The organism is Streptomyces sp. NPDC054757 (assembly GCF_053612185.1).
In genome coordinates, this window is sequence record NZ_JBSHBW010000007.1 from 1 (window position 1) to 56916 (window position 56916).

Annotated in this window: 49 protein-coding genes, 2 pseudogenes and 1 riboswitch (1 of these 52 only partly in view); of the genes and pseudogenes, 22 read left to right on the top strand and 29 right to left on the bottom strand. The window is 71.5% G+C overall.

Features of this window, described 5'->3' with window-relative positions; genetic code table 11:
- Positions 1 to 187: 187 nt before the first annotated feature.
- From ACWGKJ_RS11740 to ACWGKJ_RS11785, 10 genes are all read left to right on the top strand, one after another.
- The gene (locus ACWGKJ_RS11740; RefSeq protein WP_385033555.1) at positions 188 to 796 is read left to right on the top strand and encodes a CDP-alcohol phosphatidyltransferase family protein; all 609 of its coding nucleotides are present in this window, start codon (positions 188 to 190) and stop codon (positions 794 to 796) included.
- Positions 797 to 909: 113 nt separating this feature from the next.
- Positions 910 to 3405 (top strand): sugar phosphate nucleotidyltransferase, encoded by a 2496-nt coding sequence (locus tag ACWGKJ_RS11745; protein WP_385033558.1) that lies wholly within the window; start codon positions 910 to 912, stop codon positions 3403 to 3405.
- Positions 3406 to 3501: 96 nt separating this feature from the next.
- Positions 3502 to 4425, top strand: a complete 924-nt coding sequence (locus ACWGKJ_RS11750) for a DUF881 domain-containing protein (RefSeq protein WP_385033561.1) — start codon at positions 3502 to 3504, stop codon at positions 4423 to 4425.
- Positions 4422 to 4754 carry a small basic family protein gene (locus ACWGKJ_RS11755; RefSeq protein ID WP_164266945.1) on the top strand — a complete coding sequence of 111 codons (333 nt, stop codon included), beginning with the start codon at positions 4422 to 4424 and terminating at the stop codon, positions 4752 to 4754. Before ACWGKJ_RS11750 ends, ACWGKJ_RS11755 begins: the two co-directional genes overlap by 4 nt.
- 20 nt (positions 4755 to 4774) lie before the next feature.
- Positions 4775 to 5710, top strand: a complete 936-nt coding sequence (locus tag ACWGKJ_RS11760; RefSeq protein ID WP_385033566.1) for a DUF881 domain-containing protein — start codon at positions 4775 to 4777, stop codon at positions 5708 to 5710.
- A gap of 148 nt (positions 5711 to 5858) precedes the next feature.
- Positions 5859 to 6725 carry an FHA domain-containing protein gene (locus tag ACWGKJ_RS11765; RefSeq protein ID WP_385033579.1) on the top strand — a complete coding sequence of 289 codons (867 nt, stop codon included), beginning with the start codon at positions 5859 to 5861 and terminating at the stop codon, positions 6723 to 6725.
- Positions 6726 to 6742: 17 nt separating this feature from the next.
- Positions 6743 to 7483 (top strand): transcriptional regulator FtsR, encoded by a 741-nt coding sequence (gene ftsR, locus ACWGKJ_RS11770; protein WP_453315718.1) that lies wholly within the window; start codon positions 6743 to 6745, stop codon positions 7481 to 7483.
- Positions 7484 to 7536: 53 nt separating this feature from the next.
- Entirely contained in the window at positions 7537 to 8010 is a 474-nt protein-coding gene (locus ACWGKJ_RS11775) for a bifunctional nuclease family protein (RefSeq protein ID WP_164266948.1), read from the top strand.
- A 226-nt stretch (positions 8011 to 8236) separates the two neighbouring features.
- Complete coding sequence (locus ACWGKJ_RS11780; protein ID WP_385033573.1) at positions 8237 to 8770, top strand: MerR family transcriptional regulator; 534 nt, start codon at positions 8237 to 8239, stop codon at positions 8768 to 8770.
- Positions 8771 to 8840: 70 nt separating this feature from the next.
- Entirely contained in the window at positions 8841 to 10757 is a 1917-nt protein-coding gene (locus ACWGKJ_RS11785) for a DNA polymerase IV (protein WP_453315719.1), read from the top strand.
- Here ACWGKJ_RS11785 and ACWGKJ_RS11790 read toward each other — a convergent pair.
- Positions 10673 to 11050, bottom strand: a complete 378-nt coding sequence (locus ACWGKJ_RS11790) for a PRC-barrel domain-containing protein (RefSeq protein ID WP_385031543.1) — start codon at positions 11048 to 11050, stop codon at positions 10673 to 10675. The two genes, ACWGKJ_RS11785 and ACWGKJ_RS11790, sit on opposite strands and share 85 nt — an antisense overlap.
- Positions 11051 to 11190: 140 nt before the next feature.
- Positions 11191 to 11289, top strand: a riboswitch (glycine riboswitch).
- 187 nt (positions 11290 to 11476) lie between these two features.
- On the opposite strand from ACWGKJ_RS11790, the gene gcvP reads away from it, so the two are divergent.
- A complete protein-coding gene (gcvP, locus tag ACWGKJ_RS11795; protein WP_385031540.1) occupies positions 11477 to 14362 on the top strand; it encodes an aminomethyl-transferring glycine dehydrogenase in 2886 nt (961 codons plus the stop codon).
- A gap of 161 nt (positions 14363 to 14523) precedes the next feature.
- Here gcvP and ACWGKJ_RS11800 read toward each other — a convergent pair whose 3' ends face one another.
- Complete coding sequence (locus tag ACWGKJ_RS11800) at positions 14524 to 14727, bottom strand: DUF5999 family protein (protein ID WP_385031537.1); 204 nt, start codon at positions 14725 to 14727, stop codon at positions 14524 to 14526.
- Between the two features lie 302 nt (positions 14728 to 15029).
- Entirely contained in the window at positions 15030 to 15620 is a 591-nt protein-coding gene (locus ACWGKJ_RS11805) for a hypothetical protein (RefSeq protein ID WP_385031534.1), read from the bottom strand.
- 544 nt (positions 15621 to 16164) lie between these two features.
- On the opposite strand from ACWGKJ_RS11805, the gene ACWGKJ_RS11810 reads away from it, so the two are divergent.
- Both ACWGKJ_RS11810 and ACWGKJ_RS11815 read left to right on the top strand, forming a co-directional pair.
- On the top strand, positions 16165 to 17688 hold the full coding sequence (locus tag ACWGKJ_RS11810; protein ID WP_385031531.1) for a glutamate--cysteine ligase: 1524 nt from the start codon (positions 16165 to 16167) through the stop codon (positions 17686 to 17688).
- 266 nt (positions 17689 to 17954) lie between these two features.
- Positions 17955 to 18734, top strand: a complete 780-nt coding sequence (locus tag ACWGKJ_RS11815; protein WP_385031528.1) for a CPBP family intramembrane glutamic endopeptidase — start codon at positions 17955 to 17957, stop codon at positions 18732 to 18734.
- Between the two features lie 135 nt (positions 18735 to 18869).
- Here ACWGKJ_RS11815 and ACWGKJ_RS11820 read toward each other — a convergent pair whose 3' ends face one another.
- From ACWGKJ_RS11820 to ACWGKJ_RS11850, 7 genes and pseudogenes are all read right to left on the bottom strand, one after another.
- The gene (locus ACWGKJ_RS11820; RefSeq protein ID WP_385031525.1) at positions 18870 to 19676 is read right to left on the bottom strand and encodes a PhzF family phenazine biosynthesis protein; all 807 of its coding nucleotides are present in this window, start codon (positions 19674 to 19676) and stop codon (positions 18870 to 18872) included.
- Positions 19677 to 19952: 276 nt separating this feature from the next.
- A pseudogene (locus ACWGKJ_RS11825) lies at positions 19953 to 20267 on the bottom strand (DinB family protein); the annotation flags it as partial.
- 91 nt (positions 20268 to 20358) lie between these two features.
- On the bottom strand, positions 20359 to 21210 hold the full coding sequence (locus tag ACWGKJ_RS11830) for a class I SAM-dependent methyltransferase (protein ID WP_385031522.1): 852 nt from the start codon (positions 21208 to 21210) through the stop codon (positions 20359 to 20361).
- A 9-nt stretch (positions 21211 to 21219) separates the two neighbouring features.
- Positions 21220 to 21456 (bottom strand): hypothetical protein, encoded by a 237-nt coding sequence (locus tag ACWGKJ_RS11835; protein ID WP_385031519.1) that lies wholly within the window; start codon positions 21454 to 21456, stop codon positions 21220 to 21222.
- Positions 21453 to 22154, bottom strand: a pseudogene (locus tag ACWGKJ_RS11840) (TniB family NTP-binding protein); the annotation flags it as partial. The gene ACWGKJ_RS11835 and the pseudogene ACWGKJ_RS11840, both read right to left, overlap by 4 nt.
- Positions 22155 to 22870: 716 nt before the next feature.
- Complete coding sequence (locus tag ACWGKJ_RS11845; RefSeq protein WP_385031516.1) at positions 22871 to 23671, bottom strand: phosphotransferase; 801 nt, start codon at positions 23669 to 23671, stop codon at positions 22871 to 22873.
- A gap of 57 nt (positions 23672 to 23728) precedes the next feature.
- Positions 23729 to 24403, bottom strand: a complete 675-nt coding sequence (locus ACWGKJ_RS11850) for a formylglycine-generating enzyme family protein (RefSeq protein ID WP_385031513.1) — start codon at positions 24401 to 24403, stop codon at positions 23729 to 23731.
- A 252-nt stretch (positions 24404 to 24655) separates the two neighbouring features.
- Between ACWGKJ_RS11850 and ACWGKJ_RS11855 the strand changes: the two genes are divergently transcribed.
- Positions 24656 to 25252: a PadR family transcriptional regulator gene (locus tag ACWGKJ_RS11855; protein ID WP_385031510.1), complete on the top strand. Its 597-nt coding sequence runs from the start codon at positions 24656 to 24658 to the stop codon at positions 25250 to 25252.
- A 75-nt stretch (positions 25253 to 25327) separates the two neighbouring features.
- On the opposite strand, the gene ACWGKJ_RS11860 is transcribed toward ACWGKJ_RS11855, so the two are convergent.
- A complete protein-coding gene (locus ACWGKJ_RS11860) occupies positions 25328 to 25756 on the bottom strand; it encodes a type II toxin-antitoxin system Rv0910 family toxin (protein WP_385031507.1) in 429 nt (142 codons plus the stop codon).
- A 238-nt stretch (positions 25757 to 25994) separates the two neighbouring features.
- Here ACWGKJ_RS11860 and ACWGKJ_RS11865 point away from each other — a divergent pair, with 238 nt between their 5' ends.
- From ACWGKJ_RS11865 to ACWGKJ_RS11875, 3 genes are all read left to right on the top strand, one after another.
- The gene (locus tag ACWGKJ_RS11865) at positions 25995 to 26549 is read left to right on the top strand and encodes a Clp protease N-terminal domain-containing protein (RefSeq protein ID WP_385031504.1); all 555 of its coding nucleotides are present in this window, start codon (positions 25995 to 25997) and stop codon (positions 26547 to 26549) included.
- A gap of 34 nt (positions 26550 to 26583) precedes the next feature.
- Positions 26584 to 27573: an EamA family transporter gene (locus ACWGKJ_RS11870; protein WP_385031501.1), complete on the top strand. Its 990-nt coding sequence runs from the start codon at positions 26584 to 26586 to the stop codon at positions 27571 to 27573.
- A 164-nt stretch (positions 27574 to 27737) separates the two neighbouring features.
- Positions 27738 to 28712: a DMT family transporter gene (locus tag ACWGKJ_RS11875; protein ID WP_385031498.1), complete on the top strand. Its 975-nt coding sequence runs from the start codon at positions 27738 to 27740 to the stop codon at positions 28710 to 28712.
- A 44-nt stretch (positions 28713 to 28756) separates the two neighbouring features.
- On the opposite strand, the gene ACWGKJ_RS11880 is transcribed toward ACWGKJ_RS11875, so the two are convergent.
- Positions 28757 to 29446 (bottom strand): pyridoxamine 5'-phosphate oxidase family protein, encoded by a 690-nt coding sequence (locus ACWGKJ_RS11880; protein WP_385031495.1) that lies wholly within the window; start codon positions 29444 to 29446, stop codon positions 28757 to 28759.
- Positions 29447 to 29481: 35 nt separating this feature from the next.
- Here ACWGKJ_RS11880 and ACWGKJ_RS11885 point away from each other — a divergent pair, with 35 nt between their 5' ends.
- Positions 29482 to 30813 carry an aminotransferase class I/II-fold pyridoxal phosphate-dependent enzyme gene (locus ACWGKJ_RS11885; RefSeq protein ID WP_453315720.1) on the top strand — a complete coding sequence of 444 codons (1332 nt, stop codon included), beginning with the start codon at positions 29482 to 29484 and terminating at the stop codon, positions 30811 to 30813.
- Here ACWGKJ_RS11885 and ACWGKJ_RS11890 read toward each other — a convergent pair.
- Positions 30804 to 31847 carry a DMT family transporter gene (locus ACWGKJ_RS11890; RefSeq protein ID WP_385023632.1) on the bottom strand — a complete coding sequence of 348 codons (1044 nt, stop codon included), beginning with the start codon at positions 31845 to 31847 and terminating at the stop codon, positions 30804 to 30806. The genes ACWGKJ_RS11885 and ACWGKJ_RS11890 overlap by 10 nt on opposite strands.
- Before the next feature lie 74 nt (positions 31848 to 31921).
- Here ACWGKJ_RS11890 and ACWGKJ_RS11895 point away from each other — a divergent pair, with 74 nt between their 5' ends.
- Positions 31922 to 32839, top strand: coding sequence for a LysR family transcriptional regulator (locus tag ACWGKJ_RS11895; protein WP_385023630.1), 918 nt, complete (start codon positions 31922 to 31924; stop codon positions 32837 to 32839).
- A 162-nt stretch (positions 32840 to 33001) separates the two neighbouring features.
- On the opposite strand, the gene ACWGKJ_RS11900 is transcribed toward ACWGKJ_RS11895, so the two are convergent.
- Complete coding sequence (locus tag ACWGKJ_RS11900) at positions 33002 to 33463, bottom strand: pyridoxamine 5'-phosphate oxidase family protein (protein WP_385023628.1); 462 nt, start codon at positions 33461 to 33463, stop codon at positions 33002 to 33004.
- A 139-nt stretch (positions 33464 to 33602) separates the two neighbouring features.
- On the opposite strand from ACWGKJ_RS11900, the gene ACWGKJ_RS11905 reads away from it, so the two are divergent.
- Positions 33603 to 34277 (top strand): cysteine hydrolase, encoded by a 675-nt coding sequence (locus ACWGKJ_RS11905; protein ID WP_385023626.1) that lies wholly within the window; start codon positions 33603 to 33605, stop codon positions 34275 to 34277.
- On the opposite strand, the gene ACWGKJ_RS11910 is transcribed toward ACWGKJ_RS11905, so the two are convergent.
- The 3 genes from ACWGKJ_RS11910 to ACWGKJ_RS11920 form a co-directional block, all read right to left on the bottom strand.
- Positions 34278 to 36419, bottom strand: coding sequence for a prolyl oligopeptidase family serine peptidase (locus tag ACWGKJ_RS11910; RefSeq protein WP_385023624.1), 2142 nt, complete (start codon positions 36417 to 36419; stop codon positions 34278 to 34280). It lies immediately after the preceding gene.
- 382 nt (positions 36420 to 36801) lie between these two features.
- Entirely contained in the window at positions 36802 to 37929 is a 1128-nt protein-coding gene (locus ACWGKJ_RS11915; RefSeq protein WP_385023158.1) for an NADH:flavin oxidoreductase, read from the bottom strand.
- Positions 37930 to 38007: 78 nt separating this feature from the next.
- Positions 38008 to 38505, bottom strand: coding sequence for a MarR family winged helix-turn-helix transcriptional regulator (locus ACWGKJ_RS11920; protein WP_385023156.1), 498 nt, complete (start codon positions 38503 to 38505; stop codon positions 38008 to 38010).
- A gap of 86 nt (positions 38506 to 38591) precedes the next feature.
- Here ACWGKJ_RS11920 and ACWGKJ_RS11925 point away from each other — a divergent pair, with 86 nt between their 5' ends.
- A complete protein-coding gene (locus ACWGKJ_RS11925; protein WP_385023155.1) occupies positions 38592 to 39560 on the top strand; it encodes a quinone oxidoreductase family protein in 969 nt (322 codons plus the stop codon).
- Positions 39561 to 39642: 82 nt separating this feature from the next.
- Here ACWGKJ_RS11925 and ACWGKJ_RS11930 read toward each other — a convergent pair whose 3' ends face one another.
- The 12 genes from ACWGKJ_RS11930 to ACWGKJ_RS11985 form a co-directional block, all read right to left on the bottom strand.
- On the bottom strand, positions 39643 to 41202 hold the full coding sequence (locus ACWGKJ_RS11930; protein WP_385023164.1) for an AMP-binding protein: 1560 nt from the start codon (positions 41200 to 41202) through the stop codon (positions 39643 to 39645).
- A gap of 2 nt (positions 41203 to 41204) precedes the next feature.
- Positions 41205 to 42038: a 4'-phosphopantetheinyl transferase family protein gene (locus ACWGKJ_RS11935; RefSeq protein ID WP_385023153.1), complete on the bottom strand. Its 834-nt coding sequence runs from the start codon at positions 42036 to 42038 to the stop codon at positions 41205 to 41207.
- Positions 42035 to 43198, bottom strand: coding sequence for an acyl-CoA dehydrogenase family protein (locus tag ACWGKJ_RS11940; protein WP_385023151.1), 1164 nt, complete (start codon positions 43196 to 43198; stop codon positions 42035 to 42037). The genes ACWGKJ_RS11935 and ACWGKJ_RS11940 overlap by 4 nt, the downstream gene beginning before the upstream one ends.
- Positions 43191 to 44369, bottom strand: coding sequence for an acyl-CoA dehydrogenase family protein (locus tag ACWGKJ_RS11945; RefSeq protein WP_385023149.1), 1179 nt, complete (start codon positions 44367 to 44369; stop codon positions 43191 to 43193). The genes ACWGKJ_RS11940 and ACWGKJ_RS11945 overlap by 8 nt, the downstream gene beginning before the upstream one ends.
- Positions 44366 to 44632: an acyl carrier protein gene (locus ACWGKJ_RS11950; protein ID WP_385023147.1), complete on the bottom strand. Its 267-nt coding sequence runs from the start codon at positions 44630 to 44632 to the stop codon at positions 44366 to 44368. The genes ACWGKJ_RS11945 and ACWGKJ_RS11950 overlap by 4 nt, the downstream gene beginning before the upstream one ends.
- Positions 44633 to 44673: 41 nt before the next feature.
- The gene (locus ACWGKJ_RS11955; RefSeq protein WP_385023145.1) at positions 44674 to 45843 is read right to left on the bottom strand and encodes an acyl carrier protein; all 1170 of its coding nucleotides are present in this window, start codon (positions 45841 to 45843) and stop codon (positions 44674 to 44676) included.
- 80 nt (positions 45844 to 45923) lie between these two features.
- On the bottom strand, positions 45924 to 46637 hold the full coding sequence (locus tag ACWGKJ_RS11960; RefSeq protein WP_385023143.1) for a maleylpyruvate isomerase family mycothiol-dependent enzyme: 714 nt from the start codon (positions 46635 to 46637) through the stop codon (positions 45924 to 45926).
- Positions 46634 to 47956, bottom strand: a complete 1323-nt coding sequence (locus ACWGKJ_RS11965; RefSeq protein WP_385023141.1) for a pyridoxal phosphate-dependent aminotransferase — start codon at positions 47954 to 47956, stop codon at positions 46634 to 46636. The genes ACWGKJ_RS11960 and ACWGKJ_RS11965 overlap by 4 nt, the downstream gene beginning before the upstream one ends.
- Positions 47953 to 49335 (bottom strand): KamA family radical SAM protein, encoded by a 1383-nt coding sequence (locus ACWGKJ_RS11970; protein ID WP_385023139.1) that lies wholly within the window; start codon positions 49333 to 49335, stop codon positions 47953 to 47955. The genes ACWGKJ_RS11965 and ACWGKJ_RS11970 overlap by 4 nt, the downstream gene beginning before the upstream one ends.
- Positions 49335 to 51014, bottom strand: a complete 1680-nt coding sequence (locus tag ACWGKJ_RS11975; protein ID WP_385023137.1) for a carbamoyltransferase C-terminal domain-containing protein — start codon at positions 51012 to 51014, stop codon at positions 49335 to 49337. The genes ACWGKJ_RS11970 and ACWGKJ_RS11975 overlap by 1 nt, the downstream gene beginning before the upstream one ends.
- Positions 51015 to 51044: 30 nt before the next feature.
- Complete coding sequence (locus ACWGKJ_RS11980) at positions 51045 to 53489, bottom strand: ATP-grasp domain-containing protein (protein WP_385023135.1); 2445 nt, start codon at positions 53487 to 53489, stop codon at positions 51045 to 51047.
- Between the two features lie 166 nt (positions 53490 to 53655).
- Positions 53656 to 54933: a condensation domain-containing protein gene (locus ACWGKJ_RS11985; protein WP_385023133.1), complete on the bottom strand. Its 1278-nt coding sequence runs from the start codon at positions 54931 to 54933 to the stop codon at positions 53656 to 53658.
- 492 nt (positions 54934 to 55425) lie between these two features.
- Here ACWGKJ_RS11985 and ACWGKJ_RS11990 point away from each other — a divergent pair, with 492 nt between their 5' ends.
- A protein-coding gene (locus ACWGKJ_RS11990) for an AMP-binding protein (protein ID WP_385023131.1) crosses the window boundary here: on the top strand, positions 55426 to 56916 show its 5' portion. 330 nt of this gene lie beyond the right edge of the window; 1491 of the gene's 1821 nt are visible here — the first part of the coding sequence; its start codon is at positions 55426 to 55428; its stop codon lies off the right edge, out of view.

Genomic DNA, 56916 nt, shown 5'->3' on the forward strand with positions numbered 1-56916 from the left:
CTGTGGGAGAGTAGGACGCCGCCGAACAATTTTTGGCCTCAGCCCCGGACCGTTATGGTCCGGGGCTGAGGCATTTCTGCGTCCACATGCAGTTCCAGCCGGCCGCTGACCCCTGTGACTTGACCCGCTCCGGCTGAGGGTAGGGTCAGTGGGCATCGTTCGTACGTTCCTCACAGGAGGCCCCCGGGTGGAGGTCCAGGAGACCCGCGTTCAGACGGACCGGGTACTCACCATCCCCAACATTCTCAGCATGGCCCGCCTGGTCGGGGTGCCCGTTTTCCTGTGGCTGATTCTCCGGCCCGAGTTCGGCGGGCCCAAGAGCGATGGCTGGGCATTGCTGGTGCTCGCGCTGAGCGGGGTGAGTGATTATCTCGATGGCAAGCTGGCCCGCCGCTGGAACCAGATCAGCAACCTGGGACGGCTGCTCGACCCTGCCGCAGACCGTCTCTTCATTCTCTCCACCCTGGTCGGTCTGACCTGGCGGGAGATCCTGCCGATTTGGTTGACCGCGGCACTATTGGCCCGTGAGCTGATGCTTCTGGTCATGGTGGGAATCCTGCGCAGGCACGGCTATCCGCCGCCCCAGGTGAACTTTCTGGGGAAGGCAGCTACCTTCAACTTGATGTACGCGTTCCCGTTGCTCCTGCTCAGCGACGGTAGCGGCTGGCTGGGCACCCTGGCGTCGATTCTCGGATGGGCGTTCGCAGGGTGGGGTACAACGCTCTACTGGTGGGCAGGAATCCTGTACGTGGTACAAGTCCGTCGGCTCGTGAAGGCGGATGTAGCAGCCGATTGAACTCGTCGATGCGCGCCGTGCAGCGTGGCCGGATTGCGTATGACGCCCGAGTGTCCTCACCGGACGGGTGAAGTCGGCTGGACTGTCGACATCTCAAGGAGGGCGCTTCCGACATGAAGGCCGTCGTGATGGCTGGTGGCGAAGGCACACGTCTTCGCCCTATGACCTCAAGTATGCCCAAGCCGCTCCTGCCGGTGGTCAACCGGCCGATCATGGAACATGTGCTGCGACTGTTGAAGCGGCACGGGCTCAGTGAAACGGTCGTCACCGTGCAGTTCCTCGCATCGCTCGTCAAGAATTACTTCGGCGATGGTGAAGAGCTCGGTATGGAGCTCACATACGCGAACGAGGAGAAGCCGCTCGGCACTGCGGGAAGCGTCAAGAATGCGGAAGAGGCACTGAAGGACGACACCTTTCTGGTGATCTCCGGGGATGCGCTCACCGACTTCGACCTGACCGATCTCATTAATTTTCACAAGGAGAAGGGCGCACTCGTCACGGTGTGCCTCACGCGGGTACCGAATCCGCTGGAGTTCGGCATCACCATCGTGGACGAGGAAGGAAAGGTCGAGCGCTTCCTTGAGAAGCCGACCTGGGGCCAGGTCTTCTCGGACACCGTGAACACGGGCATCTATGTGATGGAACCCGAGGTCTTCGACTACGTCGAGGCAGACGTTTCAGTCGACTGGTCCGGTGATGTCTTCCCCCAGCTCATGAAGGACGGGAAGCGAGTCTACGGCTATATCGCCGAGGGCTACTGGGAGGACGTGGGCACACACGAGAGCTATGTGAAGGCCCAGGCCGACGTTCTCGAAGGGAAAGTCGATGTGGACATCGACGGCTTCGAGATCTCTCCCGGCGTATGGGTGTCCGAAGGCGCCGAAGTACATCCTGACGCCGTGCTCCGAGGACCCACCTACATCGGCGACTACGCCAAGGTGGAAGAGGGCGTGGAGATCCGGGAGCACACCGTCGTCGGTTCCAACGTGGTCGTCAAGACCGGTGCTTTCCTGCACAAGGCCGTCATCCACGACAACGTGTACATCGGTCAGCAGTCCAACCTGCGCGGCTGTGTGATCGGGAAGAACACCGACATCATGCGGGCCGCCCGCATCGAGGACGGCGCCGTCATCGGTGATGAGTGCCTCGTCGGTGAGGAATCCATCATCCAGGGCAATGTGCGGGTCTATCCCTTCAAGACCATCGAAGCCGGCGCGTTCGTCAACACCTCGGTGATCTGGGAGTCCCGTGGCCAGGCACATCTCTTCGGTGCGCGCGGCGTCTCCGGGATCCTGAATGTCGAGATCACCCCGGAGCTCGCGGTACGGCTGGCGGGTGCGTACGCCACCACGCTCAAGAAGGGCTCAACCGTCACCACCGCGCGTGACCACTCGCGTGGTGCGCGTGCCCTCAAGCGGGCTGTGATCTCCGCTCTCCAGGCCAGCGCCATCGACGTACGGGACCTGGAGAACGCGCCGCTGCCGGTGGCCAGGCAGCAGACCGCGCGCGGCAGCGCCGGCGGCATCATGATCCGGACCTCGCCCGGTGTGCCCGACTCGGTGGACATCATGTTCTTCGACGAGCGCGGCGCGGACCTCTCGCAGGGGAGGCAGCGCAAGCTGGACCGGGTGTACGCGCGCCAGGAGTACCGCCGTGCCTTCCCCGGCGAGATCGGGGACCTGCACTTCCCGGCGAGCGTCTTCGACTCGTACACCGGCGCCCTGCTCCGCAACGTGGACACCACGGGCATCGAGGAAGCCGGGCTCAAGGTCGTGGTCGACGCGTCCAACGGCAGCGCCGGGCTCGTCCTGCCCAGCCTCCTCGGGCGGCTCGGTGTGGACTCGCTGGTCATCAACCCGGGCCTCGACGAGTCGCGGCCGACCGAGACCGCGGACAGCCGCCGTGCCGGTCTCGTCAGGCTCGGTGAGATCGTGGCCTCGGCGCGGGCCTCCTTCGGTGTGCGGTTCGACCCGGTGGGCGAGCGGCTCTCGCTCGTGGACGAGCGCGGACGCATCATCGAGGACGACCGGGCCCTGCTGGTGATGCTGGACCTGATCGCCGCGGAGCGGCGCAGCGGGCGCGTCGCGCTGCCGGTGACGACCACGAGGATCGCCGAGCAGGTCGCCGCCTACCACGGCACCCAGGTGGAGTGGACGACCACATCGCCCGACGATCTGACCCGGGTCGGCCGCGAGGACTCCACCATCTTCGGCGGCGACGGGCGCGGTGGCTTCATCATCCCCGAGTCCAGCAGTGTCTTCGACGGCACCGCGGCGTTCGTCCGTCTCATCGCCCTGGTCTCCCGTACCCAGTTGACGCTCAGTCAGATCGACGCCCGTATTCCGCGCGCCCATGTGCTCCGCCGCGACCTGGCGACCCCCTGGGCCGTGAAGGGCCTGGTCATGCGCCGGGTGGTGGAGGCGGCTGCCGACCGTTCCGTGGACACCACGGACGGGGTGCGGGTCGTCGAACCCGACGGCCGCTGGGTGATGGTGCTGCCGGCTCCGGCCGAGGCGGTCACTCATCTGTGGGCCGAAGGGCCGGACGACGCGTCCGCGCAGGCGCTGCTCGACGAGTGGTCGTCGATCGTGGACGGTGCCGGTCAGTGAGGCCGTGACGGTGTGCCGGACGGCGTGAGCCCGAGCCGTCCGGCACATCCCGGGGCCATTGGGAGGCCGCGGCGGCGGCGTGCGACGATGTGCGGCATGCCGAAGCAGCCACCCGTTCGGAGCGCAGCCTCCCCGCCACCGCGCCCCGATGCGTCGATGTCGCTGCTGAACAACGTGATGGACCACAGCCTCGACGACGGGTACGCCGAGGCGACTGCCCGGCGGCGGGCCGAGGGCAGGGCGGGCCTGCCGCGCTCCCTGCGGGCCAAGGTCGGTCTCGCCGCGGGTCTGGTGCTCGCCGCCGTCGTGGTCACCGTGGGCGCGGCGCAGGCCAGGGTGACGGCGCCGGTCGTCGCCAAGGAGCGCCAGGAGCTCATCGACCGTATCGACTCGGAGACTTCGTCCGCCGACGCCCAGCAGAAGAAGGTGGACGGGCTGCGCGACGCCGTGGGCGAGCAGCAGCGCAAGGCACTCCAGCAGCACGGGGGCGACCAGGGCGGGCTGGTGGCGCTGCTCTCCGGCGCGACAGCGGTGCACGGTCCCGGCGTGAAGCTGGTCATCGACGACGCCAAGGACAGCGCCAAGAGCGACGGCGGGGGGCCACGGGAGAGTCCCGGGTTCTCCGATACGGGGCGGGTACGGGACCGCGACATGCAGCAGTTCGTCAATGCGCTGTGGCAGTCCGGCGCCGAGGCGATCGCCATCAACGGCCAGCGGCTGACGGCTCTGTCGGCGATCCGGGCCGCGGGTGACGCCATACTGGTCGACAACAGGCCGCTGGTGCCGCCGTACACGGTACTGGCGGTGGGGGACGGGAAGCACTTGCTCAGCACATTCGACGACAGCGTCGGCGGACAGTACCTGAAGGTCCTCAAGGACAGCTACTCGATCCGCACCAGCAGTTCCGACCAGGCCGACGTGCGCCTTCCTGCGGCCGCGAGTCTGATCGTACGTACAGCAAAGCCGAAGGCCGCCGGCACCGACCAGAGCGCGGCCGACTCAGGGAAGGGCACATCGTGATCGCCGTACTGGGCCTCGTCGTGGGAGTCGTGGTCGGACTGTTGGTCCGGCCCGAAGTGCCGGCGATGGTCGAGCCCTACCTGCCCATTGCCGTCGTCGCCGCCCTCGACGCGGTCTTCGGCGGTCTGCGGGCGATGCTCGACGGAATCTTCGTGGACAAGGTCTTCGTCGTGTCCTTCCTGTCCAATGTCGTGGTGGCCGCGCTGATCGTCTTCCTCGGCGACAAGCTGGGTGTCGGAGCGCAGTTGTCCACCGGTGTCGTCGTCGTGTTCGGCATCCGCATCTTCTCGAACGCCGCGGCCATTCGCAGGCATGTGTTCCGGGCGTGAGGCCGATGGGTGACGAACCGATGAGCAACGACGGGAACCCGCCCGGCCCGCGGGGCCCGGAAGACGGGCAGAGCCCGGAGGGCCCGCAGGACCAGGGCACAGCTGTCCCGCAGGACCCACCGCCCGACGCCGCCCGCAGGCCCGCACGCTTCCCCGGGGCGCTGCCCGACGAGAAGCCCGCCCAGGCGGCCCCGCCCTCGGACGGCCCGGGGGCGACGCCTGCGGCGCCGCAGAGGCAGGCGGGACGGCAGCGGCTGATCGCCGCTCTCTGGCCGCCGCGGGTGACCAGGGCCCAACTCGTCGTCGCCCTCCTGCTGTTCGTACTGGGGCTCGGGCTGGCCATCCAGGTCCGCTCCAACAGCGACAACAGCCCGTTGCGCGGCGCACGCCAGGAGGACCTCGTCCGGATCCTGGACGAGCTCGACAACCGCACCCAGCGCCTGGAGGACGAGAAGCAGCGTCTGCAGAGCCAGCGAACCGAGTTGGAGAGCAGCTCGGACCAGGCCGAGGAGGCGCGTAAGCAGACGAACGAGAAGGCGCGTCAGCTGGGCATCCTGGCGGGCACGGTGGCAGCCCAGGGCCCGGGTATCACCCTGCTCGTCAACGACCCGCACAAGACGGTCCAGGCGGACATGCTGCTCGACACGGTCCAGGAGCTGCGGGCGGCGGGCGCCGAGGCGATCCAGGTCAACGGGGTCCGCGTGGTGGGGGACACCTACTTCTCCGACACGGATGGTGGGATCCAGGTGGACAAGACGAAGATCAGCGCGCCGTACACCTTCAAGGTCATCGGGAAACCGGCCGACTTGGAGCCTGCGCTGAATATTCCGGGCGGAGTGGTGCAGACTCTTGAGAAGGAGCAGGCCACAGCCGTTGTGACGCCTGAAGAGAAGATCGTTGTGGACGCCTTGCGACCGGCGAAGCGGCCTGACTACGCTCGGTCCTCCACGCCGTGAGGCGGGGGCGCGCGAGGGTAGCGGGACAAGGGCACGGGGTTGCGGGGGGTCGGCGCACCGATAGCGGGGTGCGTGGTGGAAACTGTCTGGGGGATACGGACGTTGTAAGGATGTCCGGTTCGGCAGGTGTGTTCATTGAGAGTTCGTCCTGCCCCACGGGCGGGTCTGTTTCGGTCAAGGGGAATCGCCCGTGAAGTTGTTTGGGAAGTTGTTCGGCAAGAGCGCACGTGAGGACAGTGCGCGGCACCGCGCCCCACGTCATGTGGAGGGCGAGGACCAGAGCGGCGACCGCCCGCTGTTCCGCGACGAGGTGGGGCGGTCCGGTCGCGACATTTCGGGTGATCAGGGTGCGTCGTCTGTTGACCCTGCGGGCGAGGGCCGCATAGGTTTTGGTGAAGCATCAACCTCAAGTACGGGTCGAGGGTTGTCCTCCGATCCGTACGCAACCAGCGCCCACGCAGGGCAGTCGCGGCAGGAGGATGCGTCCATGCCGGTGTGTACGAGGTGCGGCCACCGCAATGCCGAGGACAGTCGGTTCTGCTCCAATTGCGGAGCGCCGTTGCGTGCCGGGGTGCCCGAGCGGCCCTCGGAGACCACTTCGACGATCTCCATCTCCGGGCTTGAGGCGTACGAAGCGGAGGTGACGGGGCAGACCGCTTCGCCCTCGCTCTCTCCCGAGGCCCAGGCGGCCGTCGACGCCCTGCCGCCCGGCTCGGCGCTCCTCGTGGTCCGCCGCGGTCCGAACTCGGGCAGCCGCTTTCTGCTCGACGGTGATCTGACGACGGCCGGCCGTCATCCGCAGAGCGACATCTTCCTCGACGACGTGACGGTGTCGAGGCGGCATGTGGAGTTCCGCAGGGGCGCCGACGGCGGATTCACCGTCTCGGACGTCGGCAGCCTGAACGGCACGTACGTCAACCGGGAGCGCATCGACGCCGTCGTGCTCGCCAACGGCGACGAGGTGCAGATCGGCAAGTACCGGCTGGTCTTCTACGCGAGCCAGCGGGGCGTGTGACCCCTCAGGGAAGGTCCATGCTGCAATCATCGACGGGCGGTGCCGGTGACGGCACCGCCGCCGGGGACGACCGGCTGGTCAGTATCGGTACGGTTCTGAACGTGCTCAGGGAAGAGTTTCCCGAGGTCACGATCTCCAAGATCCGTTTTCTGGAGGCCGAGGGTCTGGTCGAGCCGCAGCGCACGTCGTCCGGGTACCGGAAGTTCGGTACCGCGGACGTCGAGCGGCTGGCTCAGGTCCTGCGGATGCAGCGCGACCACTATCTGCCGCTGAAGGTCATCAGGGACCACCTCGACGCGCTGGGCCGCGGGGAGCAGATCCAGCTCCCGGCGCCCGGCGCTGTCCGTGACCCTGCGAACGGGGCCGCGGACGGCGAGGGCGGGCCCACGGCGTCCAGGGTGGGCAGGGACGAGCTGCTCGCGGCCGCCGGTGTCGGTGCGGACGAGCTCGCGGAGTGGGAGTCGTACGGTCTGCTGGCGCCGCTTCCGGGGGGCGGATACGACGCGGAGGCCGTGAATGTGGCCGGGATCGTCGCGGATCTGGGCCGGTTCGGTCTGGAACCGCGGCATCTGCGTGCCATGAAAGCGGCCGCCGACCGTGAGTCGGGGCTCATCGAACAGGTCGTGGCCCCCCTTCGGCTGAACCGCAATCCGCAGACCAGAGCGGATGCCGAGACCACCACGAAGGACCTGGCAGCACTGACCGTGCGGCTGCACGCGGCCCTCGTACAGACCTCTCTCCGGGTCCGCTTGTACTGATCATGGCGGTGCCCGACTACCCAAACCTGCCGGGCACGTCCTAGGGTTGCTGTGTGAACGAGCTCGACGTTGTGGGTGTCCGGGTGGAAATGCCCTCCAACCAGCCGATCGTGCTCCTGCGTGAAGTGGGAGGCGACCGGTATCTCCCTATCTGGATCGGCCCTGGTGAAGCGACCGCGATCGCCTTCGCCCAGCAGGGCATGGCTCCGGCGAGGCCGCTGACCCATGACCTCTTCAAGGATGTCCTCGAAGCGGTCGGCCAGGAGCTCACGGAAGTCCGCATCACCGACCTGCGGGACGGGGTCTTCTTCGCGGAGCTGGTCTTCGCGAGCGGGGTCGAGGTGAGTGCGAGGCCGTCCGACGCCATAGCGCTCGCCCTGCGCACCGGGACGCCGATCTACGGCAGCGACGGGGTGCTCGACGACGCGGGGATCGCCATCCCCGACGAGCAGGAGGACGAGGTGGAGAAGTTCCGCGAGTTCCTCGACCAGATTTCTCCGGAGGATTTCGGGACCAACAGCCAGTGACGCTCCGCTCGGGTCGTCAGCGCATCCGGCAAGCCGTTCCCCGAAGAGAGGTACGCGAAACCACTCTCAGGGTGATTATCACTCGGCGTGCCGAGTGTGGCGATCGTTGACGCACCCCAGGTGACTGCCTACCTTCGAGTGGGCAGTTCAAGGACGGAGGGTCGGCGTGAGAAGCACCGGCGAAGATAGGGCAGGGGAACTCCCCGGACTGGGTCCGGGGGACGGGGTGCCGTATCCGCTTCACGGCCCAGCGGCCGAAACGACGACCGACACCGTCGGCTACCGGGGGCCGACCGCCTGCGCGGCGGCGGGTATCACCTACCGGCAGCTCGACTACTGGGCCCGTACGGGACTGGTGGAGCCGAGCGTGCGTCCCGCCCAGGGATCGGGCAGCCAGCGTCTCTACAGCTTCCGGGACGTGGTCGTCCTCAAGATCGTGAAGCGGTTCCTGGACACCGGTGTGGCGCTCCAGAACATCCGTACCGCGGTCCACCACCTCAAGGACCGCGGGGCCCGCGACCTCGACCGTATGACGCTGATGAGCGACGGGGCGACGGTGTACGAGTGCACATCGCCCGACGAGGTGGTCGGGCTCCTGCAGGGCGGCCAGGGGGTCTTCGGGATCGCCGTCGGGGTGGTGTGGCGGGACGTGGAGAGCGCCCTCTCGCAGCTGCACGGGGAGCGGATCGACACCGGCGAGACCCTGATCGGCCACAACCCGGCCGACGAGCTGGCCCGTCGCCGCAACCGCGCCGTCTGAAGAGGCTCCGCCGAAGGGGTTTCCGCGCCGCGGGGCCCGATTGTCAGTGCCGTGAGGCAGCATCGGTGGTGTGAGAGCCGCGCCCACCATTCTGCATCTGGACATGGATGCCTTCTTCGCCGCCGCGGAACAGGCGGCGAAGCCGAGCCTGCGCGGAAAGCCGGTGGTGGTCGGCGGGCTCGGGCCGCGCGGGGTCGTGTCGACGGCCTCCTACGAGGCGCGGCGGTTCGGGGTGCATTCGGCGATGCCGATGGCCCAGGCCCGGCGGCTCTGCCCGAACGCGGCTTATCTGGTGCCGCGTTTCTCGCTCTACCGGGAGGTGAGCGGCCAGGTCATGGAGCTGCTCGGGCGGCTTTCGCCGCTGGTCGAGCCGCTGAGCCTGGACGAGGCCTTCGTGGACCTGGAGGCGGGCGGGGTGGCCGACGGCCCGCGGTCGGCCCGCCGCGCCGGTGAGCGGCTGCGCAGGGACATCCTGGCGGTCACCGGGCTCAGCGGTTCGGTGGGGCTCGCGGGCTCCAAGATGCTGGCGAAGATCGGCTCGGAGCGGGCCAAGCCGGACGGCCTGGTCCTGATAGCACCGGGTACCGAGCGGGAACTGCTTGCCCCCCTCTCCGTACGGATTCTGCCGGGGGTCGGCCCCGCGACCGGTGAGCATCTGCGCAGGGCCGGGATGACCACCGTGTCCCATCTGGCCGAGGCCGGTGAGGACGAGCTCGTACGGCTGCTGGGCAGGGCGCACGGCGCCTCCCTGTACCGGATGGCGCTGGGCCACGACGAGCGGCCCGTGGTGTCCGAGCGGGATGCCAAGTCGGTCTCGGTCGAGGACACCTTCGACGTGGACCTGCACGACCGGGCGCGGGTGCGCGGAGAGGTGGTGCGGCTGGCCGGCCGGTGCGTCGATCGGCTGCGGGCTGCCGGGCGGTCCGGGCGGACGGTGGTGCTGAAGGTCCGGCGGTACGACTTCTCGACGCTGACCCGCTCCGAGACACTCAGGGGGCCCACCGACGACCCGGAGGTGGTGCGGGAGGCCGCGGGCCGGCTGCTGGAGTCCGTGGACACCACAGGCGGGGTGCGGCTGCTGGGAGTGGGCGTCACCGGCCTCGCGGACTTCACCCAGGAGGACCTCTTCGCGCAGGCGGCCACGGAGCGGGCGGCGGTGCGGGGGGCCGGGGCGTACGAGGCGGCGCCCGGCCCGTCCGCGGCCCCGGAGGCGGGACCGGAGGCGCCGGGCCCGCCTCCGGTCGAGGAACCACCGCCGCTGCCTGGCACCGGGCGCCGCTGGCTCGCCGGCCACGATGTGCGCCACGAGGTGTACGGCGTGGGGTGGGTGCAGGGCAGTGGCGTCGGCCGGGTGACGGTGCGGTTCGAGGATCCGTACGCGACCGCGCCCGGCCGGGTGCGGACCTTCGGGGTCGACGATCCCGCGCTCCAGCCGTCGGACCCGCTGCCGCTGGTCCGGACCGCGGTGGCCGCGCCGGGCGGGGCCGGTGCGGCCGTGCGGGCCGGGCAGGTCCGCCCGGCCGCCCCTGACACTCCGACCGCTCCGACTGGCCCGGAAGCCCAGGCCGGGCCGGATGCCCCGGGACCGGTCGGCGGCGGGGAGGCTGGAGGGGTGGCCCCGGGCACGTCAGGGCTCGGGGCGGGCGGGACAGGGCCAGCGTCCGGCGCCAGGTCGGAGGAAGACAGGGCAGAATCCGGGGCCGCGCTGGGCCGGCCGGGGTCTGGATCCGGGGATGACGGCGCGGGGACCGGGGCGGCCCCGGACGGGCCGGGGTTCAGGGCCGGGGAAGATGGCGCGGGGTCCGGGGCGGCGACGGGTCGGCCGGGGTCCTGGGCCGGGGAAGACGGCGCGAGGTCGGGAGCCGCGCCGGGTCGGTCGGGCGCCGCGTCCGGGGAAGCGGGTCAGGCGCGTTCCTCCTCGCCCGCGAGCCGGCCGAAGTCGCGGTCGGGCGGGGGCGGTGTGGGGGCCGAAATACCGAGCCCGTAGTGGTGGTAGAGCTGGAGTTCCTGTTCCGGTGAGAGGTGGCGGCCGACACCGAAGTCCGGCGCTTCCTTGATCAGGGTCCGGTCGAAGGGCACCCGCAGGGTCTCGCTGACCAGCTCGCTCGGTTTCAGCGGGACGAAGGCATCCCGGCTGAACAGCCCGGTGCGTACCGCGGCCCACTCGGGGACTCCGGTGGCGTCGTCGAGGTAGACCTCGTCGACCGTGCCTATCTTGAGGCCGTTGCGGTCGAATGCCTTGCGGCCGATCAGGCTGCGCGGATCTATGTCGGTCTGCACGGTTCCTCCAACTGATCGCGACGGAACACGCTGTCTCCCGCCCCCTGCGAAGGTCTTCCCCTCAGAGAAGTCCAGATCCGGGGTATCGGCCACTCGAACACCGTGCGAAGCGGCTCGCTGGTACGCTGGCCAGTGGCTGCTGACCCCGCGCGGGAGAGCCCTTCGGACACATCGTCCGGGGGCGCCGAAGGAGCAACTCCTCCCCGGAATCTCTCAGGCACACGTACCGCGCGGACGAGGTCACTCTGGAAAGCAGGGCGGGCGTCGGGCGGGCACGTCCGGATCCCTACCTCACCGACGGTGAAAGCGGGCACGTCGAAAGGCGGGCCGGTGAAACTCTCAGGTTGAGATGACAGAGGGGGAGGCCGTCCGGGTACCCGTGCCGTGGTACCCCTCGCAGGTCGTAACGACCAGGAGGCCTCCGCCATGACTTCCCCTCGCACTCCGCTCTCCCAGCTGGAGCGTGGCACCCCCTTCGAGCAGCGCCACATCGGGCCCGACGCGGGGGCCCAGGCCAAGATGCTCGCCCACGTCGGTTACGGATCGCTCGCCGAGCTCACATCGGCCGCCGTCCCCGAGGTCATCAGGACCACCGACGCGCTGAACCTCCCGGACGCCCGCACCGAGGCCGAGGTCCTCGGCGAACTGCGCGCGCTCGCCGACCGCAACCAGGTCCTCGCCCCGATGATCGGGCTCGGCTACTACGGCACGTTCACCCCGCCGGTCATCCTGCGCAACGTCATGGAGAACCCCGCCTGGTACACGGCGTACACGCCCTACCAGCCGGAGATCTCCCAGGGACGTCTGGAGGCGCTGCTGAACTTCCAGACCGTGGTGGCCGATCTGACCGGTCTGCCCACCTCGGGCGCCTCGCTCCTCGACGAGGGCACCGCGGCGGCCGAGGCGATGTCCCTCGCGCGCCGGGTCGGCAAGGTCAAGAACGGTGTCTTCCTGGTCGACGCCGACGCCCTTCCGCAGACCGTCGCGGTGATCCGCACGCGCGCCGAGCCGGCCGGTGTCGAGGTCGTCGTCGCCGACCTCGCGGACGGCATCCCGGCCGATGTGGCCGAGCGCGGTGTCTTCGGCGTCCTGCTCCAGTACCCCGGCGCCTCCGGCCGGGTCCGGGACATCGCCCCCCTCATCGAGCGCGCCCACGAGCTGGGCGCGGTCGTCACCGTCGCCGCCGATCTGCTGGCGCTGACGCTGCTCACCTCGCCCGGTGAGCTGGGCGCCGACATCGCGGTCGGCACGACGCAGCGGTTCGGCGTCCCGATGGGCTTCGGCGGGCCGCACGCCGGGTTCATGGCCGTACGCGAGAAGTTCGCGCGCAGCCTGCCGGGCCGGCTCGTCGGGGTCTCCGTCGACGCCGACGGCAACAAGGCGTACCGGCTGGCCCTGCAGACCCGTGAGCAGCACATCCGCCGCGAGAAGGCCACCAGCAACATCTGCACCGCACAGGTGCTCCTCGCCGTGATGGCCGGGATGTACGCCGTCTACCACGGCCCCGACGGCCTGCGGGACATCGCCCGGCGCACCCACCGGTACGCCGCCGTCCTCGCGGAGGGACTGCGCGCCGCAGGGGCCGACGTCGTGCACGGCGACTTCTTCGACACCCTCACCGTACGGACCGGGGGCCGGGCCGCCGAGGTCGTCGCCGCCGCCCGGGAGGGCGGGGTCAACCTCCACCAGGTCGACGCGGACCTGGTCTCCATCGCCTGCGACGAGACCACCACGCGTACCCAGCTGGCCGCCGTCTGGGCCGCCTTCGGCGCCGAGGGCGACATCGACGCGCTCGACGGGCGCACCGCCGACGCGCTGCCCTCGGGGCTGCTGCGCGAGGACGCCGTCCTCACCCACCCGGTCTTCCACCAGCACCGTTCCGAGACGGCGATGCTGCGCTACCTGCGCAAGCTGGCCGACCGTGACTACGCGCTGGACCGGGGGATGATCCCGCTCGGCTCCTGCACGATGAAGCTCAACGCCACCACCGAGATGGAGCCGGTCACCTGGCCCGAGTTCGGTGCGATGCATCCCTTCGCCCCGGTCGAGCAGGCCCAGGGCTACCTGACGCTCATTCAGGAGCTGGAGGAGCGGCTCGCCGAGGTCACCGGATACGACAAGGTCTCCCTCCAGCCCAACGCCGGGTCGCAGGGTGAGCTGGCCGGTCTGCTGGCCGTGCGCGCCTACCACCGGGCCAACGGCGACACCGCGCGCACCGTCTGCCTCATCCCGTCGTCGGCGCACGGCACCAACGCCGCAAGTGCGGTGATGGCCGGGATGAAGGTCGTGGTCGTGAAGACCCGCGAGGACGGTGACGTCGACGTCGACGACCTGAACGCCAAGATCGAGCAGTACCGCGACGAGCTGTCCGTGCTGATGGTCACCTATCCGTCGACCCACGGAGTCTTCGAGGAGCACATCACCGACATCTGCGCCGCGGTGCACGAAGCGGGCGGGCAGGTGTACGTCGACGGCGCCAACCTGAACGCGCTGGTCGGACTCGCCAAGCCCGGCAAGTTCGGCTCGGACGTCTCGCACCTCAATCTGCACAAGACCTTCTGCATCCCGCACGGCGGCGGCGGCCCCGGTGTCGGCCCCGTCGGTGTACGGGCCCACCTCGCGCCGTACCTCCCCAACCACCCGCTGCAGCCGACCGCCGGTCCCGAGACGGGCGTCGGACCGGTCTCGGCCGCGCCGTGGGGCTCGGCCGGGATCCTGCCGATCTCCTGGGCGTACGTACGTCTGATGGGTGGCGAGGGGCTCAAGCGGGCGACGCAGGTGGCCGTGCTGGCCGCGAACTACATCGCCAAGCGTCTCGAACCGCACTTCCCGGTGCTGTACACCGGCCCCAAGGGGCTGGTCGCGCACGAGTGCATCGTCGATCTTCGGCCGCTGTCCAAGGCGACCGGCGTGAGCGTGGACGACATCGCCAAGCGCCTCATCGACTACGGCTTCCACGCGCCGACCATGTCGTTCCCGGTGGCCGGAACGCTGATGATCGAGCCCACCGAGAGCGAGGACCTGGCCGAGCTCGACCGGTTCTGCGACACGATGATCGCGATCCGCGCCGAGATCGAGAAGATCGCGTCCGGGGAGTGGCCGGCCGGCGACAACCCGCTGTGCAACGCCCCGCACACCGCGGCGGCGCTGGGCGGCGAGTGGTCCCACGCGTACACCCGCGAGGAGGCCGTCTTCCCGGCCGGTGTCTCGCCCGCCGACAAGTACTGGCCGCCGGTGCGCCGTATCGACGGCGCCTTCGGCGACCGCAACCTCGTCTGCTCCTGCCCGCCGCTGGACGCGTACGACAACTGACGGCGTACGACAACTGACGGACGTACGGCTGCCGACGGGCAGCGGACATACGGCAGGGCCGGTTCGGGAAACACCCGGGCCGGCCCTTCGTCGCGTCACCGGCTCTGCTCTGTCGCCGGCTGTTGCGTTCTCGCTGTTCCGTTCTTCCTGCGGGGCAGGGATCAGGCAGCGGTCGCCAGTCCCGAACCCAGGGGGCGGTGCGGCGCGATGATCCGGCCGTCGGGCAGCAGTTCACCGGTGTCCTCGAAGACGAGTACGCCGTTGCACAGCAGACTCCATCCCTGCTCCGGGTGGTGCGCCACGAGGAGCGCGGCCTCCCGGTCGGCGGAGGCGGCTGACGGGCAGGTTGGCTGGTGCTGGCACATGGATGCGTTCTTTCGCTGCGTTGTGGTGAGTGTCCTGCGGCTCGATGCGGGTTTCATGGCCGCCCCCCGTCTGTCAGTTCGGTGATCCCAGTGTTGCCCCACGGATGTCGTTCCGCAGGGATTTCACGGCAGCACGTGCTCCAGCATAAGGACGCATCACCCGTGCGGGCGGTTCAGCTCAACTTGACTGCCTCTTCGGGTGGTTCGGAGGTGGCCCGACCGGGCTAGTCCGGATGGGCACGGAGCGCGCCGCGCCCCACGACCCAGGGGGTCGCGGGGCGCGCGGGGGTGGTGCGGGGCCGTCAGGCCGGCGAGCCGAGCAGTGGGGGAGCCAGCCGCATCGTCATCACCGGCAGCAGTTCCGACACCCGGTGCGGGCGGTGTGCGGCGATGCCGGGCGGCGCCGGTGCGAGAGGCACCAGCAGATCGGTGGGGGCCGGCATCGTGCCGGAGACCGAGGCGTCGGCACCGGTGTCACCGTGCAGCCACAGCGTCAGCATGTAGAGCTCGGGCACGGACAGCAGCCTCGGCTGGAACGGGGTGTCCAGTGCTTCGGCCTGGCGCAGGGCGGTGCCGGTGGCGGTGGCGTACGGGCCCTCGAAGAAGTGCGAGAAGGTCCAGCCGTCGGCGGTGAGCTTGGTGTCCGCCGCGGCCACGGCGCGATCGCCGCTGCGGATCAGGAAACGCCAGCCGGTGAGCCGGGTGCGCGGGGTGCCGCCGCTCGGCATGATCTGGTCCAGGACATGGACGGGTAGGGGGAGTTCGGGGGTCAGCGGCCCCGCGGCCGATCGGAGAGCAGGGGTCCGGGCCTCGCGTACGGCAGTGGGGGAGCCGAGTGCCGCGAGGACGCTGCGCAGGGCCGGCGCGGGGGCCGGAGGGACATACAGCGGCATGATGAGGTCGCCTCTCACTTCGGAGACACGTTGATGCGTGGGCGGTGCGGACGGCACTGTCAGCAGGCAGGGGCGGAGGGGGGCCGTGGGGCATGGAGGGGTATCGCACTCTCCGGGGGCCGGGGCGCCAACTCTCCGCCTCGTTTGCGGAGTTTATACGACATGTGTTCACACAGGGTTTCAGCTAGCCGATGCCGATATTGCAAACAAGTCGGTATTCGGTCTTTCTTTTGCGGAGAATATCCTGATTTAACGTAGCTGTATCCCTGTGGCCTTGCGGTTCACCGTATGAACGGTCGGCCGAAAATGATCGGTCGTTTTCACCGCGTTCACAGATCTTCACAGGCTTCACATGCTGCACGGGGCGGGAAACTGCTCCAGGCTTCATGCCTGGTGAATGTGCCATACGTCAATTTCTGGTCACCCTACTCGCTCGCGACCCGGATTGAGGGAGTTACGGATCACGAGGTGTGGGCAGGGTGTGGGCATTGTCGACCGGACCCGGGCGGCCGCAGCGGCCGTACACGTATGGAGGGGTGCATCCATGGGCGAGAAGCTGGAGGCGGACGGGTTCGATCCGTCGGGGCGGCAGCGGTACCGGAGAAAGCTTCAGCAGTGTCTTGAGGTGCTGGAGCGACTGCTGGAGGAGAAGAGGTTCGACCGCCCCAGGAATCTCATGGGGATGGAGATCGAACTCAATCTCGCGGGCGCCGACGGCCTGCCCAGGATGATGAATGCGGAGGTCCTCGAACGGATAGCCAGCCGTGATTTCCAGATGGAACTCGGGATGTTCAATCTCGAAGTGAACATTGTTCCGCACCGGTTGGGAGGCCGTGTCTTCGACCAGCTGGCCGAGGAGCTCCGGACCGGTCTCGCATACGCCCACCGGAAAGCGGCCGAAGTCGACGCCGGGATCGTGATGACCGGAATCCTGCCGACGCTCGGTCCGGAGGATCTCGTCGGGGCGAACCTCTCGTCGGCCGACCGCTACACCCTGCTCAACGAGCAGATGCGCGCGGCCCGCGGGGAGGACTTCGACCTCGACATCACCGGCGTGGAACACCTGGCCTGCACCTCTTCCTCGATCGTGCCCGAAGCGGCCTGTACGTCGGTGCAGTTGCACCTCCAGGTCACCCCGGCGCGGTTCGCCGATGTGTGGAACGCGGCGCAGGCCGTCGCCGGCGCGCAGGTCGCGATCGGCGCCAACTCGCCCTTCCTGTTCGGCAAGGAGCTGTGGCGGGAGTCCCGGCCGCCGCTCTTCCTCCAGGCCACCGATGTGCGCCCGCCCGAACTCAGAGCGCAGGGGGTGCGGCCGCGCACCTGGTTCGGCGAGCGCTGGATCGGCTCGGCGTACGACCTCTTCGAGGAGAACCTCCGGTACTTTCCGCCGCTGCTGCCGCGCTGCGACGACGAGGACCCGCAGCGGGTCTTCGACGACGGCGGGGCGCCGGGGCTTCAGGAGCTCGTCCTGCACAACGGGACCGTCTACCGCTGGAACCGTCCGGTCTACGACGTGACCGACGGCGTACCGCATCTGCGGGTCGAGAACCGGGTGCTGCCCGCCGGGCCGACCGTCACGGATGTGCTGGCCAACGCGGCCTTCTACTACGGGCTGGTGCGGGCGCTCGCCGACGAGGCGCGCCCGGTGTGGAAGCGGCTGCCCTTCGAGGCCGCGGCACGCAACTTCGATGCGGGCTGCCGGTACGGGATCGAGGCCCGGCTTGAGTGGCCGGCCGCCGGGCGCTCCGGCGGCGTCGTCTCGGTGCCCGCGGTACGGCTCGTCAGGGAGGAGCTGCTGCCGCTGGCCGCCGCGGGTCTCGACGCGTGGGGGGTCGAGGCCGCGGACCGCGACCACTTTCTGGGCGTCATCGAGGAGCGGTGCAGGCGCCGGACGAACGGTGCCTCCTGGCAGGTGGACACCTTCCACCGGGCGCTGGAGACCGGGCTCGGGCGGCGCGAGGCGCTGGCGCTGACGACCCGGCGGTACGCCGAGCTGATGGCGGCCGGCGAGCCGGTGCACGCCTGGCCGGAGGGCATACCGGCGACGGTGGCGGGCCGCGGCCTGTGACGTGGTGGCCGGGCCTGGTTGCCGGTGTCCCGGGACCATCGGGCAAGCTGTGATGTCTGCGGTGGTGCTCCTCCTCTGAAGCGTGGACCGTGAGCCGTGCACAAGGAGCGTGCGGCGGGAGACGGGGGAGAGTGCCATCGAATCGGAGCCCTCCCCCGGCCTGTCGTGCATGATCTTCGTACCGCCATTCGAGACCCTGGTGGCACGGTGCGGGGACGAGGCGCGATGGCCGACTGGAGGCAGGTGTGCAGGCGGAGGGCGAGCGCGTGGCTGAGTTTGTTCCCACAGAGGGGGTGTCGCAGCGGTTTCTGCGGTCCGAGACGGTGCTGGTACTGGCACTCTCGCTCGGCGCGAGCGGCGTTTCGGCGCTGATCAGCTTTGTCGGGGCGCTCACGAAACCAGGAGGCCTCAAGCACCAGGCCGCCAATCTCAACAGCTCCTACGCGCCGGGCCGGCCGTGGCTGGACCTCGCCTGGCAGCTCTTCGGGATCGCGACGGCCCTGGTGCCGGTCGCGCTGGTGGTCCATCTGCTGCTGCGGGAAGGGTCGGGCCTGCGGGCTATCGGCTTCGACCGCACGCGGCTCCGGGGTGATCTCGGCCGCGGAGTGCTCATCGCGGCGGGCATCGGCAGTGTCGGGCTCGCCTTCTACCTGGGCGCGCGGGCCACCGGCTTCAATCTGACGGTGGTGCCGGAGTCGCTGCCCGACGTGTGGTGGAAGATCCCGGTGCTGATCCTCTCCGCGGTGCAGAACGCCGTACTGGAGGAAGTCATCGTCGTCGGCTATCTGCTGCGCCGACTGGGGCAGTTCGGGTGGGCCCCGCTCGCCGCCCTCGCCGCGAGCGCGGTGCTGCGCGGCTCGTACCACCTCTACCAGGGCATCGGCGGGTTCCTCGGAAACGTGGCGATGGGTGTGGTGTTCGTGCTGCTCTACCGGCGCTGGGGGCGGGTCGGGCCCCTGGTCGTCGCGCACTCGCTGCTCGACATCGGGGCGTTCGTCGGTTACGCACTGCTCGCCGGCAAGGTGGGGTGGCTGCCCACCGGGTGAGGGCGGGCCGCTGGGGCTGGGGTGTGACGGCTGCCGAGTGGGGGACGTACGAGTGTGTCCGTACGTCCCCTCCGGCGTTGCCGGGGCGTCGCTCTCCGCGCTGATCGCCGCTTCGGCCTCCCCCCCCGTGGGCCCTCAGACGTGCAGCTCGCCGTCGACGACGGTGACCGCGCTGCCGGTGAGCAGGGTCCGGTCGCCGCGCAGTGACGTACGTACGAGACCGGTGCGGGCCGACGCCTGGAGGCCCGTCAGCTCGTCGCGGCCCAGCCGGGCGGACCAGAACGGGGCCAGTGCGGTGTGGGCGCTGCCGGTCACCGGGTCCTCGTCGATGCCGACGCCGGGGAAGAAGCAGCGTGACACATAGTCGTAACCGGATGACGTGGTGTCCGCGACCGCGGTCGCGATGATGCCTCGACGCGAGTGGGTCTCCAGCGCGGAGAAGTCCGGTGCAAGGGAGCGGACCGTCCGCTCGTCGGCGACCTCGACGAGCAGGTCCCCGATGTGCGACGCGGTGTCCCACACCCCGGCGACCGGTGCGCCCAGCGCTTCGCGGAGGCCGGGCGGAACGGCTTCGGCGGTGAGCGGGGATGTGGGGAAGTCGAGGGTGATCGCGCCGTCCTCGCGGGCCGTCGCGGTGAGCGGCCCGCATCGTGCGGTGAAACGGAGGGGGCCCTTCGCGGCGCCGGTGCTGTGCAGGACGTGGGCGGTCGCCAGGGTGGCATGGCCGCACATGTCGACCTCGGTGACCGGGGTGAACCAGCGCAGCGCCCAGTCGGCCCCGCCACCGGGCAGCGGGTGGGCGAAGGCGGTCTCGGAGAGGTTCATCTCGGCGGCGACGTTCTGGAGCCAGTCGTCGTCCGGGAAGGAGTCGAGGAGCAGCACCCCGGCCGGGTTGCCGGCGAAGGGGCGGTCGGTGAAGGCGTCGACGATTCGAATGCGCATAGGACAGACGGTAGGTGCTCCACCACTGACCTGTTCGAGGACCTGCTAACAGAAGAGAAACCGCAAGCGCTACTCCGCCGGCCAGTGGCGCCGGGAACGCTGCCGGATCGGCAGGAAGATCATGCGGATGTGTATCGGGCAGTGGCGTCCTCCCGGCTCGTCGGCCTGCCGACGAGCCGCCTACCTCGATCGGCAACAGCGACGCATGGCGGCAGCAACCATGGAGCGTCACGGAGTCCACATGGTTTCCGGAGCTCGATCGCCGGTTACCGAGAGTCATGTCCGGTGCGGTGCGGCTCCGTCCTGCCGGCGGTAGAGGTCGCGCAGCAGGGAAATCTCGGCGCCGTGATGGATCAGCTCCCTGTTGACGTGCAGGACCCTGTTCTCCATGGGATACCGCTCAGGGCCCACCGTGGGCGGATTGTCCAGTTCGACGTCCGAGAGCTCGCGGACCCCCGCGTTCCATCTCCCGTACATCTCATCGAGCTGTTTCAGCGCCTCGTCAGCGGTCCCCGCGTAGGCGAATGTCCGGGAGTCGACGTCCTGGCTGCCGAAGTACCACCCGACCCGATGGCCCAGGCACGAGACGATCGATCAACACCTACTGAAACGGGTCATCAGCAGTGTCCTGTGACAGTGCACTTTGACCGATTGCCACTGAAGCTTGACCGCCTGGAGCGCTTTACCGGCGGACCGCCGAAATCAGTCCGCCGGGCCGTTCCTCGCGCTGTGGCGGGGTACTGATCGGGCGGCCGTAGGCGGCAGCGCGCTCGCGCAGGGTGTGGCTGTCGGCCTCCCAGCCGTGCCCGGCCAGCCAGCCCACCGGGTCGTCGGGCATCTCCGAGACCCACATGGACGCCGCCGATCCCGGCACGGCATCCGCGCCGAAGCGCTCGATCACGCCGCGCGAGCCCAACGTCAGCCCCATCCGACTGCCTGCCGCCGACTGCGCGCTGATCCGGGCCAGCAGCAGTTCTACCGCGTCTTCGGGGAGATAGATCAGCAGTCCCTCGGCGATCCACATGGTCGGCACCGCCGGGTGGTGCCCTGCGGCGGCCAGCGCGGCTGGCCAGTCCTCACGCAGATCCACCGCTACGGTGATCCGCTCGCAGCGTGCGAAGGCCCGTTCCTGGCGCAGCACCGAAGCCTTGAAGTCCAGTGGCGCGGCGGTGTCGACCTCGAACAGCCGGGTGCCCTCCGGCCAGTTGATCCGGAAAGCCCGGCTGTCCATGCCGGCGCCGAGCAGCACGACCTGCCGGACCCCAGCCGCGGAGGACTGCCGCAACAGGTCGTCGAGGAACTTCGTCCTGATGACGATGGAGAACGACACGGCCAGTCGGCGGCGGCGCGCGGCCTCGTCATCGGGCAGTGGCGGCGAGGAGGGCCATAGGCCGCCGGCGGTTGCGAAAGCTTGTGCCAGTGGGTCGCGGAACAGCGCGTTCTCCCGCTCGGTCTCCAGCGCTCGCACGCGGGCCACCCCCACCGCCGTGGCCCACACTCCCGACGGCTGCACCCGCTTCTGCTCATCAGTCACCGTGCCAGCCTAGGCGGAGGCCAACTGCGCCTTCCGCTGCCGGTATGCCTTCTGGCGGCCGGTCGCGGCGGCCAGCCGTGTCCAGTTGGGAAGACCGAGATGCTCGGGCGGTTCGCAGAGGTAGGTCCGTAGATAGCGGGGCGGAAGATGGCTGGCGTGGGCCAGGCGGACGACGAAGGACCGGATGCCCTCACCGGCCCGGGGCCGGACCTCGAAGGGCAGGACGCGGACGTTCTCGGGGGTCATCGGGAGGACCTGGGCCCGCGGAAATGAGGCGATTCGGCGGCGACGTCCAGTGGGACGGCCTTCAGCCCGGCTGTGGTGATCTTCTCGGTGCCGTTGAAGATCGCGTCGATCGCGGCTCCGCGGATCTGGTGGGAGAGGGCGCCGATCATGCCGCCGGTGCGGTCGTGCAGGTAGCGGTCCAGTCTCGCCAGGGTGCTGGGCCGGTGCCGCCGCAGGGCGAGAGTCTTCTCCATGGTGGCGACCAGACCCCGCCACTCACTGTTGTCAGGGAGGGGACGGGTGGGGATCAGCGTGAAACGGCCCGCGATCTGGGCTCCACGGGTTCCGGTCAGCAGGCTGCCGTGCCTGATGTCGATGCCCGCGTCGATGAATGTCGCGGGGATCCGCTCGGAGAAGTACTTGAGAGCGTCGGCGACTTCGGCGCCATGCCGGGTGGTGAGCGAGATGTTGTGGAGTTCGTTGACCAGGATCATGCCGGTGCGGGCGTCGGTGCAGACTCCGACGACGGACTCGATGAGGTCGGTGATGTTCATGCGGGCCATCACCGGCAGCCCGAGGAAACGGGCGAACTCGGCCGCGATCATGCGGGGTGTCGCGGCGGGCGGGACGGTGATGTAGATGACCGGTTTGCGGTCGCCGGCGGTGGGGTGCCGGGCCCGGTCCAGCAGTTCGTAGGACAGACCGAGCTGGGTGATCGAACCCCGCCGGATATGCGGAAAACTGATGAGGATGCAGATCGGACAGCGCCGCCCACTCTGCTCATCGGCCTGTCGGCGGACCGCTTACCTCGAACGACAGCAACGCCACCACCAGACCGCTGAGATGCCCTCGAACCCGGAGGGCGACTCACCGCAGGCCTGCCCGATCTGCGAAGGCCCGCTGACACCGAGCACCACGAAGAGCCGACGACGCACGTGCTCGCAACGCTGCCGCCAGTCCGCCTACCGCTGGAGAACAACACCACCGCGTCCCCCGGTTCGCACACCACCCCAACCCCGGGCCGCCGCACGGACATCCGCCCGGACCTGCGAATTCTGCGGGGAACCACTTCCTCCCGGCCCTGGACAGTCACGACGCCGCACATGCTCAGCCCGATGTCGGCAAAAAGCCCGCCGCTGGCGCACCCATCCATCCGAAGAACCCCGCACTCGACAGACAGTCCCAGCGTCCCCGAACCCCAACCCACCGCCCGGACCCGCAGCTTCACCCACCACGGTCTGGGCGAGGTCTGCCGCCCTCGCCCAGACCCGCAACGAGTCCCTGGAATCGTCACCCTGCACAGTCTGTTCGGGCCCCCTGCCCGAAGGACACAGCAGGTCACAGCGCCGGACATGCTCCCAGCGTTGCCGTCAGAAGGCATACCGCCAATGCAAGGCGATGTTCTTGTGAGTCTGTCCTCGAACGTCCAGTCCGGTCAGTTCAGCAGGGCAGCTGTGAACGTCTGACGGTGGTCCACCAGCCAGGTCTGCATGCGGTCCCAGCGTTCCCATCCCCCACGCTCGGCCAACGCCCTGAGATAGACGAGGTCTCCGTCGGCCACGCGGCGGGCGACGAATGCCCGGCAGACCTCCGTGGCCTGCTCGATGACGCCGGGCAATTCGGCGCGGTCCCCCGCCGAGAGGCCGTAGCCGTCGGCAAGAATCCGCAACCGTGCGGCCGCATCCAACCCGGGGGGATAGTGAGCGGCCGCGGACCCGGGATCGAGCATGGGCACCCAATAGCGGGCGGTCATGGCGAGGTCCCAGAGGGCACGGCCCGGGGCCGCCGAGTCGAAATCGATCAGGGCCGCGGCACGACCTTCGCAGAAGACGACGTTCTCCGGGCACACATCGTTGTGGCACAACATCGTTCCCCCCTCCGGGTCGGCCAGGTCCCGCGGCCACTCGGCACGGGTATCGACCGCGACGGCCGCGCTGGTCTCATGCAGACGCCGCAGCAGGCTCCCCACCGATTCGAGGGCAGAACTCGTCATCGCCCAGTCCGGGAACGGCGGCAGAGCCACGTCGCCAGGGATGAAAGTCAGCTGCTCACGGCCATCCGCGGTGAGACCGACCGGGGCCGGCGCCGCGTCGAAGCCGTGCTCCTTCAGCGCAAGGAGATAAGCATGCAGGGCGCGCGCGTTGCGCGGTGCCGGTCGCTCCACCAACTCCCCCCGGCGGAAGACCGCCCCCGCGTTCACCATGCCACCGGTCAGCGCCCCGTCTTCAGCCGTCATGAGGATCACGCTATCGCCAGACCGACTCAGCGCGGGCCGGGCTGCACACGACGTGGATCAGCTCACGACGGAGCGTGCGACGCGGAATCCCACGTCGTCGACCTGGAACGTCGGGTGGCTGCGGCGCCGCGCGGAGGCCCGGCAACTCCAGTGCTCGTCGAACCAACCACCGCCTCGGAGCACGCGGTAGGCGCCGTAGACCTCGGCGTCGTAGACGTCCCAGCACCAGTCCCAGACGTTGCCGAGCATGTCGTAAAGCCCCCACGAGTTGGGGCGTTTGCCGCCCACCTCGTGGATGCGCTCCTGCGAGTTGCCGCGGTACCAGCCGATCTCGTCGAGATCCCCGTAGCGGGGCCCGCTCGTCCCGGCACGGCAGGCGTGCTCCCACTCGGCTTCGGTCGGCAGTCGATACCCGTCGGCGGACACGTCCCATTCGATGTCTTCGGCCTCGGCACGGAAGTGGTACGCGGGCGTGAGGCCGGCGCACTGGGACAGGGCGTTGCAGAACCGCGCCGCGTCCCACCAGGAGACGCACTCGACGGGCAGTTGGTCCTCAGGAGTGGTACTCGGCCGCTGGCCTGTGATCTGTGCGTACAACGCCTGCGTGACCGGGAATGCCGCGAGCTGGTAGGGCTCAAGCTCGACCGACCAGCTGCGTTGCGTCCGCCGGTCCGACAGCGTCACCTGACCCGGCGGGATGGCGATCATCTCGTTCCCCATCCTCACGTCCATGATCAGGAGATCCTAACGAGACCTGCCAGTGCGAAACGACAGAACCACCAACGGTTGTCCTTGGCTGACACGAATCTGCAAGTCGTCATCCTTCACTGACACAGGTAGCCGTCGATCGTCCTTCAGTGGCAATCGATCAACGCTCACTGGCACAGGTCATCCACCATCACGGCGCAGGTGTTTGCCAAACGAACAGTACCGATATATCGTTGACGCATCGCGACAGATCAACGATGGAAGGAAGTGAGCGCGATGCGTTCCCATGGAGCTGGACACGGACATGGACACGGCGGCCCCGGCCGTCACGGCGGTGGTGACTTCGAGGAGCGCCGAGGTGCCTTCGGGCCGTTCGGGCCGCCCTTCGGCGGGCCGTTCGGTGGGCGCGGCGGGAGGGGCGGACCCCGGGGGAGGGCGCGCCGCGGTGATGTGCGTGCGTCGATTCTGGCGCTGCTCAAGGACCGCCCGATGCACGGCTACGAGATGATCCAGGAGATCGGCGAGCGCAGCGGCGGGGCCTGGCGTCCCAGCCCCGGCTCGGTCTATCCGACCCTTCAGCTGCTGGAGGACGAGGGTCTTATCGTCAGCGAGAGCGAGGGCGGCAAAAAGCTGTTCACGCTCACCGAGCCCGGACGTACGGCCGCCGACGAGGGGCCGGATGCGCCCTGGGAGGAGGCCGGGCGGGGCGGTGACTGGGAGACGGTGAACGAGATCCGGCAGGCCGGGTTCGGTCTGATGGAGGCGTTCGGCCAGGTCTGGCGGACCGGTACCCCGGAGCAGCGCAAGAAGGCCATGGCCGTGATCGGTGAATCCCGGAAGAAGCTCTATCTGATTCTGGCCGATGAGGACTGAAGACATCCCTGCGGCCGGAGTGGCGCCCCCACGGATACGCGTGGGGGCGCCGCGGTCGTACGGGGCCGGTCTGGCTCAGGTCACCAGGCCCGCGAGTCTGCGCACCGACTCCTGGAGTGCGGCGGTCGCCGAGTCCTTGAGTTTGCCGGCCATCAGGGACACGGCGGCTCCCGTGAACTCGCCGTCGATGCGGACCACCGTGGCGTCGCCGTCCGGGGTGAGTGAGTAGCGCATCGCGAGGCTGACGCCCATCGGTCCCTTCCCGCGGGTGACCAGCAGGGCTTCCGGTGTCAGCTCGTCGACGGTCCAGTTCACCTCCGCCGGGAAGCCCATCAGCTTCATGTTCTCCTCGTAGGTGGACCCCACGGCGAGCGTGGCCGGGCCGCCCTTGGGGAAGCTGGTGTGGGTCGCGTTCCACTCGCCGTACGCGCTGAAGTCGGTCAGCTGGGACCAGACCTTCTCGGCCGGTGCTTCGATCCGAGCCTCGGCGCTGACTTCGGCCATGCGACCACCCCTTCTTGTCGGGTTGTGATGTCGCGGAACGTAGCTCCTGGCTCCGGAACATTCAATACTGATGAACCGTCAGGTATGCGGGGTCCGGTACGGAGGGGGCGTGCGCCCCCTTGGTGGTGGGCGGGTGCGGGCCGTCGCCGTCTCATCCGTAAGGAGGAGGGTCCGGGTGGGTGTGCCCAACTTGCGTGGGACGGGTAAATGCTCCCCGGCGGGGATGTTCGGGGCGTAGATGGCTGATGAGCTGGGAGACGTGCATAGCCCTACCCGTCCGAACGACCAGCCCGCCCCGTCCCGAGCCGACATCGAAGCCGGGCTGACCGTGGAACTGGCGACGGTTGTGGCAGGCGCACGCCGGCGTGCGCTGCGTGACGGCGATCGCCAGATCGATACGGCCCATCTGCTGCACTCGGTGATCGAGACCGACCCCGAGGTGCGGGCCGCCTTCGACGACGGCCCGCAGGTGGCCAAGGTGCTCGGCTATCTCGTCCAGCGCAGCATCGGCTACGGGCTGCGCTGGCAGGGATCGGTGGAGGACTCGGGGGCCGTCCCCGTGGTGGCCGAGCCCGGGGTGACCGGCTGGTCGCCCGCGGCTGTCGCGGCCATGGAGGGCGCCCTGGAGAGGGCGGAGGGGCGCGGGAACCGGCGGGCGAGCGGGCTCGATCTGCTGGCCGCGCTCGCCCGCGACCGCGAGTGCCGCGCCGTGGAGGTGCTGGGCCGCGCCGGGGTGGACGCGGAACTCCTCGCGGAGCGCCTGGAGGGCGGTACCCGCCAGGCCCGTCGGTGATGACGCTCCTGACGGCACCTGCCATGATGTGCCGATGCGTGCGTCTCGGGGGACTCGGGGGAAGAGCGTCGGCCTGGGGCTCGCCCTGGTGTCGGCCTTCGCGTTCGGCGGGTCGGGTGTCGCGGCCAAGCCGCTGATCGAGGCGGGGCTCGACCCGCTGCACGTGGTCTGGCTCCGGGTGGCCGGAGCGGCCCTGGTGATGCTGCCGGTCGCCTGGCGCCACCGGGATCTCGTACGGCGCAGGCCCGCGCTGCTCATCGGCTTCGGGCTGCTCGCCGTCGCGGGCGTCCAGGCGTGCTACTTCGCGGCCCTCTCCCGTATCCCCGTCGGCGTGGCCCTGCTCGTCGAGTACCTGGCGCCCGCGCTCGTCCTGGGCTGGGTCCGCTTCGTGCAGCGCAGACCGGTGACCCGGGCCGCCGCCGTGGGGGTGGTGCTCGCGGCCGGCGGGCTCGCCTGTGTGGTCGAGATCTGGTCCGGGCTGGGCTTCGACGCACTCGGACTGCTGCTCGCGCTCGGCGCCGCCTGCTGCCAGGTCGGTTACTTCGTCCTGTCGGACCACGGCGGCGACGGTGATGGCGGCGCCGACCCGCTGGGGGTCATCGCGTACGGACTGCTCGTCGGAACCGCCCTGCTGACGACGGTGGCCCGTCCGTGGCGGATGGACTGGTCCCTGCTCGCCGGGCAGGCGCAGATGAACGGAGCCACGGTGCCCGCCTGGCTGCTGCTCGGCTGGATCGTCCTGGTCGCCACCGTCGTCGCCTATGTCTCCGGGGTGGTCTCGGTCCGCAGGCTCTCCCCGCAGGTGGCCGGGGTGGTCGCCTGTCTCGAAGCGGTCATCGCGACCGTGCTCGCCTGGGTGCTGCTCGGGGAGCACCTCGCCGCGCCGCAGATCGCGGGCGGGACCGTGGTGCTGCTCGGCGCGTTCGTCGCCCAGTCGTCGGCGCCGAAGCCCCCTTCGGGTCCGGTGGCGGGCGCACCGGCCGCGGTGGTGGCGGAGTCACCGGCCGGCCGGAGCGCAACGTAGCGCCGTCCGTTAGGGTTTGGCCCATGCATCTCACCGTACTGCCGCCCCCCGCCGCGTAGCGCGGGCGGCCGCATCCTCTGACGGAGACCGGGCTCGGGTGTCCCCCGAGCGGCTCGTCGCTGCCCGCGCACGGAGTTCAGCGACCGCCTTTCCCCGTCTTCCTCATGGAGAAGTACGTGACGCATGTGCCGCACTCCGACGCCGGGCTGTCCGTCCGCCGGAGTCTCCTGTATCTGTCCGTGGCCGGAGTGGCCTGGGGTACCGCCGGGGCCTCGGCCTCGCTGCTCTACGGGGCCAGTGATCTCGGGCCCGTCTCGCTCACCTTCTGGCGGTGCGCCGGCGGTCTGGTGCTGCTGCTCGCCGTGCGGGCCGTGCGCCGCCGCCCGCACCGGACGTCCCGGCCCGCCGAGCCGCGCGCCCGGCTGGTGCTGCGCACCGTCGCGACCGGGGTGGCGTTCACGCTCTTCCAGGTCGCCTATTTCGCCGCTGTCCAGCTCACCGGGCTCGCCGTGGCCACCGTCGTGACCCTGGGCGCCGGGCCCGTGCTCATCGCCGTCGGTGCCCGGCTGACCATGGGTGAGCGGCTGGGCGGGGGCGGGGTCACCGCCGTCGCGGGTGCGCTCGGCGGACTCGTGGTGCTGGTCCTGGGCAGCGGCGGCGGAGCCGTGCACCCCGCCGGGGTCGGCTGGGCGCTGCTCTCCGCCGCCGGGTACGCGGCGATGACCCTGCTGACCCTGTGGCTCGGCCGCAGCGGGGGCGGCGACCCGCTCTCCACCACGGCCTGGTCCCTCGCTCTGGGAACCGTCGTCCTGCTGCCGCTCGCCGTGGCGGAGGGGCTCCTCCCGCACACCGTCGAACCGGCCAGGGTGGCGGGCCTGCTGGCCTATGTCGCCGCGGTGCCCACCGCACTCGCCTACGCGCTGTACTTCACCGGTGCCGCGGTGGTCCGCTCGGCCACGGTCTCGGTGATCATGCTGCTTGAACCGGTGAGCGCCGCGGTCATCGCCGTGGCCCTGCTCGGGGAGCGGCTCACCCCGGGCACGGTCCTCGGCACCCTGCTGCTTCTCGCGGCCGTCGTCGGTCTCGCGTACGGGGAGATGCGGGCGGCAGCCGCGCGCCGCAGGCCGGTACCGGCCTGAGCCGGCTCCGGCCGGTGCTCGGCGATGTGCCTCGCTCGCGCGGTTCAGAGGCGGGCGAGGTAGTCCGGCAGGGCGACCGACGGGTCGAGGTCGTCCGACCGGACCGGGGTGCCGTATCCGCGGCTCACCGGCACGACACCCGACCAGTACGGGAGGGCGAGGTCCTCGGGCTCGTCGTTGGGGCCGCCGGTGCGCGTCTTGACGGACAGCTCCTCCAGGTCCAGGCGGATCACGGCGGTGGCCGCCAGCTCCTTGGCGTCGGCGGGGCGCGAGTCGTGCGACCGGCCCGGCACGGCCTGCTCGACGATCGCGTCGAGAGCGGTGCGCCGCTCGTCGGCGTCGGTGACCTGGCGGGCCGTGCCGTGGACCACCACGGAGCGGTAGTTGATCGAGTGGTGGAAGGCGGACCGGGCCAGGACCAGACCGTCGACATGTGTGACCGTCAGACAGACCGCGATGCCGGGGTCCGCCTGGCCCGCCGCCCGCAGCGGACGGGAGCCCGTCGAGCCGTGGACGTAGAGGCGCTCGCCCACCCGGGCGTACAGCGTCGGCAGTACGACGGGCGCGCCGTCGCGGAGGAACCCGAGGTGGCAGACGTATCCCTCGTCCAGCACGGAGTGCACCAGTTCACGGTCGTACGAGGCCCGCTCCCGGGAACGGGTGGGGACCGTACGGGCGGTCGGCACATAGGGCGCGTCCTGCTGCCGGGAAGCGGCCGGAGGGGTATCGGACATTGCGTTCTCCATTGCGCTAGTGCATAATCTTCTTTGTGCTAGGAGAGTATGGGATCGAAGGCAGGCGTGCAACGGAGATCGCGGCGAGCGTGGAGCGCGCGGTCGGCTCCGGTGTGCTAGCTCCAGGGCAACTACTGCCACCACTAAGGGAGTTGGCGGATCAGCTGGGGGTGAATCCGAATACGGTCGGCGCCGCCTACCGGACGCTCCGGGACCGCGGGGTGATCGCGACGGCGGGCCGCAGGGGAAGCCGGGTGCGCCCCCGGCCGGCCAGTACGGCGCGGGAGTCCATCCGGGCCGACATCCCGGCCGGGGTGCGTGACCTCGCATCGGGCAACCCGGACCGCGCGCTGCTGCCCCCGCTCGCCGGAGCGCTGGCCGCGGCCGCCGCGCGCAGTGACGAGCGGGCCGTGCTGTACGGGGAGGCGGGCGTCGACCCCGGGCTCGAACGGCTGGCGCGCGCCGCCCTCGGCGCCGACGGCGTGCCGCAGGGGCCGCTCGCGGTGCTGTCCGGTTCGCTCGACGGGATCGAGCGGGTGCTCGCCGCGCACCTCAGGCCCGGTGACTCCGTCGCCATCGAGGACCCGGGCTGGGGCGCCCTGCTCGATCTCGTTCCCGCGCTCGGGCTGCGCCCGGTGCCGATGGGGGTCGACAGCGAGGGGCCGCTCCCGGGGGAGGCGGAGCGGGCGCTGCGCGAAGGGGCCCGCGCGCTCGTGGTGACCGCCCGCGCGCAGAACCCCACGGGCGCGGCGGTGAGTCCGGCGCGCGCCGATGCGCTGCGGACCCTGCTGCGGGACCATCCGGGCGTCCTGCTCATCGAGGACGACCACGGACACGGGATCGCCGATCTGCCGCTGAGTCCGCTGGCCGGGGCCACAGATCACTGGGCCTTCGTGCGGTCGGTCTCCAAGGCGTACGGGCCCGATCTGCGGCTCGCCGTGCTGACCGGCGACACGATCACCATGGACCGGGTACTGGGCCGTCAGCGGCTCGGCCCCGGCTGGGTCAGCCATCTGCTGCAGAGCGCGGTCGTCGAGCTGTGGACCTCGGGCGCCGTCGATGTCCCGGCGGTCTCGCTGTCGTACGGGAGGCGCCGGGACGCGCTGATCGAGGCGCTGGCCGGGCGGGGGCTCGACGCCTGCGGCCGCAGCGGGATGAACGTGTGGGTGCCGGTGCCGGACGAGACCGGGGTGGTGGCGCGGCTGCTGCACTCCGGCTGGGCCGTCGCCCCCGGCGCCCGTTTCCGGATGGCCGCGCCGCCCGGTGTGCGCCTCACGGTCTCGCAGCTGGGCCCGGACGACATCGGCCCGGTCGCCGACGCCGTCGCGTCGGCTGCCGGGCCCGCGCCCGGCAGGCGCTACGACTGACGGCTGCCGCTGCCGCCGACTGCTGCCGTCGCCGCGCTCGCCCCCGCTGTCGGGCCGGTCCCCGCGGTCTCGGGCGTGCCATCTCGCCGGCGGCGCCGCGGTCTGCTCTGGGTGAGGGCGGCGCCGGCCAGGACGATCACCGCGCCGACCGGGGTGTTCCAGCCGATCGTCTCGCCCAGCAGCGCCACGCCCGCCGCGGTGGCGATCACCGGGATGAAGTACGTGACCATCTGGGCCGTGGTCGGGCCGACCTCGGCCACAAGGCCGTACTGCAGCAGCAGGGCGACCCCGGTGCCGAGTGCGCCGAGTGCCGCGACGGCGAGCAGTGGGGCCACCGGAAAGGAGGTGGGCAGCTGGGTGAACAGCGGTGTGACCAGGGCCAGTTCGACCGTCGCCACCAGCAGTTGCGAACCGGTGATCGCGAGATGCGAGCCGCCGGTGCCCGCCAGGGTCCGCCGTACGTAGATCCAGCCGACCGGGTAGCACAGGGAGGCCAGCAGGGCCATCGCGGTGCCGGTGAGGTCCAGCCCCGAGAACCCCTGCCAGACGCCCAGCACGGTCAGGACCCCCAGGAACCCGAGCCCCAGACCGGCGACTCTGCGACGGGTGGGGCGGTCCTCGGAGAGCGCGACCAGGGAGAGCGCCATGCCCCACAGCGGTGAGGTGGCGTTGCAGATCCCGGCGAGCGTCGAAGGGATGGTCTGCTCGGCGTAGGCGAAGAGGGAGAACGGCGCCGCGTTCAACAGCAGTGCGGCGACCGAGAGATGGGCCCAGGTCCGTGCCCCGCGCGGCAGCCGCTCCCGCCGGAAGGCGATGGCCGCGGCCAGTACGGCGGTCCCGAAGAAGAGGCGGCCGAAGGTGACCTGGAACGGGGCGTACCCTCCGGTGCCCACCTTGATCAGCAGAAAGCTGAAACCCCAGATGAGCGAGAGCAGGACGAAGCGGATGCGCCAGTCGACAGCGGGGCGGCGGGCGGTGGGCGGCGGTGCGATGACCGGTGCTGACACGGTCCTGGCGGGAGTCGCGGTGCTCATACGTGCCACTGTGGACGGGCTCATCTCGTAGCACAAGCGAGATTACGTGGAGTGGTTGCCTTAGAATCGCTTACATGTTGAATCTGGAGCGTCTGCGCATCCTCGACGCGGTGGCCCGGCACGGTTCGGTGAGCGGGGCGGCCGACGGGCTGCATGTGACCACATCGGCCGTCTCCCAGCAGCTGGCCAAGCTGGAGCGGGAGGCCGGGCAGCCGCTGCTCGCCAAGAACGGCCGGGGCGTCCGGCTCACGGACGCCGGGCGGCTCCTCGCCGACCACGCGGCCCGGATCCTCTCCCAGGTGGAGCTGGCCCAGTCCGATCTGGAGGCGCAGCGCGGCCGGGTGGTCGGCGAGCTGCGGATCTCCGCCTTCCCCACCGCGGCCCGCGGTCTGCTCCCCGGAGTCCTCGCGGGGCTTCGCGAGGCCCACCCCCAACTGGCGGTCTGCTCCCAGGAGCTGGAGGGCGAGGACGGGGTACGGGGGGTGCTCCGCGGTGACCTCGATGTGGCCGTGGTGCTCGACTGGTACAACAAGCCCACGGCGATGCCCGAGGGGATGGCCAAGCGCGCCCTCTTCGACGACATCGCGGACATCGCGGTGTCCGCGGACCATCCGCTGGCCGGGGCCGCCGATGTCGGGCTGGAGGCGTTCGCCCAGGACGAGTGGATCACCTGGCCGGAGGGCGAGTTCTGCCGTGAGTGGCTGATGTTCACGCTCGGGGGCAAGGGGTTCGAGCCGCGTATCTCGCATGTCGCGGGCGAACACCCCACCCAGATGGCGCTGATCGCCGCAGGGCTCGGGGTCGGGGTCGCGCCACGGCTTGGCCGGGGGCCGGTCCCCGACGGTGTGCGGGTCGTCACCGTACGGGAAGCGCTGCGACGCCATGTGTACGCGATCTGGCGCGCCGACGCCGACCGGCGGCCCTCCATCCGGGCGGCGGTCGACGCGCTGCACGCGGCCGGTGCGGTGCTCGACGGCGCGGGCCCGGTCTGAGGGGCCGTCCGGTCCGGGGGGGGGGAGGGGGCCGATCTGTGGGAGGGCCCGGTCTGAGGGAGGGGCCGGTCCGAGTGAGGGTTGAGGGGCCGGACGGCCCGGCGTCGGACTCCATCGCCTCCCGGGTCGGCGGAGGACCCGGGAGGCGATGGGGCCCGACGGTCAGCCGAGTTTGCGGAAGTCCCAGGAGACGATGGAGTCCGGGGTCAGCCGCAGCCAGGCGTGGCGGCCGTCGTACGGCATGAGGTCCATCCCGAAGTTCTTGCGCGCGAACAGCTTCTCGGGGGCGTCGAGTTCGGGGCAGGGTTCTCCCGTGCGGGGTGCCTCCCCGACCATGACCGCGTTGCCCGAGAGCTCCACGCCGCGCAGCTCGCCGTACTCCTCGCCGTCGTCGACCACCACGGCCAGCCGCGGGTCCCCGGTCAGCTGGGACCAGCGGCGGCTGCGGGTCAGTGAGTAGAGCCAGAGCGACGTGCCGTCCCAGAGGAACCAGAGGGCGCCGACGTGCGGACGGCCGTCCGCCGATACCGTCGCCACCCGGCAGGTGCGCTGCCCGCTGAGGAAGGTGTCGCGCTCCGGCTCCGTCATCATGATCCTGCGGCCTCGGCGCTGGGTGTCGGTCATGGGGCTTCTCCCGCCGTCACGGCTGTTCCTGACTATGTGTCAGAAATCATGGAGTCTCTTCCCTCATGACGCAATGGGCGTTAGCCTCGCGCGCCCCGGTCCTGTCCGCAGGACCCGGTTCCCCGAGAGGTGAGGGCCGATGGTGTCGTCCGAACAGCTTGCGCAGCAGCTCGATCCCGCCACGGCGGTCCTGCTCACCGTGGAGTGCCAGGAGGGGGTGGTCGGCGCGGACGGCGCCCTGCCCGAACTGGCCGCCGAAGCCCGCTCGTCGGGTGCCCTGGGGCGCGTCGCCCAACTGGTCACCCGCGCCCATGAAGCAGGGGTGCAGGTGGTGCACGCGGTGGCGGAACGGCGCCCCGACGGGCGGGGCGCCAGCCACAACGCCCGGCTCTTCCGGGCGGCCGGCCGACTGCCCGTACAGCAGCACACGGGCTCGAAGGCGGTCACGGTGGCCGCGCCGATCGAGGTGGCGGACGAGGACCTGGTGGTACGGAGGCTGCACGGCCTCTCCCCCCTCGCGGGTACGGACGTCGACGCGCTGCTGCGCAACCTGGGCTGCCGCACGCTGGTCGTCACCGGTGTCTCGGCCAATGTCGCGATCCCCAACGCGGTCTTCGACGCCGTCAACCTCGGATACACGGTGGTGGTCCCGGCGGACGCCATCGCGGGGGTGCCCGCCGACTACACCCCCGCGATGATCCGCAACACCCTGGCGCTCGTCGCGACCGTCACCACGGCCGACGACGTACTCGCGAGCTGGAAGGCGTCCGGGGGCCCGGCGGGCGACCCGGCGGGCGACCCGGTGGGCGGGTGATCAGCTCCCCACCGCGCGCTGCTCCAACGCCCCCTTGAGGAAGTCGAGTTCGAGGAGCAGCAGCCGGTCCGCCACGCCCTCGCTGTGTACGAGGTGTCCCGTGCCGCACAGTGGCAGCACGCTGTGCGGGCGTCCGGCGGCGAGCAGTGCGGCCGACAGGCGCAGCGTATGCGCGGGCGCGACGTTGTCGTCGGCCAGTCCGTGCACCAGCAGCAGTGGCCGGGCGAGCCGGTGCGCGTGGGGGAGCAGCGAGGACCGTTCGTACCCCTCGGGCAGGATGTCCGGGTGGCCGAGGAAGCGCTCCTCCCAGTAGGTGTCGTAGAGCCGACGGTCGGCGGGTGCGGCGCCCGCGACCGCCGCATGGAACACATCGGGGCGGTGCAGCACGGCCCCCGCGGCGAGATAGCCGCTGTACGACCAGCCGCGGATCGCCACGCGTCCGAGGTCCAGGGCGTCGTACCGCTCCGCTGCCGCGTGCAGGGCGTCGATCTGGTCGTCGAGCACGGGCCCCAGCCGGTCGCCGTCGATGGCGTGCTCCCAGGCGATGCCGCGGCCGGGGGTGCCGCGTCCGTCCGTGGCCAGTACGGCGAAGCCGTGCTCGGCGTACCACTGGCAGACGGCCGTGTACCAGGCCCGCCCTCTGGTCACCACCTGCATACCGGGTCCGGCGTACGGGCTGAGCAGAATCGGCAGCCGTTCCTGTCCGGGCTCGTACCAGGAGGGCAGATGCAGCCGGGTGCGCAACTCGCGTGCGCCGAGGGTGAGATGGATGTGCGCCGGGGTGACCAGCGGCTTCTCGGTGAGTACCGCGATCCGTCCGTCCGGGCGTCCGGCCCGGCGCACCGTCACCGACTGACCGTCGTCCGTCCTGCTGTCGACGACCAGCGTGGGGCCGCCCGCCGCGGCTGTGTGCACCCCTGGTCCCTGGGTCAGTCTGGCGAACCCGGGCCCTCGCTCGTACGACCAGACATGGACCTCCGTCGGCTCCTCGCTCGCGGTGAAGAAGACCCGTTCGCCCACCGACCCCAGCACCTCGCGCACATACAGGCCGTCCGGGCTGCGGACGTCCCCGATCCGGATCCCGCGTACATCGCCACGGACCGCGGGCAGTACCCGGACGCCCGCCGGGGTGTGGAGCGGTGTGCCGGGCCGGAAGGCCACCCACCTGTCGTCGGACGTCCGCGAGACCACCTCGTACGGGCCGCCCGCCGGGTCGGCCGCGACCACCCACACCGTGCGCTGGTCACGGGTCTGGAGGACGGCGACGGGGCCGGTGTTCTCCCAGGACGCCGAGACCAGGTACTCGAAGGCGGGGGCGTCCCAGACACCGGGGGGTGTCTGTCCTCCGGGCGCGGAGCGGGGGAGTGCGAGGGGGGTACGGTCGCCCCCGGCCGTGATCACGTAGAGCGAGGTCTCGGCGTTGGGCGTACCGGCCGCGGGGTAGCGGATGGCGACGGGGGGCTGCTCCGGGTCGGCGGCGTCGGCGATCCAGCGGCGCCGCACCATCGAGGTGTCGACCCGGGCGACGAGCAGCGCGTCGCTGTCCGGGGACCACCAGTACCCGCGCGACCTGCCGATGGAGGCGTTGGCGCAGTAGTCGGCGAGACCGTAGGTGACATCGGGGCCCTCGGGCGCGGCGAGCAGCCGGTCACCGGTCCCGTCCGTCCGTACGACATGGAGGGCGCCCCCGGTGACGTACGCGATCAGGGTGCCGTCCGGCGAGGGCCGGGGGTCGGTCACGGGACCGGGGGTGCGGATGTGGCGCGGGATGCCGGTGGTGGGGCTGTGTTGCGGGGCGCCGGCCGCGCCGTGTCGCGGGCCGTCCGGGGCGCGGGTTGCGCGGTCGTCAGGGGCGGACTCCGCGCGGACGGTCCAGAGCCGGCCGTCCACGGCGTAGGCGACGAGCCGGGCGTCCCGGTCGGCCGCGTAGGCGGTCACGCCCGCCGACGGTGACCGGTGGCCGGCGAGGAGACGCTCCTGTCCGTGCTCGTGCATCCAGAGCAGGACGCGGGGGTCGGTGCCGGTCGCGGACCGGAGGAACAGCACCCGCTCGCCGTCGGGGGAGACGGTGAACTGCCGGGGGGTACCGAGAGTGAAGCGGCGGGTCCTGGCGAACTGGCGCGGGAATCCGTTGATGTCCAAGGCTCCAAGCCTTCCGTGGGCGTGACCGGTCGGGGAACGAAAAAGATCGTCGTCCTCGCTCCCCGGCGCGGCCGCGGCTTCGGCGGATACCCGCCGAAATCACAGCAGCCCCTCTCACGCTGGTGCGTGGGAGGGGCGCTTCCGGGGATCGTCGAGGCCGACGATCTCGGTGTGTCTGTGCTTTGTGTCTGTGCTTTGTGTGTGGCGGAGAACCTACCAGTGCGGCGAGTCGGGGGTGCGGGCGGCCCCCGGGCGGCGGCGCCGCACCAGGGGCCGCCGCCCGGATCTCGTCCACCGCGGGGGGACCGTCGCCGTGGACCCCGGCGCCGAGGTCATCGCCGGGCGCCGCACCGCGCGGACCGGCCCGGCGCCCCGCCCCCGGTCAGCTGAGCGTGGACAGCGCCGCCGGGTCGTAAGCGGCCAGCTCGTCGAGCCGACCTGCCAGGACCTTGGCCGCCCACTCGGGGTCGTGCAGCAGCGCACGGCCCACGGCGACCATGTCGAACTCGTCGCGCTCCAGCCGGTCGAGCAGGTTGTCGATGCTCTTGACCTGCGAGCCCTCGCCGCGGAATGCGCCGGAGAACTCACTGTCCAGGCCGACCGACCCGACGGTGATGACCGGCTTGCCGCTGAGCTTCCTCGTCCAGCCCGCCAGGTTCAGGCCGGAGCCGTCGAACTCGGGCTCCCAGTAGCGGCGGGTGGAGGCGTGGAAGGCGTCGACCCCGGCTCCGGACAACGGGCTCAGCAGGGCATCCAGCTCATCGGGGGTCCCGGCGAGCCTCGCCTCGTACGACTGCATCTTCCACTGCGAGAAGCGGAAGATGACCGGGAACGACGGCGAGACCGCTGCGCGCACCGCGGCCACGATCTCCGCGGCGAACCTGGTACGGGCCACCGCGTCACCGCCGTACGCGTCGGTCCGCCGGTTCGTCCCCTCCCACAGGAACTGGTCGATGAGGTAGCCGTGGGCGCCGTGCAGTTCGACCCCGTCGAAGCCGATGCGCTCGGCGGTGGCCGCTGCCTCGGCGAACGCGGCGATCACGTCGTCCAGGTCCCGCTGGGTCATCGCCTTGCCGTTCTCGCCGGTGCCCTCCGGGAGGCGGAGGCCGGAGGGGCCCATGGCGGGGGCGTCGGGGTACGGGGGCTTTCCGGCGGTACGGGCCATGCCGATGTGCCACAGCTGGGGCACGATCGTGCCGCCCGCCGCGTGCACGGCCCCCACGACCTTCGCCCAGCCCGCGAGCTGGTCCTCGCCGTGGAAGCGCGGTACGCGGTCGCTCTCCCCGGCCGACGGGTGGCCGACGTAGGTGCCTTCGGTGACGATCAGGCCGACGCCCGCGGCGGCCCGGCGCGCGTAGTACGAGACCACGTCCTCACCAGGGATGCCGCCCGGCGAGAACTGCCGGGTCATGGGCGCCATCGCGATCCGGTTCGGAACGGTCAGTCCGTTCAGTACGACGGGCCGGGACAGGATCTGTGCCGCGCGGTCGGTGGAGGCGGTGGTGGTCACTTTGCGGGCTCCTCGGTGAAAGGGCTGACCGGAACTGGCACGGGCGTGCCGTCGTGCTCAACCGGGGACAGCCTCCGCTCATTCCGCCGTCCCGCTGTGACCCCCGATACGTCCGGTCACCACCGCGCTCGCCAGCAACGACAGCTCGGCGCGCCGGGCGTCGTCGAGGTGCGCGGCGAGGGCCCGGATCCGCCGGCCGGCGTCGGCGGTGCTCTCACGGGCCAGTTCGTGGCCCTCTTCGGTCAGGGAGACCTGGACGGCGCGTCCGTCGTGCGGCGCGGGGGTACGTCGGACCAGGCCGCGGCGCTCGGCCCGGTCGACCAGGCCGGTCATGCTGGACTTGTCCAGGCCCAGATACCCGGCCAGCTCCTGCATGCCGGGGGTGCGGTCGCGGAGCACACCGAAGAGGCGCAACTGGATGACGGAGAGCCCGCGTTCGGCCGCGACGGCCGCCAGCGCGGCCTGCACCGCGAAGGAGAGCTGAACCAGGCTGTCGACGATTCCCAGGTCGGTGGTCCCCGGTGTGCGGGCTGAGGGAGGGCCGGGCGTGCTCCCGCCCGTCGTGGCGTCAGTCATGTCCTGATCATAGTTGACATAGTACGTGGCACAAATTAATTTGGTTTTGGTCACGTACTAAATCTCTCGCTCATCCGGAGCCGTCCATGCGAGCCGCCGTAGTCCGATCGTTCGACCGTCCGCCCCGTTACGAGGAGTTCGCCACGCCGCAGGCGACCGAGGGGCACGTCCTGGTGGATGTGCTCGCTGCCGGTCTCCACCCCCGCGTCCGCTCCGGCGCCAACGGCACCCACTACACCAGCGACGGGCGCCTGCCGCTGATCCCCGGTGTCGACGGGGTCGGGAGGCTCCCCGACGGGCGACGCGTGTACTTCGTGGCCGACGACGCCGTCCCGGGCACCATGGCCGAGCAGGCGCTGGTCGATCCGCGCCGCTCGGTGCCGCTGCCGGAGAACGCCGATCCGGTGACCGTCGCCGCCGCGATGAACCCCGCGATGTCCTCCTGGGTGGCGCTGCGCCGCCGGGTCGCCTTCCAGCCGGGCCAGAGTGTGCTGGTGCTGGGCGCGACCGGCAACGCCGGACAGATGGCCGTGCAGATCGCCCGCCACCTCGGCGCGGACCGCGTCGTCGCCGCCGGACGCGACCCGCAGCGCCTCGGCCTGCTCGGCGGCCTCGGAGCCACTGATGTGGTCTCGCTGGCCGGCGACCCGGAACAGGCCGCCCACCGGCTGGGCGAGGCCGCGGCCGATGTCGACGTCGTGATCGACTACACCTGGGGAGCCCCTACGGAACGGGCGATTCCCGCCCTGCTCACCCGGCGCGCCGAACGCAGCGCCCCGCTGGACTGGATCCAGATCGGCTCCATGGCGGGGCCGGACATCACGCTGCCCTCCTTCGTGCTGCGCGCGGCCAATCTGCGGATCATGGGCAGCGGCCAGGGATCCCTCACCGCCGCCGGGATCGTCGCCGAACTGCCGTCCCTGCTCGGGGAACTCGCGGCGGGCACACTCACGGTCGCGGCGGTCGCCGTGCCGCTCTCCGAGGTCGAGGAAGCCTGGACGGCGACCGCCGAACCCGGCCGCCGCACCGTGCTCGTACCGGCGCAGCACAGCTAGCTTCTGTCCCGGCAGCCCGGCAGCCCGGCAGCCCGGCAGCCCGGCAGCCAGGCAGCCAGGCAGCCCGGCCGGTCCCGGCCGGTCAGCTGCTCGCACCCGGCTCCGCACCCAGGGCGGCGCTGAGCGCCGTACGGTCGATCTTGCCGTTGCCATTCAGCGGCAGGGCGTCCAGCCGGGTGAGGACGGCGGGCACCATATAGCCGGGGAGCCGGTCGCGGAGCGCCAGGCGGAGGTCGTTCTCACTGCCCGCGGCCCCCGTGTAGGCCGCCGCGATCTCGGTGCCCGCCCGGGTGGCCAGAGCGACGGCCGCCACGTCGCCGACGCCGGGCCGGCTGCGCAGCGCCGCCTCCACCTCACCCAGTTCGACCCGGTACCCGTGCACCTGGACCTGCTGGTCGGTCCGCCCGATGTGCACGAGGGGCAGATCGCGCGAGCCGGCGGGCTCATCGGGCGGCAGCAGGGCGACGCGGTCGCCGGTGCGGTACCAGTGGGCGCCGGTCAGTGCGGTGGCCGGGTCGTAGGGGGCTCCGTCGGGTGCGAGGAACCGGCCGGTGTTGTTCTCCGGGTCGAGATAGCCGGGAAAGCGCTGCGGACCGCGTACGCACAACTCGCTCTGGAACAGGCGGTGTTCCATACCGGGATGGAGAGTGCCGATCGGCACCGTGCCGTTGGCGGGGGCGGGCCAGTGCTCCGGGTCGGCGGGCAGCCGGTAGCCGGTGCAGGTGACGGTCAGTTCGGTCGGACCGTACGCGTTCTCCAGGGAGCTGCCCGGGGCGGCGCGCTGCCACGCCCGCGCCTGCGGGAGCGTCAGCGGCTCTCCGCAGAACATGCTGGCCCGCAGTGTCGGCATGCTTCCCGGTTCCAGCGCACGCAGCCGCTCGGCGAGCGAGATCACCGATGGTACGGAGTTCCAGTGCGTGAGGGCGTGCCGGTTGACGAAGCGGACCGGGGACAACAGGTCGGCGCGGGCCGGTACGACCAGGGCGGCGCCGCTGCCCCACGCGGTGTACATGTCGAAGACGGAGGGATCGAAGGTCAGCTCGAAGGTCTGCGAGCAGCGGTCGCCGGGGCCCGCCGCGAGGCGCGGTACGGCGTGGGCGAGATAGGCGCAGATGTTCCGCTGCTGGACGGGGACGCCCTTGGGCACCCCGGTCGACCCGGAGGTGAACATGATGTACGCCAGGTCGTCCGGGCTGCCCGCTCCGGCGGCTGAGGGCTCCGGGGCCTGGGAGCCGAGGCGCCCGAGGAGCTCGCTGTCCGTCATACCGACGACGGGCGCACCCAGTTGACCGGCGTGCGGGGAGGTCCCGTCGCTGAGGACCACATCGAGTGAGGCCTGGCGCGCGATCATCGCGTTGCGCTCGGCGGGGAACCCGGGACCGAGCGGTACGGCGGCGGCGCCGACGCGCTGGACGGCCAGATAGCCCGCGTAGGCGACGACGGTACGCGCGGCCAGCAGCCCCACCCTGCGCGGCGGCCTCCCGCCGCCGCTCCGCACCAGCGCCGCGGCCAGGTGGCCGGCGAGGAGGGAGAGTTCGGCGTACGTCAGCACGGTGTCGCCGGTCTCCAGCGCCGTACGGTCGCCGTGGACCGCGGCCGAGGCCGCGAACCAGTCGTCGAGGGTGTGCCGTTGGGCGGGCATGCTCACGGTCTGTCCTTGTCGGTGTCGGTGCCGGCGTGGGTGCCGGTGTCGGGTAGCGGATCGGGCTCGGATGCCGGGACGGGCCGGGGGCCTCCTGCCCACAGTGCTGGTCCCGTCGACCTGTCGTCACTGCTGGTACGGCCGGACCCGCCGCACGTGCTGGTCCCGCCGGACACGCCGTAACCGCTGCTCCCGCCGGTCCCGCCCGCGGCCGGTGCGGGCGGCGCGGGGTGTGCGGAGAACGCGCAGCTGAACGGGGTGTCCGACCGGTCGCGCAGACTGATCCACCGGTAGGCGCCCCACCGACCGGACCGGGCGCCCGGGCGTACGTCGATGGTCCAGGGGCGCCCGGCCACCCCCGCGCCGCCGGCCTTCACACAGGCCTCCTGAACGGTCCACACCCAGGCGACCTCGACGGCCGCCTGCTCGGGCGGCAGCGCGGTGACCCGGTCCGCGTGGCCGTGCAGGATCCGGCGGGCGAACCGGGCCGACACCGAGTCCGCGGGCTGCTGGAGATCCACCCCGAGCGCCCGCCCCACCGCGAGCCCCGCGGCGACCGCGCCCCCGCTGTGCGACACGCTGACCCCCACCTCCGGCAGCCCGGCGACGAGGGGCTTGCCGCGCCCGTCCGCGGTGATGGCGGCCCCGGCTGCCGCCGGGTGGACGGCGGCAGCGAGCTGACGCAACAGCCCGCGCCCGGCGAGGAATTCGGCCGCCCGCCACTCGGGAAGGAGGGCGGCGCGGCGCAGATCGTCCCGGTGGGTGCTCGGGGGCGTACGGCCCACGGTGGACCTGGTCACCCAGACCCGGTCGGCCACATCGAGCACGGTGTTCACCGCGGTACGTCCGGCCGGGCAGGTTCGGCCAGGACGTCATCCGGCCGGGCGGGCTCGGCGAGGATGTCATCGGCGGCGTCGGCGAGCACCCCGAGCACCACCTCGTTCGCACCGCCGCCGATGCCGAACAGCGCTGCCTGGGCGCGTACTTCCTGGACCCCGCCGGTTGTGAAACCGGCCGCGCCCCACAGCTGCCCGCACTCGGCCAGCACCGCGCCGACCGTGGCACCCGCCGCGGCCTTGAGTGTGGCGGCGGCCGTCGCGTCGTACCGGGAGACCACGGCCTCCCCGTGCTCCGCCACCAGCGCCTGGAGTTCCCGCAGCCGCAGCAGACACCCGGCGAACCGCTGGCGCACGGCGTCCAGGTCCCAGAGGGTGCCGTCCCCGTGCGCACGGTCCGACAGATGGCGCCGGGTGTCGCGCAGCGTGCGGCGGCACAGCGACACGGCCCACTGCGCACCGGCCAGCCGCTCGGTGGCGATGTGGCGGGCGAAGAGCGGCAGTCCGAAGCCGACCCGGCCCAGTACGTGGTCCCGCCCCACCCGGACACCGTCGAAGGTGAGATGGCCCGCTCCGGAGTCCGCGAAGAGCGCCGAATCGGCGGCGGTCACCCGCACGCCCGGGGCGCCGGCCGGCACCAGGACCCAGGTGAAGTGGGTGAAGTGCCGCCCCGGTCGGTGCCGGGCGAGGACGAGATGGTGACCGGCGCTGGTGGCGTTGGCGATCCAGTTCTTCCCGCCCGTCACCACCAGTCCGTCGTCCTCGATCCGCACCTCGGTGCGCAGCGCGGTGAGATCCGTCCCCGCGGTGACGTCGCTGGCCGCGAGGGAGACCGTCGTACGGCCCGCCAGCGCCGGGGCCAGCGCGGACCGCGCCGCGGGCGAGGCGCCGGCCGCGAGTACCGGCAGCGCGGTGGCGAGCTGGACGCTCACCGACAGGGTGGCGGCGATCGAGAAGCGGGCGTCCACGGCTGCCAGGAGCCCGCCGAGCCCTTCCATGTCGGCGCCCGCAGCGGCGGAACCGTCACGGTAGGCACGGGTGATCAGACCGCCCCGTCCGAGCGCGGCCCACACCTGCTCGCCGCTCGCCCCGGCGTCCAGCCCGTCCAGCGCGCCCCACCCTGGGTGCTCCGGCCGCCGCGGCCGCTGTGTGTCAGGCAAAGTTCACCCCCTGGTCCAGGAGCGCCAGCCGGCCGTCGGCGAGATGCAGCCTGTCGTTGCTGTAGTTCAGCGCGGCCGAACGCAGATCCCGCAGGGCACGTTCCAGCCGGGTGGGGGAGTCCTGGAGGTAGCCGTGCCGCAGCCCGAGCGCGGTGACCAGGTCGTCCACCGCCGCGTAACACTCATCGGCGGCGGTGATCTTCAGCGCGTTGAGGAGCAGCTGACGCGCCGGGGCCGAGAGGTCCGCGCCCGACTCCACCACCGTGAGCGCCCGGACGAGCAGCGCGTGCACCGTCTCCAGGCGCTGCCGGGACCGGGAGATCCGGGTGAGCAGGAGTTCCGACGTCAGGTCGGTGCGTGCGCGCCCGGCCGGGCTGCGCAGGAGCCGCAGCACCCGGGAGAGTGCCCCGGCCGCGGTCCCGAGCCACACCGCTGACCAGCCCAGATGGGCCAGCGGACCGAAGATCTGCGCGGCGATCTCGCGGAACTCGCCGTGCTCGCCCACCACTTGGTGGGCCGGTACGCTCCCGGAGAGCCTGAGCGAGCCGCTGTGGCTGGCGCGCATCCCCATCGGCTGCCACTCCCCGGAGCCGCCGATGGAGAGCTGGCCGCGGTGCGCGTACACCAGCGACACCTCGCTGTCGCTGACGGCGTCCGGGCTGCGCATGGTGATGAGGAAGCCGTCCGCGTACCCGCCGCCGGTCACGACCGGCGCGAATCTGTCGATCACCAGCTGCCCGTCACTGCCCGTCAACCCGGCCTGGGAGCTGAGCAGATGGCCTCCCTTGCCCGCCTCTGTCGTCACCGACGCCAGATAGATCCCGCCCTTGGCGATGCCGGGCAGCAGCTCGTCGCGGAGCGCCCGGTCGCCGTACCGGACGATGGCCTCCGCCTGCTGGCAGTGCATCGCGAAGATCATGCCCACAGACATGTCGCTGCGTCCCAGCGTCCGCGCGGCCACCACCAGGTCCGCCACGGTGCCGCCGAGCCCGCCGTGTGCGGTGGGCACCATGAGTCCGAGCAGACCGGTGCGGCGCAGGGCGTCCAGCGCCTCGACGGGGAACTCCGCCTCCCGGTCGGTGCGCGCCGCGTGCTCATCGGCGACCGCGGCCACCTCCGCGAGCGCGGCCGTCAGATCCAGCGGTCCGGCCGCCGACGGCTCCGTACTCATGCTCCCGCCTGACCGGCGGATCCTTCGGCCAGCTGCGCGGAGATGACGCGCCAGAGGCTGCCCGCGGTGGCGAAGGTCGTGTCGTTGAGCTCCTCGTCCGGCAGGGATATCCCAAAGGTGTCCTCGACGGAGAACAGCAGCTCGATGGCTTGCATCGAGTCGACGCCGAGCCTGCGCAGATCCGTCTCGGGGGTGATGACGACCCCGTCGGGCCCTGCGTTCTTGAGGAAGGGGCTGAGCAGTTCGGTGAATCGCGGGTCCATGGCGGGATCCTCTCGTGGGTGGGCCGGTGAGGACGGGTGGGTCAGCGGATGATGCGGCACAGGTCGTCGACCCCGCGGAGGTTCTCCGGTACGAGGTCGGCGGCGGCGAACTCCGTCCCGAGGTCGTCCTCCAGCCGCTCGATGATCTCGATCAGCCGGAACGAACCGAACGACGGGAACGCGTCGAAGGCCGCGCCGGCGAGCAGCTCGCCCTCCGGGACACCGAGCACGGCGCCGGCTACGGCGGCGACCCGCCCGCGCAGCGCCTCGTCGGGGGCCGCGGGGACGGCGGACGGCGCGGCGTGGAGTTCCAGGTCGGCCGTGAGCACCTCGCGCAGGCGCTCCACGAGCCGCGGCGGTTCGGCCCGGCCGCGGGAGACCCGGCGGTGGGCCAGATACGTCTGCTCGACGACCTTGTCCCAGGCGCGCAGCTGCGCCTCCTCGGCCTCGCTCGTACCCGTCCCCCCGGAGAACAGCTCCCGGTACTTCGCGTGCAGCCTGCGTCCGCGGGCCAGCAGCCAGGTCTCCACGGTGAGCTGTTCGACGGCGCGCGCCCGGTCCGGCCACCTCTCGTACGCGCCGAGGTACTCCCGTACCGCGTCCTCGTCGGCCGTGAGCACCGGCGGCAGCGCGGCGAGCGGCGGCAGCTCTCCCGCGGCGAACTCGACGACGACGGCGGGGCCGATGTCCGCCAGCTCCGCGTCGGAGAGGACCCAGTGGCCTGGTGTCGCGGGCCCCCAGGTCGTCTCGCTGCGGTAGGCGTCCGTGATGTGCGGGCCGTCCGGGCCCGCGGTGAGCAGGAAGCTGTGCTCCATGTGCGCCTGCCGGTGGTACGGCAGCCACGGCAGCCGGAAGGAGTCCGCGATCACATAGTGCGTACCGCCGCGGTCGGCGACTGCGGCGGCCAGCCCGGCGCCGGACAGCCGCTCCCGCCGGACCATGCCCAGCCCCAACAGGGCGGGCTGTGTGCTGAGTTGCTCGTCCGGCGGGGGTTCGACGGTCGGCAGCCCTTCGGCCCGCTCCCAGGTACGGAACTCCAGCCTGGCCCCGGCCCGCAGATGGGTCCCGGCGCCGTGGTGGTGGTCCGCCAGTACGGCCAGATTGACCTGCACACAGTCCAGCAGCCCGGTGTGGACCCCGGCGAAACCGAAGGGCCCGGGTCCACCGGGGTGCTGCTGGATTCCCGGCCCGGATGTCCCGGTGTCCGCCATGTCCGTTCCGCCTCCCCCTGCTCGACTCATCGGTTTCCGTAGCGCCGCACCGGCCCCGCGCCCCGTACCCCCGCCACCGGTCAGAGCCACGGCGGGAGTACGGGAAGTGCGGCCGTGGACGTGAGGCCCGCCCCGCCGGACCGGCCGGCCAGCCAGGCGAGCGCGTCCGCGGGGGACCCGGTGACGACCGGGCCGCCCGCGCCGGACCGGCCGAGCACGGCGCCTCCGGTGTCGCGCAGGGTGAAGTCCGGTACGCCGTCGGCCTCGGCGTAGTAGCCGAGCACATCGGCCAGGATGATCTCCCGCGCCGATGCGGGGATGTCGTGCCAGCCGTAGCCGATGTCCAGGTCCACATGGTGCAGTTCGAGTTCGCGCAGCCGGATCACCAGAATCCGCCGAGGGGTGCAGAGTTCACCGGTGAAGGGCCTGACGGCCGCCTGCCAGGCGGCGGCGGGCAGGGTCTCGATCACGTGCTGGAAGTGCGCGGCGCTCTCCCGGACATCGGCCAGCTGGACCGCGGCCGGACGGTGGACGCCTGCCTCGATCTCGGCGTTGCGGGCCTCGCGGCTCGGGTACTGAGGCGTCTCGACGCCGGTACGCGCCCACTCCAGCAGCCGTTCCAGCGCCGGGGCCTGGCGCGCCAGATGGCTGAGGACATGGCCGCGGCTCCAGCCGGGCAGCCGGGAGGGCGCCGGGACGTCCTCGTCACGGAGCCCGGCCAGCCCGGCGATGAGCCGGTCCGCGGCGGCGGCGATCTCCTGGAACGACTCCCGGGTGGGGGCGATCTCCTTCAACGGGACTCCTTCGGTGTGACGTCCGGTGCGGTCCGGCTCACCGGACCGCGGGGCGGGCGGGTGAGCCGGGCGAACCCTTCGGCGATGGTGGACAGTGCGGCCGCGATGTGCGGAAGGCGCTCAGGGGCGTCGGCCCGCAGCGCCTCCTCCTGCTGCCGCTCGTCGCCGTACAGCAGGCTGGTCGCCGCCTTGAACCTCAGCGCCTCCGGCCGGTCGCCGAGCAGATGACCGCCCAGGACGACGATCCCGGAGTCGTCGAGCAGCCGCGCCGCGAGGGACGCCGAGTCCGTGACCCCGTGCGCGGCCAGCCGGTCGCGCAGCGGCTCGAAGTCCGGGTAGACGTAGAACCCGCCGGCCGGCGGGCGGCATCCGGCGCCCGCCTCGACCGCGATCCGGTGAACGGCCCGCGCCACCGCACCGTGCAGCCGGGCACTGGCCCGCTTCCTTGCCACGATCTCCGGGGGCTCCGCGAACGCGTACTCGGCGACCTGCTGCATCGGCCCGGCGAGCGTCGACCACAGCTCGCTGGCCGCCGCGACCACGGCGTCCCGCAGCAGCCCGCCCGTCTCGCCCGCCGGGAACCGCGCGGCGCCTATACGCCAGCCGCCGAGCCCCAGCGTCTTGGAGAGACCGGTGGTGACGACGGTGCGCTCCGGGGCGACCTCGGCCGGGCTGAGGAAGGGCGTGGCCCGCGGGTCGTGGACGATGTCCCGGTAGATCTCGTCGGAGACGATCAGCAGGTCATCGGCGCGGGCGAGTGCGCAGATCTCACGGACCGCCGCAGGCGGGGCGAGCGTCCCGGTCGGGTTGTCCGGCAGCGTCAGCACCAGCAGCCGCGGATCGCCGCCGCTCTCCCTGGCCCGGCGGATCGTCTCACGCAGCGCACCGGGCTCCGGCACACCGCCGTACTCCCGGGGGACCGGCACCCCGAAGACCCGCTTGCCCGCGTACGCGGCCTGCGGTGCGTAGGTGTTCCAGGCGGGCCGGGGCAGCAGCACATCGCCGGGGACGGCGAGCTGTACGGCCATCAGCAGCGGCTTGCTACCGGGGCCGACCACGATCCGGTCGGCATCCGTGGGCAGCCCGCGGCGCGCGAAGTATCCGGCGACGGACTCGCGTACGCCTTCGGCGCCCGCCACCGGTCCGTACGCCGAGCGGGACGCGCCGATGGCCAGCTGCTCGACGAGCTGCGGCAGCACCGGCAGCCGCGCCTCGCCGAACGCGAGGTGGACCAGCGAGTCACCCTGCGCCCTGCGCCGGTCGACCAGCTGGTTCAGCGCCAGATTCGGGGAGGGCGGTGCGAAGGTCACGGCGGTCATGTGCGGTTCCTCTCCGGCGGCCGGTGCGCGCGGGCGCCCGCAGGGCCGGGGGACCCGGCACCTTCAGGGGCGCCGCCGCGTACGGCCGCCGCGATGTCGGCGGGGGTCGCGGGGTCGGGCTCCAGCTCGTCCAGCCAGGCGGCATCCAGCGACCAGCGGGCCCGGAACGGCCTGCCCACCAGCGCCGGATCGCGCGCCTGGAGCATCCGCAGCCGGAAGAAGGCGCCGTCGGGCGTCTCCTCCACACCGTCGACCACGACCTTGCCCGGCGTCGCCGACATCACGGGCCCGCGCACCGTGCGCGCGAGACCCGGCAGGGTGCGGTACGCATCGGTGAAGATCTCCACCGCCCTGGCGAGCGGCACCTTGAAGTAGTCGTACGGTCCGGTGTCCCGCTCCACGAACAGGTAGTACGGCACAGCCCCGGCCGCCAGCTCGGCCCGCCACAGCTCGCTCCACACCCGGGCGTCGTCGTTGACGTGCCCGATCAGCGGTGCCTGGCAGTAGACGACGGCGCCGGTCGCCCTGATCCGGGCCAGGGCCCGGCGCGCGAGGCCGCTCTCCAGCTCGCGCGGATGGCTGAAGTGCGCCATCACGGCGAGCTGCCGCCCGGACGCCACCACCCGCTCGAACAGCCGCAGCACCTCGTCGGCGTCCGGGTCGGTGACATACCGCTGTGGCCAGTAGGCCACGGACTTGGTGCCGATCCGGACCGTACGGACCGTCTCGACACCCAGCAGCGGTTCGATGTGGCCGCGCAGCCGCTCGGTCGACATCACCATCGGATCGCCGCCCGTGACCAGCACGTCGTGCACCTCGGGGTGGCCGCCCAGGTACGCGATCAGCCCGGACGGGTCCGGCGCGGCGAAGCGCAGGTCCGCGTCGCCGATGAACTGCGCCCAGCGGAAGCAGTAGGTGCAGTAGGCGTGGCAGGTCTGCCCCTGGCCGGGGAAGTAGAGCACCGTCTCGCGGTACTTGTGCTGGAGACCGGGGAGCTGGACGCCCTCCTGGCTCGGCACGTTGAGCTGCTGCTGCCCCGAGGGATGCGGATTGAGCCGCTCGCGGATCTCCCGTACGGCCTCGCGCAGCAGGAGCTTGTCCGCGGGGTCGCCGGAGAGCTTGGCGAGCTGGTCCTCGTCGGAGCGGGCCAGCATGCCGCTCTGCGGGAACGTCAGCTGGAACATGGGGTCATCGGGTACCCGTTCCCAGTCGATGAGGTGCGACAGCACGTACTCGTTGACCCGGAACGGCAGCACGAGCGACACCCTGCGCACGGTCTCCGTGATGTCCCCGGGCAGCCCGAACCGGCGGGCGATGTCGTCGATATGGCGCGGCCCGAACGCCCTGAACCTCTCCGGATCCTGGCGGCCGGCCGGCATCAGCGCGTACCTCCCGCCCGGTTCGGTTTGCGGTACAGCTCGTCGCCCAGCACCAGGAAGTCCAGGTCCATGGAGCGGAACGCCCGCACCGCGTCGGCCGCGGTGTTGACCACCGGTTCGCCCTTGTCGTTGAAGGAGGTGTTGAGCAGGACGGGCGGCACACCGCTGCGCCGCAGACCGTCCAGGGCCGCGCCCACCGCCGGTGCCTCGTCGCCGTGCAGCACCTGCGGGCGGGTGGTGCCGTCGACGTGCACGACCCCGGGGGCCACGCTGCGCCCCAGCTCGGTGGCCCTGGCCGCGCCGAGCATGTAGCGGCTCAGATGTTCCTGCTGCTCCCAGAGCAGGGCGCCGTAGTCGGGCCGGGTGACCCCCGCGAAGGGCCGCCACTGCTCACGGTTCTTGACCGAGTTGACCCGGGCGTGCACCGCGGGGGTGTCCGGTACGGCGATGATCGACCTGCGGCACAGCGCACGCGGACCGACCTCGGCCCGGCCCTGGGCGACGGCGCCGACCCGCCCGTCGATGAGCAGCGCCGTCAGCTCGTCGGTGTCGAGTCCGCTGCGGACCAGGCCCGAAGTGTCGGGCGCTCCGGGCCCGTTGGTGTGGTCGTAGCCGTGGATGTCGGTGCCCAGATAGGGGCTGAGCGCCCCGGTGCGCCGCTTCGGCGGCCGTACGGTCCAGGCGGCTCCGAGCGCGACGCCCGCGTCGTGCGGCACCGGCGGCACGTACAGCGGTCCGGGCAGCGTGCCGTTGGTGCTGCAGTTCAGCGCCACACCTCCGCTCATGCAGAGCTGCTCGACACCCGACGCCTTGCGGGTCAGCGCCGCGAGATGGCTGACGGTCTCCTCGATGAGGCGCTGCGCGGTGTAGGCGACGAGGACCGCGCGTGGGTCGTCGGTGAGCGACTCCTCGGGGGCGCTCGGCGCGTCGGCGCCGGCGATCCGTGTGTAGCGCTCCCGCCACCGCGCGACCGTGTTCTCGTACTGCTCCCTGATCTCGCCTGCGGTGGCGTGTCCGGTGCTCTCCGTCAGGGGCTCGACGGCGAGCCGGAATCCGTCGGCCCCGGTGTCGACGAGCGATTCGACGTCGAGGCCCGCGGCGCGACCGTACGCGGCGAGCCCCATGGTCTTGCCCGCGTTGAGGAAGGAGAAGCCGAGCCAGGTGGAGGCGGCGTCGTAGGCGTACCCGAGCGACGCGGTGCGCTGCCAGCTCCGCTCAAGGCGGGGTTCGGCACCCTCCTCGTACGTCCAGATGGTGGAGGACTCGTTCTCGCCGTGCCCGTCGACGACCAGGACCCCGGCCTTCGGGAAGGGTGACGCGTAGAAGGACGACGCGGCGTGCGCCTGGTGGTGGGGTACGCGGACCACCTCGGGGGTCCGGCCGCCGAAGTCCAGGCCGACGGCGTACTCCAGGAACTCGGCGTCGTCCGCGAACCGGCGCGGGTACAGCTGCTCGCTGTCCCAGCCGAGCGCGACCACATCGATGTCGGCGGCGGAGATCCCGGCCTGTGCCAGGCAGAACCGGGCCGCGCCCAGGGGTTTGCGGTAGAGCGAGTGCCGGCGCCGGTTGCAGCGCTCCTCCTCGGAGAAGGCGACGATCTCGCCGTTCCCGTCGATGAGGCAGGCGGCGCTGTCGTGCCACCCGGCGGGAGGGGCGTTGACTCCAAGAATCCACGTCATGCGCGTCTCTCCTCGTTGGCTGTCGGTCGGTCACGGAAGGCGGGTGAGGGTGTACCGCACGGCACGCCGGGCGCGGCCGAGTGCGTCCGCGCACGCGGCCGGGGTGGCGCCGACGGCGATCAGCGCGGCGATGCGGGGCACGATGCCGCGCGGGGGCAGCAGCAGTCGGCTGCCCGGGGTGGCGAGGGGGACCGCTTGGGCGATGCCGGGTTCGGCGGCGGCTGCGGTCAGGTCCAGGGAGTCCACGGTGGCGTCGTGCTCGGGGTAGAGGAAGCGCACCTCTGCGCAGCGGTCCCGGGTGGGGGTGAGGCCGGGGGCGCGGCCGAGCGCGATGTCCACGGCGGCCGTGACCGGGTCGACACCGGTGGCGAGGGTGCCCAGCAGCGGGATGAAGTCGCCGCCGAGCCGGCCGTTCACCTCCACGACACGGGGCCCGGTGGGGGTGAGGCGCAGCTCGGTGTGGGTCACTCCGGTGCGGATGCCGAGGACCGTGTGGGCCCGCGCCACCACGGACCGGATCTCGTCCGCCCACGGCTCGTCGCGCCAGGGGGCGACGAGATGGCCGGTCTCCTCGAAGTACGGCGCGAATCCGAGCTGTTTGCGCGCGACGTTCACGATCCGGACCGCCCCCTCGGACACGGCACAGTCCACGCTGATCTCCGGGCCCTCCAGGTACTCCTCCACGATGGCGCCGTCCAGGGCGCTGATGCCGGGGAACGAGGAGGTGCACGCCTGCTCGAAGGCGCGGGCAAGCCCGCCGGGGTCCGTCACGAGGCTCACCCCGATGCTGCCGGCCAGCCCGCGCGGTTTCACCACGACCGGCAGGCCGAGAGCCTCGGCGGCCTCCACCGCCTCCGCATGGCTGTGCACATGGCGGTACGCGGCCGAAGGGACCCCCGCCGCACCGAGCAGCCGCCGGGTGGCCAGCTTGTCGCGGCAGCGGCGGGCGGCTTCGGGGCTCATATGCGGAAGCCGCAGCAGCCGGGCCGCCTCGGCGGTGGTCTCCAGGAGAGTCTCGTCCCAGGTCAGTACAGCGCCGGGGCCGCCGTGACCGTCCAGCAGCTCCGTCACGGCCTGGGCGGTGGCGGCGGCGTCGGAGGTGTCGGCGGTCCTGAACCGGTCGCCCACGTAAGGCCGTTGCCAGTCGACAGCGGTGCTCTGGACGAGCCCGGTCTCGACCCGTGCGGCGACGGCGCTCAGCGCGTACGCACGGTAGGGCGGATTGCCGCAGCCCACGACGGCGAGCCGGCCGGGCCGCCGTACATCGACCGGTGAGCACACCAGCGACGCGTCCCGCATCGTACGGCGGACGGCCTCCTCGACCCGGGCGCTGTCCCGCCCGCGGAACCGGAACCGGATCCCGGCATTCTCGTATCCGCCCTCGCTCAGCAACGCCCCCGCATGCGGGCGCACTTCGGCGTAAGGGCCGGTGTCCCTACCCGGGTCCCGGTGGCCGGTCGCCGTGACGACCCGGCAGGGCATCGGCACCGAGGGCGGCACCAGCAGCCATCCCGCCACTTCGGTGGGTCCGTCGAAGGGCGGTGCCGTGCCGGTGCCGATGCCCGTCTGCTGGGCGACGGCCACTGCCATCAGGTCGACGCCGTGCACCTCGCGCCAGATGAAGGGGACTTCGGCGCCGCCCGGCCTGGCCCCGATCTCCAGGACGGTCAGGGCACCGTCGCTGCTCTCGAACAGCTCCAGATGGAAGACGGCGGGACCGGCGAAGAGCGCACGGGCGGTCGCGGCGGCGATCCCGCCCACCCGGCCGATGAGGCCGGGGTCGTCGATCTCGACCGAGCCCAGGGCGGTACCGGCCGTGAACTCAAGACAGGTGCTCAGATACCGGGAGGCGCGCCAGGCGCCGAGGCCGTCGCCGGTGTACACGCCGTCGACGTGCAGCACCCGGTCGGGCAGCCACGGCTGGACGAGCATCTCGGTGTCGCGCGGGAAGGCGTACGCCCGTAGCTCACCGGGGGAGTCGAGCCGCCGGATTCCGGCACTGGCGGTGCCCCGCCGAGGCTTGACCAGCACCGGCCAGCCGTGCCGTCCGGCGAAGGACTCGACCGCTTGGTGGTCCGGTGCGCAGGCGGTCGCGGGAACGGCGACACCCGCGGCCGTGAGCCGCCGCGCCATCAGCAGCTTGTCGCGCAGCGGTTCCAGATCGTCGCTGCGCTGTCCCGGCAGGCCGAACTCGCCCCGCAGATCGGCCGCCAGATCGAGATCGGTCTCCTGGAGCGCCACGATGCGGGTCGGCGGCCCGCTCCGCCTCGTCAGCGAGCCGATCGCTTCACGGACCTGTTTGACGTTCTCGGTGCTGTCCACGAGCCGTACACCGGCGGCCAGTTCGTGCGGGAGGTGGCGGGCGGCCCGTTCGGTGGTGACATAGCTGACGCGGTGGACAGTGTGGTCCAGGTACGCGGTGTAGTCGGCGTACCGGTCGGTCCAGCGGTGGATGACCATCACGTGTTCGGGCACTGGGACGCCTCCTGGGGCAGGAACGAGCACGGGCGGGCGGGACGGCGGGGGAGAGGGGCACGGGACGACGGGGCCCGGACGCGCCGGACGTCCTGGGCCCGGATGTCCCGTACCGGGTCCCTCCCGCCGGATGTCTCACGCCCTTGGCTTCGCGGGCGGCGCCAGGTCAGCACGCTCCGGCGGTGGACACGAGCGCGTGGTGCATGTCCCACAGCAGTTCCGCGCACCGCTCGCGGTCCATGTCCTTGGCGGTGAGCCGTACCGACAGCTCGGCCGGGCCCTCCAGGGAGCGGGCGTAACAGCGCGGGCCGATCGTGGTGAAGGGCTCCTCCCAGACGAGAACGGGCTCGATGTCGGCTTCGACGGGGGGCCGGGCGACGGGGGCCGGATCGCCGGAGCACGCGGGCCGCTGCTCCGGCAGGGCCACATGGTTGAAGGCGCAGACGGGTTCGGGAGCGCCCGGCCTGCGGGCGAGCAGCGCGGCGACGGCGGTGACGTCGTGCGCGCCGTGCCGGAAGGCGCCGAGGCTGCTCCAGTGCGCGGCGGTCGCCAGTCTGCGCAGGTCGTTCCCACGGGCGCCCTCGATCAGGGCGGGCACCCACTGGTTCATCGAGGTGACGACATTCTTCCAGCGGGCCGAGAAACGGTTGGCGCTCATCAGCCGCACCAGCAGGGCGTCGGTGCCGCAGATTCTGGCCACACCGCGGACGTAGGCGGCGAGGACGACGCTGGAGACGGAGACCCCGGCAGCCGCCGCGACCGAACGGGCAGCGGCGCGTGCGGGGCCGGAGCGAAGGGTGACCTGTACGACGCCCGTACCGGTGGCGGCCGTCGCGGCCGGCAGGGCGGCGGGCGGTGCCTGGTCGAGCAGCCGGTGCCAGTGGCCGAGCGCCGCGCTCTGCCGGCGCAGTCCGGCAGGGGTGCGCTGGTCGGCGGCCAGCTCCGCGGGGCCGGGCACGGGAGTGGACCCGGTGCCGGACGGGTCGGTGAGCGCCGTGGTGAACTCCTGGCGCAGCACCTCCTGGGCCCAGGCATCCGCGGCGATGTGGTGTTTGACGAACAGCAGATGCGAGGCGGTACCCGCCCGGGTCAACAGCGTGGCCCGCCAGCCGTGTTCGTCGCCGAGCCGGAACGGCCGGGCTACCGGGCCCGCGATGAACCCGTCGGGCGGCAGGTCACCCGTCTCGACCACGGGCAGCGCGTCGGAGAAGCCGGTGTCGGGCGTCAACTGCGTGGGTGTGTCCGGGTCCTGGAGTCCGTAGCGCGTCCGCAACGACGGATGACGGGCGACGACGGCGCGCAGGGCCGTACGCACCTGCTCCGTGCCGGTGCCGCGGGGGAGCGCCCAGAGCGCGGCGTTGTTCGCCTCATGGCGCCGGGGGCCCGGCAGATCCCGGATGTCGTGCCAGACCGAGAGCTGGCCCAGCGAAAGCGGTCCTGCCACGGACACGCACCCCCTCCGTCGACATGGATCCGGGCCAACTCCCGGTACCCCAGCAGACTTTCACATGGTGGAATGTGAATTCCATACGCCGCTGACGCTGCCACACACTGTTGAAGCCTGTCCAGGGCGAACGGGTCACCGTGGTCTCACTGCTTGTCACGCGACACCCCGCAACACCCCTTATTTCCACGGGGGATGGGGCCGGACTGGACGTGCCGTTCTTCCGTGGCCCGCCGCGTGGCGCGCCCCCGCCCGACCTGCTGAGTGATCCACATCACATGCCATCCGTGTCGCCCGCATGAGAGTCTGGGCTCACCTTCGGAAGTTGAATTCCGCTATACGAAATATGCGGACGTCAGATACGAGAAGAGCGCGGCGGTAACCGTCGGCCGGGCCCGCGCGACGCGACCGGGGCCCGGTGCCCGCCGGAGACCCGGACGCACCGGCCCCGCCGGGCCGTCGTTCCCGCACCAGACGAGGGGTCCCACCAACGTGACGCAACAGCCGTACCCGCAGGCCGGTCCCGCCGGGGAGTCCCCGCCCGGTTCCCTGCCCGGCCCTTTTCCCGACTGTCTGCCCGACTACGTGCCCGGCTCCCTGCACAGCTTCCTGCTCGGAGCGGTGGAGCGGACTCCGGACCGTCCCGCCGTCATCGAGTCCCCCCGGGCCGGAACGACCACCGTGACCACCTACGGCGAACTCGGCTCCCTGGTGCACACCTATGCCGGTGCACTGGAGGAACTCGGTATCGAGACCGGCGCCCGGGTGGTCCTGGAGGCCGAAACGACCGCCCTGTCCCTCGCGATGTTCCTCGCCTGTTCACGGGCCGGTCTCACCTTCATCCCGGTGAGCCCCGAAATGCCGGACGGGCGGCTGCGGTCCATCATCGGGACCGCCCGGCCCGCACTCCATCTCCAGACGGCGGACGGTGAGCGGAAGGGCATCCCGCAGGAGGTCGGGACGGCCCGGTTCGGGCCAGGGGGACTGGCCGTGGAGCGGATGCCGCAGTGGCGGGCGCCCCGGCGGCGGACCCCCGTCGTCACCGATCCCGCCTACATCATCTTCACGTCGGGCACCACGGGCCGGCCCAAGGGTGTCGTGATGAGCCACCGTGCCGTAGTCGCCTTCTACCGGGGCATGCTGGCCCACCGCCTGGCCGCGCCCGACGACCGCATCGCCAGTACCTCTCCGCTCCAGTTCGACTTCTCCCTGCTCAACATCGGTCTGGCACTGGGCACCGGGGCATCCGTCGTCCCCGTACCGCCACGACTGGTGCGCTGGCCGCGGCACTTCCTGCGGGTGCTGCGCGAGACCGGGACGACGCAGGTCAACGGCGTACCGTCCATCTGGCGCCAGGCACTGCGGTACGAACCCGGGCGGCTGGCTGCGCTCCACGGGCTGCGCCGGATCCTCTTCTGCGGTGAGGTGTTCCCGCCGGCCGAGCTGCGCAGGCTCCAGGAACTGCTGCCGCGTACGGAGTTCACCAACTGCTACGGCAGTACGGAGTCGATGGCATGCTCCTTCGAGCCCGTGCCCCGGCCGCTTCCCGACACGGCGGAGCCGCTCTCCATTGGCATCGCCCACCCCGGCGCTGAGCTGTTTCTCGTCGACGATACGGGCCGGACCATCGAGGAACCCGGTGTGGCCGGCGAACTCCATCTGCGCAGCCCCGCGCTCTTCACCGGTTACTGGGACGACCCTGCCGCCACCCGCGCGGCGCTGGTGCCCGATCCGCTGTCCCCGCAGTCGGGCCAGCAGGTCCTGCGCACCGGCGATCTGGGCACCAGGGGCAAGGACGGCGCGTTCTACTTCTGCGGCCGGGCCGACTCCCAGGTGCAGATCAACGGCAACAGGGTCGAACTGGGCGAGGTGGAGCAGCAGTTGCAGGCCCACCCCCGGGTCACGGCGGCGGCCGCGATGGCACTGCCGGGGGCCGGGGGCGGACAGCAGCTGACGGCCTTCACCGTTCTCTCCCGGCAGGCG

Bases quoted from the DNA above. Each gene is read 5' to 3' on its own strand.
- ACWGKJ_RS11900 (WP_385023628.1), bottom strand. From the start codon at position 33,463: ATGACCGACACCCAGCGCCGAGGCCGCAGGATCATGATGACGGAGCCG.
- ACWGKJ_RS11950 (WP_385023147.1), bottom strand. From the start codon at position 44,632: ATGGACCCGCGATTCACCGAACTGCTCAGCCCCTTCCTCAAGAACGCA.
- ACWGKJ_RS11760 (WP_385033566.1), top strand. From the start codon at position 4,775: ATGAGCAACGACGGGAACCCGCCCGGCCCGCGGGGCCCGGAAGACGGG.
- ACWGKJ_RS11855 (WP_385031510.1), top strand. From the start codon at position 24,656: ATGCGTTCCCATGGAGCTGGACACGGACATGGACACGGCGGCCCCGGC.
- ACWGKJ_RS11970 (WP_385023139.1), bottom strand. From the start codon at position 49,335: ATGCCGGCCGGCCGCCAGGATCCGGAGAGGTTCAGGGCGTTCGGGCCG.
- ACWGKJ_RS11805 (WP_385031534.1), bottom strand. From the start codon at position 15,620: ATGCCGCTGTATGTCCCTCCGGCCCCCGCGCCGGCCCTGCGCAGCGTC.
- ACWGKJ_RS11820 (WP_385031525.1), bottom strand. From the start codon at position 19,676: ATGCGCATTCGAATCGTCGACGCCTTCACCGACCGCCCCTTCGCCGGC.
- ACWGKJ_RS11845 (WP_385031516.1), bottom strand. From the start codon at position 23,671: ATGACGGCTGAAGACGGGGCGCTGACCGGTGGCATGGTGAACGCGGGG.
- gcvP (WP_385031540.1), top strand. From the start codon at position 11,477: ATGACTTCCCCTCGCACTCCGCTCTCCCAGCTGGAGCGTGGCACCCCC.
- ACWGKJ_RS11875 (WP_385031498.1), top strand. From the start codon at position 27,738: ATGGAGAAGTACGTGACGCATGTGCCGCACTCCGACGCCGGGCTGTCC.
- ACWGKJ_RS11800 (WP_385031537.1), bottom strand. From the start codon at position 14,727: ATGTGCCAGCACCAGCCAACCTGCCCGTCAGCCGCCTCCGCCGACCGG.
- ACWGKJ_RS11975 (WP_385023137.1), bottom strand. From the start codon at position 51,014: ATGACGTGGATTCTTGGAGTCAACGCCCCTCCCGCCGGGTGGCACGAC.
- ACWGKJ_RS11890 (WP_385023632.1), bottom strand. From the start codon at position 31,847: ATGAGCACCGCGACTCCCGCCAGGACCGTGTCAGCACCGGTCATCGCA.
- ACWGKJ_RS11865 (WP_385031504.1), top strand. From the start codon at position 25,995: ATGGCTGATGAGCTGGGAGACGTGCATAGCCCTACCCGTCCGAACGAC.
- ACWGKJ_RS11810 (WP_385031531.1), top strand. From the start codon at position 16,165: ATGGGCGAGAAGCTGGAGGCGGACGGGTTCGATCCGTCGGGGCGGCAG.
- ACWGKJ_RS11870 (WP_385031501.1), top strand. From the start codon at position 26,584: ATGCGTGCGTCTCGGGGGACTCGGGGGAAGAGCGTCGGCCTGGGGCTC.
- ACWGKJ_RS11860 (WP_385031507.1), bottom strand. From the start codon at position 25,756: ATGGCCGAAGTCAGCGCCGAGGCTCGGATCGAAGCACCGGCCGAGAAG.
- ACWGKJ_RS11745 (WP_385033558.1), top strand. From the start codon at position 910: ATGAAGGCCGTCGTGATGGCTGGTGGCGAAGGCACACGTCTTCGCCCT.
- ftsR (WP_453315718.1), top strand. From the start codon at position 6,743: ATGCTGCAATCATCGACGGGCGGTGCCGGTGACGGCACCGCCGCCGGG.
- ACWGKJ_RS11850 (WP_385031513.1), bottom strand. From the start codon at position 24,403: ATGGACGTGAGGATGGGGAACGAGATGATCGCCATCCCGCCGGGTCAG.
- ACWGKJ_RS11920 (WP_385023156.1), bottom strand. From the start codon at position 38,505: ATGACTGACGCCACGACGGGCGGGAGCACGCCCGGCCCTCCCTCAGCC.
- ACWGKJ_RS11930 (WP_385023164.1), bottom strand. From the start codon at position 41,202: ATGCCCGCCCAACGGCACACCCTCGACGACTGGTTCGCGGCCTCGGCC.
- ACWGKJ_RS11750 (WP_385033561.1), top strand. From the start codon at position 3,502: ATGCCGAAGCAGCCACCCGTTCGGAGCGCAGCCTCCCCGCCACCGCGC.
- ACWGKJ_RS11965 (WP_385023141.1), bottom strand. From the start codon at position 47,956: ATGACCGCCGTGACCTTCGCACCGCCCTCCCCGAATCTGGCGCTGAAC.
- ACWGKJ_RS11945 (WP_385023149.1), bottom strand. From the start codon at position 44,369: ATGAGTACGGAGCCGTCGGCGGCCGGACCGCTGGATCTGACGGCCGCG.
- ACWGKJ_RS11905 (WP_385023626.1), top strand. From the start codon at position 33,603: ATGGTGTCGTCCGAACAGCTTGCGCAGCAGCTCGATCCCGCCACGGCG.
- ACWGKJ_RS11880 (WP_385031495.1), bottom strand. From the start codon at position 29,446: ATGTCCGATACCCCTCCGGCCGCTTCCCGGCAGCAGGACGCGCCCTAT.
- ACWGKJ_RS11955 (WP_385023145.1), bottom strand. From the start codon at position 45,843: ATGGCGGACACCGGGACATCCGGGCCGGGAATCCAGCAGCACCCCGGT.
- ACWGKJ_RS11925 (WP_385023155.1), top strand. From the start codon at position 38,592: ATGCGAGCCGCCGTAGTCCGATCGTTCGACCGTCCGCCCCGTTACGAG.
- ACWGKJ_RS11895 (WP_385023630.1), top strand. From the start codon at position 31,922: ATGTTGAATCTGGAGCGTCTGCGCATCCTCGACGCGGTGGCCCGGCAC.
- ACWGKJ_RS11835 (WP_385031519.1), bottom strand. From the start codon at position 21,456: ATGACCCCCGAGAACGTCCGCGTCCTGCCCTTCGAGGTCCGGCCCCGG.